At 44.9% G+C, this 57,671-nt stretch carries 51 protein-coding genes, 2 tRNA genes and 2 pseudogenes (1 of these 55 running past the window's edge); 44 read left to right on the top strand and 11 right to left on the bottom strand.

What is annotated here, in order from left to right; all coding sequences use genetic code 11:
- The first annotated feature begins 150 nt into the window (after nt 1-150).
- From R7Q11_RS21520 to R7Q11_RS21540, 5 genes are all read left to right on the top strand, one after another.
- A tRNA-Asp gene (locus R7Q11_RS21520) sits at nt 151-227 on the top strand.
- A 35-nt stretch (nt 228-262) separates the two neighbouring features.
- Nucleotides 263-339 (top strand) — tRNA-Trp (locus R7Q11_RS21525).
- Nucleotides 340-813: 474 nt separating this feature from the next.
- A complete protein-coding gene (locus tag R7Q11_RS21530) occupies nt 814-1,146 on the top strand; it encodes a DUF1904 domain-containing protein (protein WP_005381768.1) in 333 nt (110 codons plus the stop codon).
- A 12-nt stretch (nt 1,147-1,158) separates the two neighbouring features.
- Complete coding sequence (gene mepA, locus R7Q11_RS21535) at nt 1,159-1,995, top strand: penicillin-insensitive murein endopeptidase (protein ID WP_054575102.1); 837 nt, start codon at nt 1,159-1,161, stop codon at nt 1,993-1,995.
- 323 nt (nt 1,996-2,318) lie between these two features.
- Nucleotides 2,319-2,627, top strand: coding sequence for a hypothetical protein (locus tag R7Q11_RS21540; RefSeq protein WP_005381765.1), 309 nt, complete (start codon nt 2,319-2,321; stop codon nt 2,625-2,627).
- Nucleotides 2,628-2,669: 42 nt separating this feature from the next.
- Here the strand turns inward: R7Q11_RS21540 and R7Q11_RS21545 are convergent, their stop codons facing one another.
- The 3 genes from R7Q11_RS21545 to rdgC all read right to left on the bottom strand — a co-directional run bounded on the left by R7Q11_RS21545 (nt 2,670) and on the right by rdgC (nt 5,407).
- Nucleotides 2,670-2,924, bottom strand: coding sequence for a YfhL family 4Fe-4S dicluster ferredoxin (locus tag R7Q11_RS21545; protein ID WP_005381763.1), 255 nt, complete (start codon nt 2,922-2,924; stop codon nt 2,670-2,672).
- A 2-nt stretch (nt 2,925-2,926) separates the two neighbouring features.
- On the bottom strand, nt 2,927-4,327 hold the full coding sequence (gene yegQ / locus R7Q11_RS21550) for a tRNA 5-hydroxyuridine modification protein YegQ (RefSeq protein ID WP_005381754.1): 1,401 nt from the start codon (nt 4,325-4,327) through the stop codon (nt 2,927-2,929).
- A gap of 165 nt (nt 4,328-4,492) precedes the next feature.
- Nucleotides 4,493-5,407: a recombination-associated protein RdgC gene (gene rdgC / locus R7Q11_RS21555; protein WP_005381753.1), complete on the bottom strand. Its 915-nt coding sequence runs from the start codon at nt 5,405-5,407 to the stop codon at nt 4,493-4,495.
- 224 nt (nt 5,408-5,631) lie between these two features.
- On the opposite strand from rdgC, the gene phoB reads away from it, so the two are divergent.
- From phoB to R7Q11_RS21570, 3 genes are read left to right on the top strand one after another with little or no spacing between them, the layout of a single operon-like run.
- The gene (gene phoB, locus R7Q11_RS21560) at nt 5,632-6,321 is read left to right on the top strand and encodes a phosphate regulon transcriptional regulator PhoB (protein ID WP_005381752.1); all 690 of its coding nucleotides are present in this window, start codon (nt 5,632-5,634) and stop codon (nt 6,319-6,321) included.
- Between the two features lie 40 nt (nt 6,322-6,361).
- Complete coding sequence (gene phoR, locus R7Q11_RS21565) at nt 6,362-7,660, top strand: phosphate regulon sensor histidine kinase PhoR (protein ID WP_005383667.1); 1,299 nt, start codon at nt 6,362-6,364, stop codon at nt 7,658-7,660.
- Nucleotides 7,660-8,619, top strand: a complete 960-nt coding sequence (locus R7Q11_RS21570) for a PstS family phosphate ABC transporter substrate-binding protein (protein ID WP_085569938.1) — start codon at nt 7,660-7,662, stop codon at nt 8,617-8,619. The genes phoR and R7Q11_RS21570 overlap by 1 nt, the downstream gene beginning before the upstream one ends.
- 34 nt (nt 8,620-8,653) lie before the next feature.
- Here R7Q11_RS21570 and ppx read toward each other — a convergent pair whose 3' ends face one another.
- Nucleotides 8,654-10,159 carry an exopolyphosphatase gene (gene ppx / locus R7Q11_RS21575; protein ID WP_005381749.1) on the bottom strand — a complete coding sequence of 502 codons (1,506 nt, stop codon included), beginning with the start codon at nt 10,157-10,159 and terminating at the stop codon, nt 8,654-8,656.
- Nucleotides 10,143-12,233, bottom strand: coding sequence for a polyphosphate kinase 1 (ppk1, locus tag R7Q11_RS21580; RefSeq protein ID WP_005381748.1), 2,091 nt, complete (start codon nt 12,231-12,233; stop codon nt 10,143-10,145). The genes ppx and ppk1 overlap by 17 nt, the downstream gene beginning before the upstream one ends.
- Nucleotides 12,234-12,440: 207 nt before the next feature.
- Between ppk1 and R7Q11_RS21585 the strand changes: the two genes are divergently transcribed.
- From R7Q11_RS21585 to phoU, 5 genes and pseudogenes are all read left to right on the top strand, one after another.
- Nucleotides 12,441-14,645, top strand: coding sequence for an ABC transporter permease subunit (locus R7Q11_RS21585; protein ID WP_225466713.1), 2,205 nt, complete (start codon nt 12,441-12,443; stop codon nt 14,643-14,645).
- Between the two features lie 30 nt (nt 14,646-14,675).
- A pseudogene (locus R7Q11_RS29855) lies at nt 14,676-14,907 on the top strand (phosphate ABC transporter, permease protein PstA); the annotation flags it as partial.
- 65 nt (nt 14,908-14,972) lie between these two features.
- Nucleotides 14,973-16,349 (top strand): annotated as a pseudogene (gene pstA, locus R7Q11_RS21590) (phosphate ABC transporter permease PstA); the annotation flags it as partial.
- Nucleotides 16,350-16,351: 2 nt separating this feature from the next.
- Nucleotides 16,352-17,170 carry a phosphate ABC transporter ATP-binding protein PstB gene (gene pstB, locus R7Q11_RS21595; RefSeq protein ID WP_005381745.1) on the top strand — a complete coding sequence of 273 codons (819 nt, stop codon included), beginning with the start codon at nt 16,352-16,354 and terminating at the stop codon, nt 17,168-17,170.
- Between the two features lie 30 nt (nt 17,171-17,200).
- Complete coding sequence (phoU, locus tag R7Q11_RS21600) at nt 17,201-17,899, top strand: phosphate signaling complex protein PhoU (protein ID WP_005381744.1); 699 nt, start codon at nt 17,201-17,203, stop codon at nt 17,897-17,899.
- A gap of 62 nt (nt 17,900-17,961) precedes the next feature.
- Here the strand turns inward: phoU and ppk2 are convergent, their stop codons facing one another.
- From ppk2 to R7Q11_RS21615, 3 genes are all read right to left on the bottom strand, one after another.
- Entirely contained in the window at nt 17,962-18,738 is a 777-nt protein-coding gene (ppk2, locus tag R7Q11_RS21605; RefSeq protein ID WP_047102160.1) for a polyphosphate kinase 2, read from the bottom strand.
- 70 nt (nt 18,739-18,808) lie between these two features.
- Nucleotides 18,809-19,552: a copper homeostasis protein CutC gene (locus R7Q11_RS21610; protein ID WP_225466717.1), complete on the bottom strand. Its 744-nt coding sequence runs from the start codon at nt 19,550-19,552 to the stop codon at nt 18,809-18,811.
- Nucleotides 19,553-19,835: 283 nt separating this feature from the next.
- Complete coding sequence (locus R7Q11_RS21615; protein ID WP_005381738.1) at nt 19,836-20,447, bottom strand: peroxiredoxin C; 612 nt, start codon at nt 20,445-20,447, stop codon at nt 19,836-19,838.
- Nucleotides 20,448-20,646: 199 nt separating this feature from the next.
- Between R7Q11_RS21615 and R7Q11_RS21620 the strand changes: the two genes are divergently transcribed.
- From R7Q11_RS21620 to aceA, 3 genes are all read left to right on the top strand, one after another.
- Nucleotides 20,647-21,558, top strand: a complete 912-nt coding sequence (locus tag R7Q11_RS21620) for a hydrogen peroxide-inducible genes activator (protein WP_225466714.1) — start codon at nt 20,647-20,649, stop codon at nt 21,556-21,558.
- Between the two features lie 599 nt (nt 21,559-22,157).
- The gene (aceB, locus tag R7Q11_RS21625; protein ID WP_225466715.1) at nt 22,158-23,786 is read left to right on the top strand and encodes a malate synthase A; all 1,629 of its coding nucleotides are present in this window, start codon (nt 22,158-22,160) and stop codon (nt 23,784-23,786) included.
- 120 nt (nt 23,787-23,906) lie between these two features.
- The gene (aceA, locus tag R7Q11_RS21630; protein WP_005381733.1) at nt 23,907-25,220 is read left to right on the top strand and encodes an isocitrate lyase; all 1,314 of its coding nucleotides are present in this window, start codon (nt 23,907-23,909) and stop codon (nt 25,218-25,220) included.
- A 123-nt stretch (nt 25,221-25,343) separates the two neighbouring features.
- Here aceA and R7Q11_RS21635 read toward each other — a convergent pair whose 3' ends face one another.
- Complete coding sequence (locus R7Q11_RS21635; RefSeq protein ID WP_017820562.1) at nt 25,344-25,793, bottom strand: CBS domain-containing protein; 450 nt, start codon at nt 25,791-25,793, stop codon at nt 25,344-25,346.
- 312 nt (nt 25,794-26,105) lie between these two features.
- Here R7Q11_RS21635 and R7Q11_RS21640 point away from each other — a divergent pair, with 312 nt between their 5' ends.
- From R7Q11_RS21640 to secF, 6 genes are all read left to right on the top strand, one after another.
- Nucleotides 26,106-27,272, top strand: coding sequence for a trypsin-like serine protease (locus R7Q11_RS21640; RefSeq protein ID WP_053306540.1), 1,167 nt, complete (start codon nt 26,106-26,108; stop codon nt 27,270-27,272).
- Between the two features lie 268 nt (nt 27,273-27,540).
- Nucleotides 27,541-28,593 carry a tRNA preQ1(34) S-adenosylmethionine ribosyltransferase-isomerase QueA gene (queA, locus tag R7Q11_RS21645; protein WP_132937061.1) on the top strand — a complete coding sequence of 351 codons (1,053 nt, stop codon included), beginning with the start codon at nt 27,541-27,543 and terminating at the stop codon, nt 28,591-28,593.
- A 147-nt stretch (nt 28,594-28,740) separates the two neighbouring features.
- Entirely contained in the window at nt 28,741-29,877 is a 1,137-nt protein-coding gene (gene tgt, locus R7Q11_RS21650; RefSeq protein ID WP_005381727.1) for a tRNA guanosine(34) transglycosylase Tgt, read from the top strand.
- A gap of 177 nt (nt 29,878-30,054) precedes the next feature.
- Nucleotides 30,055-30,384: a preprotein translocase subunit YajC gene (gene yajC, locus R7Q11_RS21655; protein ID WP_005381725.1), complete on the top strand. Its 330-nt coding sequence runs from the start codon at nt 30,055-30,057 to the stop codon at nt 30,382-30,384.
- A 21-nt stretch (nt 30,385-30,405) separates the two neighbouring features.
- Nucleotides 30,406-32,262, top strand: a complete 1,857-nt coding sequence (gene secD, locus R7Q11_RS21660) for a protein translocase subunit SecD (RefSeq protein ID WP_005381724.1) — start codon at nt 30,406-30,408, stop codon at nt 32,260-32,262.
- A gap of 14 nt (nt 32,263-32,276) precedes the next feature.
- Nucleotides 32,277-33,224, top strand: a complete 948-nt coding sequence (gene secF, locus R7Q11_RS21665) for a protein translocase subunit SecF (RefSeq protein ID WP_025768860.1) — start codon at nt 32,277-32,279, stop codon at nt 33,222-33,224.
- 209 nt (nt 33,225-33,433) lie between these two features.
- On the opposite strand, the gene suhB is transcribed toward secF, so the two are convergent.
- Entirely contained in the window at nt 33,434-34,237 is an 804-nt protein-coding gene (suhB, locus tag R7Q11_RS21670) for an inositol-1-monophosphatase (protein ID WP_005381722.1), read from the bottom strand.
- A 231-nt stretch (nt 34,238-34,468) separates the two neighbouring features.
- On the opposite strand from suhB, the gene trmJ reads away from it, so the two are divergent.
- The 20 genes from trmJ to R7Q11_RS21770 all read left to right on the top strand — a co-directional run bounded on the left by trmJ (nt 34,469) and on the right by R7Q11_RS21770 (nt 53,251).
- Complete coding sequence (trmJ, locus tag R7Q11_RS21675; protein ID WP_025768861.1) at nt 34,469-35,188, top strand: tRNA (cytosine(32)/uridine(32)-2'-O)-methyltransferase TrmJ; 720 nt, start codon at nt 34,469-34,471, stop codon at nt 35,186-35,188.
- Nucleotides 35,189-35,313: 125 nt separating this feature from the next.
- Nucleotides 35,314-35,820 (top strand): Fe-S cluster assembly transcriptional regulator IscR, encoded by a 507-nt coding sequence (gene iscR / locus R7Q11_RS21680; RefSeq protein ID WP_005381720.1) that lies wholly within the window; start codon nt 35,314-35,316, stop codon nt 35,818-35,820.
- Nucleotides 35,821-35,848: 28 nt separating this feature from the next.
- Nucleotides 35,849-37,063 (top strand): IscS subfamily cysteine desulfurase, encoded by a 1,215-nt coding sequence (locus R7Q11_RS21685; protein ID WP_025768862.1) that lies wholly within the window; start codon nt 35,849-35,851, stop codon nt 37,061-37,063.
- A 38-nt stretch (nt 37,064-37,101) separates the two neighbouring features.
- The gene (iscU, locus tag R7Q11_RS21690) at nt 37,102-37,485 is read left to right on the top strand and encodes a Fe-S cluster assembly scaffold IscU (RefSeq protein ID WP_005381718.1); all 384 of its coding nucleotides are present in this window, start codon (nt 37,102-37,104) and stop codon (nt 37,483-37,485) included.
- A gap of 70 nt (nt 37,486-37,555) precedes the next feature.
- On the top strand, nt 37,556-37,879 hold the full coding sequence (iscA, locus tag R7Q11_RS21695) for an iron-sulfur cluster assembly protein IscA (protein ID WP_005381717.1): 324 nt from the start codon (nt 37,556-37,558) through the stop codon (nt 37,877-37,879).
- A gap of 55 nt (nt 37,880-37,934) precedes the next feature.
- Nucleotides 37,935-38,450 carry a co-chaperone HscB gene (gene hscB / locus R7Q11_RS21700; RefSeq protein ID WP_042521163.1) on the top strand — a complete coding sequence of 172 codons (516 nt, stop codon included), beginning with the start codon at nt 37,935-37,937 and terminating at the stop codon, nt 38,448-38,450.
- Nucleotides 38,451-38,471: 21 nt separating this feature from the next.
- Nucleotides 38,472-40,325: a Fe-S protein assembly chaperone HscA gene (hscA, locus tag R7Q11_RS21705; protein ID WP_017820567.1), complete on the top strand. Its 1,854-nt coding sequence runs from the start codon at nt 38,472-38,474 to the stop codon at nt 40,323-40,325.
- A 13-nt stretch (nt 40,326-40,338) separates the two neighbouring features.
- On the top strand, nt 40,339-40,677 hold the full coding sequence (gene fdx / locus R7Q11_RS21710; RefSeq protein ID WP_005381713.1) for an ISC system 2Fe-2S type ferredoxin: 339 nt from the start codon (nt 40,339-40,341) through the stop codon (nt 40,675-40,677).
- A 44-nt stretch (nt 40,678-40,721) separates the two neighbouring features.
- Nucleotides 40,722-40,916 carry a Fe-S cluster assembly protein IscX gene (gene iscX, locus R7Q11_RS21715; RefSeq protein ID WP_005381711.1) on the top strand — a complete coding sequence of 65 codons (195 nt, stop codon included), beginning with the start codon at nt 40,722-40,724 and terminating at the stop codon, nt 40,914-40,916.
- A gap of 161 nt (nt 40,917-41,077) precedes the next feature.
- Nucleotides 41,078-42,376 (top strand): aminopeptidase PepB, encoded by a 1,299-nt coding sequence (gene pepB, locus R7Q11_RS21720; RefSeq protein WP_005381709.1) that lies wholly within the window; start codon nt 41,078-41,080, stop codon nt 42,374-42,376.
- Between the two features lie 95 nt (nt 42,377-42,471).
- A complete protein-coding gene (ndk, locus tag R7Q11_RS21725; protein ID WP_042521171.1) occupies nt 42,472-42,897 on the top strand; it encodes a nucleoside-diphosphate kinase in 426 nt (141 codons plus the stop codon).
- 373 nt (nt 42,898-43,270) lie between these two features.
- Nucleotides 43,271-44,398 carry a bifunctional tRNA (adenosine(37)-C2)-methyltransferase TrmG/ribosomal RNA large subunit methyltransferase RlmN gene (locus R7Q11_RS21730; protein WP_017633913.1) on the top strand — a complete coding sequence of 376 codons (1,128 nt, stop codon included), beginning with the start codon at nt 43,271-43,273 and terminating at the stop codon, nt 44,396-44,398.
- Between the two features lie 435 nt (nt 44,399-44,833).
- Nucleotides 44,834-45,784, top strand: a complete 951-nt coding sequence (gene rodZ, locus R7Q11_RS21735; protein WP_085569931.1) for a cytoskeleton protein RodZ — start codon at nt 44,834-44,836, stop codon at nt 45,782-45,784.
- 6 nt (nt 45,785-45,790) lie between these two features.
- Entirely contained in the window at nt 45,791-46,909 is a 1,119-nt protein-coding gene (gene ispG / locus R7Q11_RS21740) for a flavodoxin-dependent (E)-4-hydroxy-3-methylbut-2-enyl-diphosphate synthase (protein WP_005381699.1), read from the top strand.
- A gap of 26 nt (nt 46,910-46,935) precedes the next feature.
- The gene (gene hisS / locus R7Q11_RS21745) at nt 46,936-48,204 is read left to right on the top strand and encodes a histidine--tRNA ligase (RefSeq protein WP_005381698.1); all 1,269 of its coding nucleotides are present in this window, start codon (nt 46,936-46,938) and stop codon (nt 48,202-48,204) included.
- Between the two features lie 126 nt (nt 48,205-48,330).
- Entirely contained in the window at nt 48,331-48,945 is a 615-nt protein-coding gene (locus R7Q11_RS21750; protein ID WP_005381697.1) for a YfgM family protein, read from the top strand.
- Nucleotides 48,946-48,957: 12 nt separating this feature from the next.
- Complete coding sequence (gene bamB / locus R7Q11_RS21755; protein WP_005381696.1) at nt 48,958-50,118, top strand: outer membrane protein assembly factor BamB; 1,161 nt, start codon at nt 48,958-48,960, stop codon at nt 50,116-50,118.
- A gap of 167 nt (nt 50,119-50,285) precedes the next feature.
- Nucleotides 50,286-51,782, top strand: coding sequence for a ribosome biogenesis GTPase Der (gene der / locus R7Q11_RS21760; protein ID WP_017820569.1), 1,497 nt, complete (start codon nt 50,286-50,288; stop codon nt 51,780-51,782).
- Between the two features lie 59 nt (nt 51,783-51,841).
- Nucleotides 51,842-52,717, top strand: coding sequence for a metal-dependent hydrolase (locus R7Q11_RS21765; RefSeq protein WP_033905865.1), 876 nt, complete (start codon nt 51,842-51,844; stop codon nt 52,715-52,717).
- Between the two features lie 309 nt (nt 52,718-53,026).
- Nucleotides 53,027-53,251, top strand: coding sequence for a zinc ribbon domain-containing protein (locus tag R7Q11_RS21770; protein ID WP_005381691.1), 225 nt, complete (start codon nt 53,027-53,029; stop codon nt 53,249-53,251).
- Between the two features lie 13 nt (nt 53,252-53,264).
- On the opposite strand, the gene xseA is transcribed toward R7Q11_RS21770, so the two are convergent.
- On the bottom strand, nt 53,265-54,596 hold the full coding sequence (gene xseA, locus R7Q11_RS21775; RefSeq protein WP_085569930.1) for an exodeoxyribonuclease VII large subunit: 1,332 nt from the start codon (nt 54,594-54,596) through the stop codon (nt 53,265-53,267).
- Between the two features lie 231 nt (nt 54,597-54,827).
- Here xseA and guaB point away from each other — a divergent pair, with 231 nt between their 5' ends.
- Together guaB and guaA are read left to right on the top strand one after the other, a co-directional pair.
- The gene (gene guaB, locus R7Q11_RS21780) at nt 54,828-56,294 is read left to right on the top strand and encodes an IMP dehydrogenase (protein ID WP_017633908.1); all 1,467 of its coding nucleotides are present in this window, start codon (nt 54,828-54,830) and stop codon (nt 56,292-56,294) included.
- A 99-nt stretch (nt 56,295-56,393) separates the two neighbouring features.
- Nucleotides 56,394-57,671, top strand: partial view of a glutamine-hydrolyzing GMP synthase gene (gene guaA / locus R7Q11_RS21785; RefSeq protein ID WP_005383721.1) — the 5' portion only. The gene runs 276 nt beyond the window's last position; only the first 1,278 of its 1,554 coding nucleotides appear in the window; its start codon is at nt 56,394-56,396; its stop codon lies beyond the right edge, outside the window.

A 57,671-nucleotide genomic window follows, 5' to 3' on the forward strand; every position in this document is an offset into this window, starting at 1 on the left:
ACTCAGAAGTGAAACGAAATAGCGCCGATGGTAGTGTGGGGCTTCCCCATGTGAGAGTAGGACATCGCCAGGCTTTAGTTTTATTTTCACTTTTTCGAAAAGTGAAGACAAAAGCGGACGCTTGCTTATTAAAGCGAGTGATACCACTGCGGAGTGGTAGTTCAGTTGGTTAGAATACCGGCCTGTCACGCCGGGGGTCGCGGGTTCGAGTCCCGTCCACTCCGCCACTTATTTGAGCGTCGTCTCAATAAACACGAATTACAGGGGTGTAGCTCCAATTGGCAGAGCAGCGGATTCCAAATCCGCGTGTTGGGAGTTCGAATCTCTCCACCCCTGCCATACTCTAAAGCCTCAGCAGTAATGCTGGGGCTTTTTTGCATCTGAAGAAAAGAGAATCTGACTAGTTGGAGAGTTGTCGATTCCTCTGATACCAAAGTATCGGGGGATTGAAAGTTCATATCTCCGGGATATTGGTCCACTTCACCTATCCCCCATGTTCATAAGCTCTGGCTTAGGTCAGGGGCTCTTTTATTCCTAACGTATAGTTTCGACGTCAGGTGTATGTTTATCCAACGAATATGGCATACCTTTGCTTCAGATAGTTTTATTTTCTAGTAATGTAATTATTAAATGTTGATGTATCGCTTTGCTCTTTCTGTTTTACCTTCGAATTTTCATAACGCTTTTTCTTCGTTATCGAGCACATCTGATTCACAATCTATTGAAAGGTCAGTGGTTACATTGGCTTGGATGATTACTGACTTGGTTCCTGTTATCATCATGCATTGATGCTAATAATTAGGAAGTAAGTTTATGCCACATTTTCGATTCCGTGCTGTAGAGCCACAAGCTGTTCAGGCATTATCAAAACCCCTTACGGATGAACTTCAGCCTCTAATGGACTGTCCGCGTGAGGATTTTACTTTTGAGTATATCTACACTACGTTTTTCAATGAGGGTGAAGTGAGTGCTGCATATCCTTTTGTCGAAGTGCTTTGGTTCGACCGTGGCCAGGAAGTGCAAGATGAAGTTGCCAAGCTTATTACGCAACAAGTGCGCGGTATCGCTGGTGCCGATATTGATGTTGCAGTTATCTTTTCCGCCTTATCTCCTAAAGCTTATTACGATAATGGCGAACACTACTAAAGGTTAAAGGCTATGAGGCTGAGTTTCATTGTAACTTTGGGTTTATGTTTCTCAGCTTCAGTATGTTCTACTCCTTGGGAGTCTGCGGTTAATCCTACCCGAAACTCTTCCTCCTCTATTGGTAGTTATGCTAACGGTTGTTTAGATGGTGCATTACCCTTGCCTCTCGATGGCGTTGGTTATCAAGTCTTACGTAGTAAAACGAAGCGCTACTATGGGCACCCTAAAACGATAGAGTTTATTGAAAATCTGGCGCTTAAAGCTCATCAAAATCTCAACACCACTCTGTTGATTGGTGATTTGTCTTTACCTAGAGGTGGAAGGTTCTCCTCTGGTCATTCTAGTCATCAAACCGGGTTAGATATCGATATCTGGTTAAGGCTTGCTGATCAACCGCTTTCTTATAACGAATTACAACTTCCTAAGCCCATGAGTGTGGTGGATTTAAAAGGTTATTCCATACTTAATCATCGCTGGGAAGAACGGCACTTTAAGCTAATTCGGTACGCTTCAAAAAGTAAGGATGTTGCACGAATTTTTGTACATCCTGTTATTAAGGAGCAACTTTGCTTGCAAGAAAACGGCAAAGATCGTTCTTGGTTACGTAAAGTACGTCCATGGTGGGGGCATCATTACCACTTTCACGTCAGGTTGTCTTGTCCTGATTCGAGCGACTATTGTGTTGATCAAGCACCACCTCCAGTAGGCGATGGCTGCGGTGCTGAGCTTGCAAGTTGGGCCCCGAAAGCGAAACCTATTGATATCTCTCCACGGGTAAAAACAACCTCTAAGCCCAAACGAAAAAAAGTCGTTCCACCTCAATGCTTGCCGCTTATCAATCCTAATTAGTGTTACTCTTCAGGTTTATCTGTACTTGGTGATCTCTTTTATGAAACTGGAGAAACATCATACTTTTGTCTACATTGAATAGTACCAATACAAAAACTAACCCAATTAGTTTTGGGGACATATTATAGAAATCTAAATTAAACAAAGAGTTGTAGTATGGGTAAGTTGTAACTTCTCTGTTTAGAAAAAGATCTTTCGTCACGATACTCTGGTTTCTTAGCAATATGTCTGTCAGTTGGCTAAAAAGCGATAACAACGCAGACAAGTGTGTAAGGCAGGGATATACCCTTTTCCTGTTAGAAGAGTAAATCAAGGACAAAACCATGACTATGATTTGTGCAAAAGAATTTGCAGAGTGGTTAAGACACAGATTTAGCAGTGATACTAAAGGAGTCTCTTTGACTCGAGAGGATGTGAATCACCTGACTGGGCGTCAACGCCTTGATCCGGGTTTTGTTAATGATGTGCATTATGAGCTGATGCAATATGGGATGGCTTTCGTTACTGATACGAGCCGAGAAAACTTTTATTTAATACCTGTTTCTCAAGCGGAGAATTGGCGTGAGAGACTAGAGTATCATTTTGAAAAAGAGCTATTCTGCAATATTATCCCTATTGAAAAATCAGGTTGAGAAAAGGTTCAACTTTGATGTCAAAGTTGAACCTAATTGCTCTTATGCTAACCCTTGAATAATCACGAATTTTTCAAGCAACTGCTCTTCAGTTTCGACATGGTTCGGATCAGTGATTATGCATTTTGTAATTGGACACACTGACTGACAGGTCGGCTTTTCGTAATGCCCCTTACACTCTGTACATAGCGCTGGATCAATTTCGAAAATGCTCTCTCCCATACTGATTGCCCCATTGGGGCATTCGGGATCACACATGTCGCAGTTAATGCATTTATCAGTAATGAGCAAGGCCATGGTTACTTACCAGTCGGGTTACGGGTGTCCTGCCCTGAGTTTAGATTACGCATTAATAGGCCATATTCTAAATCTAGCTCTGCTGGTACTGGAATGAATACAAAGTGACCGTTTCCTTTCGCGTCTTCAATAGACTCTGATTTGCGGTTTTCCATTGCCTCTAGCGTGAAAACAATATTGCCTTTTGGCGTCATTAGTTCAAGGCTATCACCGACAAGAAACTTATTTTTTACTTCTACTTCAGCCATGTCACCACGACGTTTGCCAGTGAATTCACCAACAAACTGTTGAGCATCAGAGACTGAGTAACCGTAATCGTAGTTTTGGTAAGTATCGTGTGTATGACGGCGTAGGAAGCCTTCAGTGTAGCCACGGTGAGCTAGGCTTTCTAGTGTACCCATTAGGCTTTCATCGAATGGTCGACCTGCTACAGCATCATCAATTGCTTTACGATAAACTTGAGCGGTACGTGCGCAGTAGTAGAACGATTTAGTACGACCTTCAATTTTCAATGAGTGAACACCCATCTTAGTTAAGCGTTCAACGTGCTGAACCGCTCGTAGGTCTTTAGAGTTCATGATGTAAGTACCATGCTCGTCTTCGTAAGCTGCCATTTTTTCTTCTGGACGGTGTGCTTCAGAAAGTAGAACGACTTCATCTGTTGGTTTGCCGCGACCAATTGTGGTTTCAGGACGCTCGTCTTGTACTTCGACAGGCTGTGCTTCCGTCGGGTCGAATTTCTCTACGATGTCACCAGCGTCGTTTTCTTTACCCTCTTCAACTTTGTATTCCCAGCGGCATGCGTTAGTGCAAGTGCCTTGGTTAGGGTCACGTTTGTTGATATAGCCAGAAAGTAGGCAACGACCAGAATAAGCCATGCATAATGCACCGTGAACGAATACTTCAAGTTCAGTTTCAGGGCAATGCTCACGAATTTCTTCGATTTCTTCTAGAGATAGCTCGCGAGAAACGATCACACGTTCCACGCCATTCGCTGCCCAGAACTTAACGGTCGCCCAGTTTACAGCGTTCGCTTGTACAGAAAGGTGAATTGGCATTTCTGGGAAAGCTTCACGAACCATCATAATTAGGCCTGGATCTGACATGATCAATGCGTCAGGACCCATCTCTACGATTGGCTTAAGATCACGGATGAACGTTTTTAGCTTCGAGTTGTGTGGTTGAATGTTACATACCACATAAAGCTTTTTGCCTAGGGCGTGGGCTTCATCGATACCGATTTTTAGGTTCTCGTGGTTAAACTCGTTGTTACGTACGCGAAGGCTGTAGCGAGGTTGGCCAGCGTAAACTGCATCTGCCCCGTAGGCGAATGCGTAACGCATGTTTTTCAGGCTGCCCGCTGGAGATAGTAGCTCAGGCACGAATGCTTTCTCAGTTGTCATTGCTCAATTCTCTTTTATCTGATCACAAGTCAGGCCAATTCCACCTAATGGAAATGGGGCGCAAATTTTACGTCAAAATGTGAACTGTGACTAGGGTAATTGTGCTTCAGATAGAAAAACGCCCTCAAAAAAAGTGAGGGCGTTATGGTTAACCTTTATACAAAATTAAGCGTTAGGATTCGGTAAGCCGCCTAGCGCATCGTATAGGTTGGGAAGGAAAGCACTGAACTCTCCACACATTAGAGAGAAGTCTGCATCAAATCGAGCTGCTTGATCTTCACGTGGAATATCATCGTTTTGATCTTTCAATTCATCAGAGAATTTTAGACGTTTGATGCCTGCATCTTCCGTCATAATGAACTCAATACGATCTTGCCAATTAAGCGCAAGTTTCGTCACGACTTTATCCGCAGCGATGTGGTTGCGGATTTCATCAGTGGTTAGCTCTTGCTTCTTACAGCGAATCACACCACCTTCTTCAAGTACGGATTTTAGCTCAGCTTCGTCCATCATGCTGATACCTTGAGGTGTGTCACCGCTTTTCACCCACTCGGTTAGCGTAGTTTCAATCGCCACTTCTGGAATAGCAGGAACAACAGGTAGACTACCCATGGTTTTACGAAGCAATGCTAATACATCTTCTGCTTTTTTATAGCTGCTTGCATCAACAAGGATAAAACCTTCTTTTGGCATGATGAGCACGTGAGTGTGGCTGCTGCGGCTGAATGCGCGCGGCAGTAAATCCATTACGATGTCATCTTTCAGGTTGTCTTTCTCTTTCTTCTTCAGAGGACGACCTTCTTGCGCTTCCATTGCTTCTACTTTTGCATTCAATGATTCTTTGATCACAGAGGCAGGTAGCATTTTCTCTTCTTTCTTGGCGCAAATCAGAATGCGGTTTTCTGACACGTGAGTCATCATATCGCCATGTCTACCCATTGCACTGACCCAGCCAAATTTCTGTTTGTCTTGACTGCCACACGGGGTGAATCGGAATTCAGACAGCTGAGTTTCTAGTTGTTCGGCGTTAAAAGTAACCTCGCGGTTAACGCGGTATACCAGACAGTTTTTAAACCACATAAATCTTCTCTAGGCTTGATGACAAGGGACTAATCATAGGGAATTTTTGTGCTGATGTCTTAATAGAAATGAAAAATATCCGAATGAACCTCAAAAGAAAGTTATATGAAAATTTGTTTTCAAAGGTCACAAAAGTGTCATAATTGGTAGTGATAATGCTTATGCATAGAGAGGCGCTTTGTCTCTTAAATTCATTAGCTCAACGAACATAAGGTTACTCAATTATGTCTAGAAGGATTCTGGTTGTTGAAGACGAAGCTCCTATTCGCGAAATGCTGTGCTTCGTACTTGAGCAGAAAGGTTACCAAGCGGTAGAAGCGGAAGATTACGATACTGCAGTAACCAAACTGGCTGAACCCTTCCCTGATTTAGTTTTACTGGATTGGATGTTACCAGGCGGTAGTGGCATTAACTTCATCAAACATATGAAGCGAGAGGAATTAACGCGCAACATTCCAGTTGTGATGCTTACCGCTCGTGGTGAAGAAGAAGATAAAGTGCGCGGTTTAGAAGTCGGTGCGGATGACTACATTACTAAGCCATTCTCTCCTAAAGAGTTGGTTGCACGCCTAAAAGCGGTGATTCGTCGCGTTACCCCTACTGCACTAGAAGATGTAATTGATGTACAGGGATTGAAGCTTGACCCTGTATCGCACCGTGTTACGGCTAATGATGCGCCATTAGACATGGGCCCTACAGAATTTAAGATGCTTCATTTTTTCATGACGCATCAAGAACGCGTATACAGCCGTGAGCAGCTATTAAACAATGTTTGGGGCACTAACGTGTATGTCGAAGACCGTACGGTTGATGTTCACATTCGCCGCCTGCGTAAAGCATTGGAAGCTGCAGGGCATGATAAGCTGATCCAAACTGTTCGTGGTGCTGGATACCGCTTCTCGACGAAGGCATAAATTAACACGCAGCTTATCGGTACCATTTCTGGAGTTATGAGTGGTTGAAAGATTAACGTGGAAAAAGCTGGCTTGGGAGCTGGCTTTTTTTTACACCCCATGGGTGATAGTAGGTTGGATATTCGGTTATATGCCGTGGTTGCTTTTGGCTGCTACGGCATTGCAGCTTGTGTGGCATTTGCATAACCAAGTACGTTTATCTTCTTGGTTATGGGATGAAAAACGCCTCACGCCACCATCTGGTAGCGGTAACTGGGAATCTTTGTTCAATGGGTTGTATCGCTTACAACAGCGCCAACGCCGCAAACGAAAAGAGCTTACTAATCTTATTCGTCGATTCCGAAATGGTGCAGAATCGCTACCCGATGCGGTAGTGGTATTCCGTGCTGAAGGCAATATTGTTTGGTGCAACAAGCTGGCTCAGCACTTACTGGGCTTCCATTGGCCAGAAGATTCAGGTCAACCTATCTCCAATCTCATTCGTACACCTGATTTTATCAAGTACCTCAACAAGAAAGACTTTTCAGAGCCATTAGAAATGCGTTCACCACTCAATGTCGAACGCATGCTAGAACTACGTATCGTACCGTATACCGAAGGTGAACATTTGATGGTGGTGCGTGATGTTAGCCAGTTAAAACAACTTGAGGGAATGCGTCGCAACTTCTTTGCCAACGTATCTCATGAACTGCGTACACCAATGACGGTGCTACAAGGTTATCTTGAGATGACAGAAGATCCTGATATGGTCGTGGGTCCTATGTGGAGCAAAGCTCATGGTGTCATGACGGAGCAGCTTAACCGCATGAACAGTTTGGTGAACCAACTACTGACACTATCTAAAATTGAAGCGGCACCTATGCATGAGCTTGAGGAAGTCGTGAATGTGCCCGCGATGCTTGAAGTGTTAGAAAAAGAGGCGGTTAGCCTTAGTGGGGACAACCAACATAAATTGAAATTTGATGTTGATGCTAGCCTACGCGTGCTGGGCGATGATGACCAGTTACGTAGTGCTATCTCTAACCTCGTTTATAATGCCGTCAAATACACACCGCCTGGTGCGAACATTAATGTTCGTTGGTTCCAGACCTCTCAAGGCGCATGCTTAGAGGTGGAAGATAGTGGTGATGGTATTGAACCTCAGCACCTCCACCGACTTACTGAGCGTTTTTATCGAGTGGATAAAGCAAGATCACGTGATACTGGTGGAAGTGGTTTAGGGCTTGCCATTGTAAAACACGCGCTGAGTCACCATGACTCTCATTTAGAAATTCACAGTGAAGTAGGCGTGGGTAGTAAGTTTTCTTTCGTATTGCCTGAGCGTTTGGTGGTGAAATAATGGCTTTACGATTAGCAAAAACATTCAGTTTATTCGCGCTTGTTTGTTCTTTTATGGCTGCCGCTCAAGATAAACCATTGCCGAGTTATCATAAAACGACGGGGATTGTCGGGAACTTGCTCTCTGTTGGCTCCGATACACTTGCGGGTATGACAACGCTTTGGGTTGAAGAGTTTAAATCCATTTACCCGAATATTAATGCGCAAGTCCAAGCGTCTGGCTCTTCTACTGCCCCTCCAGCATTGACCGAACAAACAGCTCAGTTTGGTCCCATGAGTCGCCCTATGCGTTTAAGAGAGATAGAAGCGTTTGAACGTGAACATGGCTACAAGCCAACGGCGCTTAGGGTAGCCATCGATGCAATCGGTATTTTTGTTCATCAAGATAATCCAATTCAAGGTCTTAACTTTAGTCAATTAGATGCTTTGTTTTCTGCCACGCTACGCTGTGGCGAAAGTCAATTTGTAACAAACTGGCAGCAACTCGGTCTTGAATCACAGTGGGCAAAGCGAAACGTACAGTTGTTTGGTCGTAACTCCGTTTCTGGAACTTATGGTTACTTCAAAAGTAATGCCTTGTGTGGCGGCGATTTCAAGACTCGAGTTAACGAGCAGCCAGGCTCCGCGTCAGTAGTGCAAGCTGTAGCGTCAACCATCAGTGGAATTGGTTATTCCGGTGTTGGTTATCGAGTGGCAGGCGTGCGCTTAGTCCCTGTGGCTAAAATGGGAAATGACTACGTGACTCCAACGCGAGAACATATTGTTAGTGGTAAGTACCCACTATCACGTTACTTATATGTTTACGTGAATAAGCACCCTGATTACCCATTAACACCAATTGAAGCTGAGTTTATTCGCTTTATCTTTTCTGCTCAGGGACAAGCGTTGGTTGAGAAAGATGGTTATGTGCCCATTACGGCAGACTTTGCAGAAGAAGAGTTAAAAAAAGTCGGCCTGTAAGCCGACTTTTTATTTAGGTATGGACAGTACGAGATCAGAAAGTGAGTGTCCACTTCGCGCTGTCCCAACGTTCTTGTTCTTCCTGTAAATCCGCGTGAAGTAATTTATTGTTTTCTAGCCATGCTTCATCTGTGCATGTGAGAATCCATTCGTCATTTTTGATAGATAAGGTGATATCAGGCAATGGATCTTCATTACGCTGCCCATTTAATACGATAGAAAGTCGTAATATTTTGATGAGGCTTATAACGTCACTCTGTTTATAGAGGTTGAAATCTGGTAGTTCTTGCAATTTGAGCGCTTTACGCTGGAAGCGAGCTAATGTTGCAAGCACTAATTGCTGCTCACGGTTGAAGCCTTGTAGGGTGGAGTGCAACAGAATATAAAAAGAGTGGCGATGGAAACTACGCAAGTTAATACTTAATCCGACTTCATGAAGCAACGCTGCCCACTCTAGTAAGTCAAATAACTCACTCTTTTTCTTAATGCCTAGTTCAGAGCGTACCTGACATAACATCTCACGTGCATGCCCCTTAACACGAGCGGCATGCTCTAAGTCGACCCGGTGCTTGTTGGCTAAATTTTCTGTGGTGCGCATGCGAATATCGGAGCGCGCAAAACGCTCTTCCATTTCGTACAACAGGCCTTCGCGCAGAGCACCATCGGAGAAAAACATCTGCTCAATGCGAAGCGCTTTGAAAATCGCGGACAAAATCGCTACGCCTGCTGCGAATACGGGTTTACGTTCTTCTGTTAGACCAGTCAGTTCAATATCTTCAATTGAATCAAATTTACACAGAGTTTCGATAAGTGTATCCAGTCGACTCGCTGTGATCAGGCCATCTTCAAAACCTAATCCTACTAGCACTTCTTGAATCGCTTTGATGGTTCCTGATGAGCCGAGAGCAATATCCCAGCCCTTTTTACGATATGTTGAGGCGATGGACTCGAGTTTTTGTTCGGCCGCTAACATCGCCTTACTGAAGTTTTTGCCTGACAGTTTGCCGTTTTTAAAGTATTGCTCTGTAAAACTGACGCATCCCATCTGTTTACTGTTGAGAAGCTCAGGCTCAAATTCTTGTCCAATAATCATCTCGGTACTGCCGCCTCCGATATCGATGACTAGTTTGGAGTTGGATTCTACTTGAGTGTGCGCGACACCTAAGTAAATCAGGCGGGCTTCTTCTTCTCCAGGGATAATTTCTATTGGGAAAGGCATCACTTCTTTTGCACGCTCGATGAAAAGGTGGGCATTTTTAGCGCGTCTTAGTGTGTGTGTGGCGGCGATACGTACATTTGACTCATCAAGCCCTTGCAACCTTTCAGCGAACATGGCTAAGCATTCTAGCGCACGCTCCATTGCGGCGTGACTTAAGTTCAATTCACTGTCGAGTCCTGATGCTAAGCGAACACGTTGTTTATGACGACTAACCAGTTGTAGGTCACTGCCAACAACTTTGGCCACCACCATATGGAAACTGTTTGAGCCGAGGTCTATCGCGGCAATGTAGCGAGTATCTTGTTCAAGTATTTGAGGCATCTGAATTTTGTTTTCTAGTTTGCTTTTCTATATTTTTAAGATAGTCATAGATAGCGATTTGAGAGCGAACTTTTTTGCGATTACCTCGTGGTACGTAAGCGTTACTCATTTCTTTATCTATTAAACGAGCCTTTACTGTATCGGTAAAATGGATATTCGTTATATCAATAATTCTCTGTTTCAAACGTGGATCACGGACTGGTACTGCTACCTCGATACGGTGATCAATATTTCTTGTCATCCAGTCTGCGGAGGAGATATAAACTTGCGGATCGCCATCATTGTGGGTGATCACCACGCGAGGGTGCTCAAGAAAGCGGTCAACAATACTGATGATGCGAATATTGTCGCTGATCCCCTCAATGCCCGGTACTAATGAGCACATACCTCGAATGATCATGTTTATTTTTACACCGGAAGTACTTGCTCCATAAAGCTTATTGACGATGCCTTTATCGACTAGGTTATTGACCTTGATCGTAAGAGCGGCTTTTTTCCCTAGCTTGGCATTCGCAATTTCATTATCAATTAAGCGGTAGATTTGGGTTCGAGAATTACGAGGAGATACCATAAGGTGATTGAACTTCACTGGTCGGTATGGATTCTCAATGTAACCGAAGACATTACGGACTTCATTAGTGATTTCTTGATCTGCCGTAAGCAGGGAGAAGTCGGTATAAATTCGTGCCGTCTTCTCATGGAAGTTGCCTGTGCCGATGTGTGCGTAGCGAATAATTTCTTCACCTTCGCGGCGGCTAATCATCAGTAGCTTTGAGTGAATCTTAAGACCAGGCGCACCAAAGATGACGTGCACACCCGCTTCAGTTAATACTTTTGACCATTCGATATTGGCTTCCTCATCAAAGCGAGCTTGCAGTTCGACGACCACAGTGACATTTTTGCCGTTGTGCACCGCATCAATTAAAGAGTTCATCAAGCGAGAATCTTTCGCGACGCGATAAATGTTAATCTTGATACTAAGTACTTTGGGATCGAAGGAGGCTTGGCGCACTAACTCACTAATGTGGTCAAAAGTGTGGTAGGGATAATAGAGCAGAATATCTTTCGCTTTAATCGCGTCAAAGCTGTTGGCATAACCTTCGAAATCGGCACATTTCATTGGCGGGAGAGGTTTATTTTCAAGATATTCTCGTCCAACATTTGGAAAGCCGATGAAGTCTTTAAAGTTGTGATAGCGTCCGCCGGGGATAAGGTTATCGTAGTTAGAGATATTAAGTTTGTTACACAGAAACTCTAACATTTGAGGCGGCATATCGCGTTCGTAGACGAAGCGAACGGGCTTTGCTGTCAGTCGCTGATTGACACCCTCTGACATTTGTTCAAGCAAGCTGTACTCGATTTCATTGCGTAAATCGTATTCAGCGTCACGCGTCATTTTCATCGCATAGCCGCTAAGCTCATCATAATCAAAAAAGCCTTTGAACAGCTCGTCCAAACAGTGGCGGATAATATTATCAAGTAAGATGATGGTTTTTCGACGCTTTCCTTTCTGTTCTGGTACCATCACAAAGCGGGGAAGGTGATCGGTCGGAATTTCGATCAGAGCGTACTGGTAATGTTCTTCTTTACGCAGTTCTACGGCGATGTAAGCGTACTCGTCTTTGAGAAATTGCAGAACATCGATCTCGTCTTTCATTAGGAGGGGAGTGATATGCGGCATTACCTCTCTACGGAAGTATTTCGCGATCCACTTTTGTTGCGATTCATCCAGTTGTTGCTCGTTGACCAAGAAAATGCGACGTCGCGCCATTTCTCGAATCAACTCGCTGTAAAGCTCATCAAATTGTTCGTTAAGCTTTAGTGCTTTCGACTGCATTTTGGTTAACAGTCGTTTAGGGCTATCACTGCCACCGCGCTCTTGGCTGATTAGGATTCTGCGCTTCACGTCCGCAAAGCGTACTTTGTAAAATTCATCTAAATTGTTGGAAAAGATCCCAAGAAAGCGAATACGTTCGATCAAAGGGACGGTTTTATCGGCAGCTTCTTGTAATACTCGTTCGTTGAAAGACAACCAACTCAGTTCTTTTTCTATATATAGTTTTTCTGCGCTCATAACCTTACCTAGCCAAAAGTGAAGTATTACGTACTCATCTTGGAAAAATGGATGAGTGAGAACATTATGAGATTTTCATTACAGATTTATTTCATACCACGCATTGCATAAGAGTTGTATTCTTTTCAGGTGTTTAATGTGATCTGTAATATAATTGTCATCTTAACGACATATTCTAGTACTAAGTCAAAAAAGGTAGAGATTTAAATGGCACAAGCCGAGTTTTCATTGCAGGAAAAAGATAAGAAACGACTGATAAAAGATCGTTTAGTTCGACTTGCAGTGACATCTGGTGGTGTCGGCGTACTCGCGGCGCTTATTTTGATCTTTGTCTACCTCGCCATGGTGATCATTCCGCTTTTTTCTGATGCGGAGATCAAAACCAACCAAGCCATTCGAGCCACTCATATTGAAACACCACTTGCGATTTCAGTGGATGATTACGCTCAGCTCGCGTTCGTTCTAACCCAAAGTGGTGAGATTCAATATTTGTCGATGGACGATCCTACGAAACCTGCGGTGTATACACAGCAAATCGCCCAGAAACCCGTTGCTTTCTCTCAATCTGCTCCTGGGCTAGGTTGGTATGGATTTGTTGATGGGCAGGGTAAAGCGAACCTTTTCAAGCCAGAATTTAATGCTACATTGAGAGAAAATACACGTCCTCCGGAAGTGATTGAGCTAGACACCAGCATGGATCTGACACTAAGTACGCCTCAAGATCCTGTGACTCAGTTTGTATTTGCAGCTTCGACGCCCTTACCAACGGTTGTTTGGCAGACGCAAAGTGGTGAAGTGAAAGCTCGCTGGCAAGTGGCTTCGTCTTTGGGTACGTCTCCTACAACGATCGATTTTACGTTCTCTTCAGGCTTTAATACGCCTCAGCAAATGTTGTTGACACCTGACGGTGAAACGCTTTATTTGCGCGATGGCTCTGAGTTGATCGTGTTAAAGAAAACCGCACGTAAATTTGCTGTGCGAGAGGTGGTCGATCTCACTCAAGGTGATAAGAAGCATTCCGTTCGTACGATAGACTTATTGGCTGGTGCTTACTCGCTTTTGGTGACGCACAACGATGGTCGGGTGTCGCAATGGTTTGATACGCTGCAAGAAGAAAAACGCACGTTAACGCATATTCGTGATTTTAAATTGGCATCAGAGCTTAAGTATTTGTTGCCGGATTCTCATCGAAAAGGATTTTATAGCTTTTACACCAACGGCACGTTGCAAAGCCATTATACAACCAGTGAAAAACTGGTGTTGTTTAAGCGTGCGTACCATCAAGCGCCCGCAATCGCAGCAATGTCTAACAATGAACGCTACTTAATCACTTGGCAAAATAATGCGTTAAATGTTGCGGAAGTGGACAATGCCTATCCGGAAGTTTCATTGTCTTCATTATGGCAAGAAGTGTGGTACGAAGGGTATCCTGAGCCTGAATTTGTGTGGCAATCGACTTCGGCGAGCGATAACTTTGAGGCTAAGTTCAGCCTAGTACCTATTGCGTTTGGAACGATAAAAGCGGCGATGTTTGCGATGCTGTTTTCAGTACCGCTCGCAGTGCTAGGTGCTATTTATACGGCTTACTTTATGTCGCCACGCATGCGTCGTGTAGTAAAACCGTCGATTGAGCTAATGGAAGCACTGCCGACGGTGATCATAGGTTTCCTCGCGGGATTGTGGTTCGCGCCTATTGTCGAAGATCATTTGATTACGATCGTCGTTATGCTGTTTGTTTTGCCCTTGAGCACCATGATTATGGGCGGGCTATGGGCATTAATACCGCAACCTTTGCGGAATCGTCTGCCTAATGGTTGGCATGCTTTAGTGCTCATGCCTGTCATATTGGTACTGATTGGGCTTGGAGTGTGGATTTCGCCTACGATTGAGCAGACGTTCTTTGGTGGCGATATGCGCTTATTCTTAACCGAGCATGGTATTGGTTACGATCAACGCAATGCATTGGTGGTGGGGTTAGCGATGGGGTTTGCTGTTATCCCGACGATTTTTACCATTGCCGAAGATGCCATTTTCTCTGTACCGAAGCATTTATCGGATGGCTCTTTGGCATTAGGGGCCACGCCTTGGCAAACTTTAATCTATGTTGTCTTGCTTACTGCAAGCCCAGGTATTTTTTCTGCCATTATGATGGGCCTGGGACGCGCTGTTGGCGAAACCATGATTGTATTAATGGCAACGGGCAATACGCCATTAATGGATTGGAATATTTTGGAAGGATTGCGCAGCCTGTCGGCGACCATCGCCGTTGAGTTGCCAGAGTCGGAAGTTGGAAGTTCGCATTATCGCCTGCTGTTCCTAGCTGCATTGATTTTATTTGTGTTTACGTTTGCAGTAAACGCGCTTGCGGAGTGGGTTCGTCAGAGACTGAGAGATAAGTACCGTGCGTTGTAATAATGGTTTGAATAAAGAGCGAGTAATAACGTGTTAAATTGGATTCGTTCTGGCGCACCGTGGATATGGCTAACAGGCGGTGCAGTCAGCATCAGTTTGTTGTCGGTATTAGGGTTGTTACTCCTTATCGGCTGGAAAGGCCTGACTTACTTTTGGCCAGCGCCTTTGTATCAGTGGAATGTTGCAGCGCTGACTCCTGTACAAGGCGAAGTGCTACATGAAAATACTATTCTGATTGGTCAAGTGTATGAGCGCAGCTTTGTACCGAAGAGTTATTTGCCTGAAAGCGCAGCACAACAGTTAGAAGAGGATGAAGATTTTGCCACGCGACTCAACATCAAAATCGCTAACCGAGAGTTGTATCCCGCCGATTTTATCTCCGTATTGCAAATGCAGTTGGATGAGCCCACGATGCCAAAAGAGTGGGCGGTGATAGAGCGCAGTAGCGGTGGTTATTTCTTTGGTAAGCTGGTGGCGTTTCAAGATGGTGATAATATATACACCAGTGATATTCAATCGGTACTAAATAAAAAGCTTGATGATGCAGAAACTCTGCGCCATGAGATTGATTCTTTGGTGGTCGATCAGCTTAAAGAGCTTGGTTGGAAGCTAGAGCAGTTGCGATTAGAAAAGCGCAAGCATGAATTGAATGACACGCTGACAGAAAGCTTCTTAAACGAAAACCTGACGAAAAAAGAGCAGATAGAAAAAGCGCTTGCGACGTTAGATTTGCAACTTGATGGTTTACGACTTCAGCTCTCTGACTATGCCTTGATTGTCGAGGATATGACGGGGTCACAAGTATCGATTCCGCTCGAAGACATTTTGGACTACTGGTATCCAAACCAAATGTCACTGCCTGATAAAGTCATGCATTGGGGAAAACAGGTTTGGAAGTTTTTATCTGAAGATCCAAGAGAGTCTAACTCCGAAGGAGGCGTGTTCCCTGCGATATTTGGTACGGTTTTCTTAGTACTCATCATGTCGATCATTGTGATGCCACTCGGGGTGATCGCCGCTATCTATCTACATGAATATGCTAAGAATAACGCTCTAACCAGAGTTATTCGTATTGCGGTTATAAACCTAGCGGGTGTTCCATCGATTGTTTATGGCGTGTTTGGTTTAGGTTTCTTCGTTTATACGATTGGTGCCTCTATCGACAACGTATTCTATGCGGAGAAGCTACCGGCACCAACCTTTGGTACGCCGGGTTTGTTATGGTCAGCACTAACTCTTGCCGTGCTGACGCTTCCAGTTGTGATTGTGACGACAGAAGAAGGTTTAACTCGAATTCCGAGCTCCGTACGACATGGCTCTCTGGCACTTGGTGCAACTCAGTTCGAAACGCTATGGCGCGTGGTTTTGCCTATGGCGACGCCAGCTATTATCACAGGTTTGATCCTTGCGATTGCTCGTGCAGCTGGCGAAGTAGCACCACTGATGCTGGTGGGGGTCGTGAAATTGGCATCCAGTTTACCGGTTGACGGACAATTCCCTTATGTGCATTTGGATAGAAAGTTCATGCATTTAGGTTTTCACATTTACGATGTTGGCTTTCAAACCTCCAACATCGAAGCGGCGCGACCATTAGTTTATGCCACCTCTTTCTTACTCGTAACAGTGATTGTCGGGCTAAACTTAACAGCAATCAGTATTCGCAATAATTTACGAGAAAAATACAGAACGTTAGGACAAGATTAAGTATGTTTAATTTTGATAGTACATTAGGTTATGAGCCACCATTGGATGTTCATAATTTAACGGATGAACAAACAGCCATCTCAATCGAGAACCTTAATCTGTTCTATGGTCAAACTCAGGCGCTGCATGATATTTCGATGCGAATTCCCAAAGGGCGAGTCACCGCTTTTATCGGTCCTTCAGGGTGTGGAAAGTCGACGTTATTACGTTGCATCAATCGCATGAACGACTTAGTGGAAGGGTGTCGAGTCACAGGTAAAGTGCGTCTCCACGGCAAGAATGTTTATCATCCTAATGTCGATGTTGCGACACTTCGACGCCGAGTGGGGATGGTGTTTCAAAGACCCAATCCATTTCCTAAGTCTATTTATGAAAACGTAGTTTATGGCTTACGCTTACAAGGTGTAAAAAACAGCCGCAGTTTAGATGACGCAGTGGAGCGATCCTTGCGCTCGGCGGCGTTGTGGGATGAGGTAAAAGACCGCTTGCATGAGAACGCATTTGGCTTATCTGGTGGTCAGCAACAGCGCTTGGTCATTGCGAGGGCGGTGGCGATTGAGCCGGAAGTCCTGTTATTGGACGAGCCAACATCAGCGTTGGATCCAATCTCAACTTTAACCATTGAAGAGCTTATCAATGAGCTGAAGACTCAATATACTGTCGTTATCGTTACCCATAACATGCAACAAGCGGCGAGAGTGAGCGATCATACTGCATTCATTCATATGGGTAAGTTAATTGAATACTCTGACGCGGATTCGATCTTCACTTCGCCAATGAAGAAACAGACCGAAGATTACATTACGGGTCGCTACGGTTAAGTCGCGACTCTATACGGAATAAGGAACATCATGCACTTTGGACGTCATATTTCAGGACAATTTAACGTAGAGCTAGAATCGATTCGTACTCATGTATTAACCATGGGAGGCTTGGTAGAGCAGCAGCTTTCGTATGCTATTCAAGCCTTGCATAAAGAAGACATCGAACTGGCGCGTAAGGTTGTGCGTGACGATCATAAAGTGAATGCGATGGAAGTCTCGATCGATGACGCCTGTACACGCATTATTGCTAAGCGTCAGCCAACGGCAAAAGACTTGCGCTTAATCATGGCTATCATCAAAACGATCACGGATTTAGAACGCATCGGTGATGTGGCGACACGCATTGCTTACGTTGCCATTGAAAGCCCATCATCAAAAGAACGACAATTCCAAGTGTCGTTAGAGCCTCTCTGCCGTCAGGCAATTAATATGCTGCATCAGGTTTTAGATGCGTTTGCCCGCATGGATGTAGAAGCGGCAGCAGAGGTGCATAAACAAGATGACAAACTAGACGCCGAGTATGAAGCGGTGATTCGTCAGTTGATGACTTACATGATGGAAGATCCAAAAAATATCCCTAATATTCTGCAAGTGATGTGGTCGGCGCGCGCGATTGAACGCGTGGGGGACCGCTGCCAGAACATCTGTGAATACATTATTTACTTCGTGAAAGGGAAAGATGTACGCCATCTAGGTGATCAAAGTATTGATGACGTACTGAAGTAACTGACTTCAATAAATAGACCAGCTTTTAGGCTGGTCTATTTATTAGAGAGAAGGAAAGCACGTCAATATTTATCAGGAACGAAGGTCTGATCATCAATGGGCGCTCTGACGTAACCTTCTTTATTGAGTTCAGGTAATTCGATGGGTGAGTACTCAAGTGCTTTGTAATCAATCTGGCTTAGTAAATGACTGATACAGTTCAAGCGCGCTTTCTTTTTGTCATCAGAAGGGACGACCCACCAAGGGCAGCTTTTCGTGTCTGTATAGGCAAACATCTTATCTTTTGCTTCCGAATACTCCGCCCAGCGATGACGTGACTCCAAATCCATGGGGCTGAATTTCCAACGTTTGATCGGCGTATTAATTCGACCTAGAAAACGTTTTTCCTGCTCTTCGTCTGAAACCGAAAACCAATACTTAATCAGAATAATCCCAGAGCGTTGCAACATTCTCTCGAATTCAGGGCAAGAGCGTAAAAACTCCTCGTATTCGTCTGGAGTACAGAACCCCATGACTTTTTCGACACCTGCTCGGTTATACCAACTTCGGTCAAATAAAACGATTTCACCAGCAGATGGTAAATGAGCGACGTAACGTTGGAAGTACCATTGCGTTTTTTCTTTTTCGGTCGGTGCAGGCAGAGCCACTACGCGACAAACACGCGGGTTTAGCTTTTCTGTAATTCGCTTTATCACTCCGCCTTTGCCCGCAGCATCACGGCCTTCAAACAGAACCACCACTTTTAACCCTTTGTGTTTGACCCACTCTTGAAGTTTTACGAGCTCAACTTGAAGGTTTTTGAGCTCCTTTTCGTATTCCTTTTTCTTCAATTTAGACATACACCTTTCCTCACTCCTTGATAAACAATATGTTAGCACTCAAAAGCTATGCGCGTGAGGTTACGGTGGTCTATTTGAGAGTTGCTACGACATTGGTTATGGCTTGTGTACTTGTGATGGGGATTAAAAAATCATCGACATCGGATGCGCCCATTTTGCTTTGTTCAGCAACAAAGGTCATTTGGCTAGGGCGTGTGGTTTTGCCTGACAGATGGATTTCAGGAACTTGAGTGTCTTCTACTAACGCACGTACGTTACTCGCATTAACGCCAGCCCCCGCCATGATTGCTATGCGTCCTTGGGCTTGCTTAACCAAAGCTCTAAGCACATCGATCCCTTGTGGTGCTGAAGGCGCAAGACCGGAGGTTAAAATACGTTCACAACCTAAGCTGATCACTTCTTCCAAAGTTTTTTCAGCGTCACGACACTGGTCAAAGGCACGATGGAAGGTCACGCCTAAGCCAAGCGCTTGAGCAAATTCACACAGCGCAGCCGCGTAAGGCATATGAATATCACCGTCTTGAGTGAGCACGCCGAACACGACACCGCTCAAGCCTGATTGGTGAGCCGCTTCAATATCCCAACGCATCATTTCGATCTCTTCTTCATTGTAGAAGAAGTCACCTTGGCGTGGGCGGATCATGGCATAAACTGGAACACTCGAAAGCTTAGCCGCTTGCTGCATAAAACCATAACTGGGTGTTAGTCCGCCTAAAGCCAAAGAGGAGCAAAGTTCAATCCGAGTGGCGCCGCCAGCAATGGCGTAGTGCAGAGATTCAATATTATCGATACAGACTTCTAGGTGAGTAACCATGTTCATTCATCCTGCTAACGTTACAAATAGGTGTTGTGGCTAAGATATTAACAGGGCAAGTAAGCAGAATCTGTATGGAGGGGATGATAAATAGAGGTAAAGTTTACGCTAAAGCGTTACCTCATTTTGGCGGTTTATCTGAAGGAAAAAGAAAGCCCAGAGCAGAGGCTCTGGGCTTTGATAGGACTTTACTTAGACTGATTGGCGTTTGCGGTTTTCCGCATTAGCTTATTGCTTTATATACATCCAACCATCACACCCGTTGAGCTAGGGTGAAGGTCTATTATTTTTTGCCTAGGTCAGCTGCGTGCTCAGATAGGAACGCTGCAACACCTTTTGGAGATGCGTCCATACCTGCTTTACCTTCTTCCCATTGTGCAGGACATACTTCGCCGTGCTTCTGGTGGAAGTTAAGAGCGTCAACCATGCGTAGCATTTCGTCGATGTTACGGCCTAGTGGTAGGTCGTTAACTACTTGGTGACGTACAACGCCTTCTTCGTCGATTAGGAAAGAACCACGGAAAGCAACGCCTGCTTCTGGGTGCTCAACGTCGTAAGCTTTACAGATTTCGTGCTTAACGTCAGCAACTAGTGGGTACTTAACTTGACCGATACCGCCATCTTCGATAGCAGTGTTACGCCATGCGTTGTGAGAGAACTGAGAATCGATAGAAACACCGATTACTTCAACACCTTTAGCTTGGAAGTCAGCTAGACGGTTGTCGAATGCGATTAGCTCAGATGGGCAAACGAAAGTGAAATCTAGTGGGTAGAAGAATACTACTGCTTTCTTACCTTTAGTGAACTCTGCAAAGTTGAAGTTTTCAACGATTTCACCGTTACCTAGAACAGCTGCTGCAGTAAAATCAGGGGCTTGACGACCTACTAGTACCATTTTTTTGCTCCTAAAAAGTATGGTTAGCTCCAAACCGAATTCAGTTGTGTCGGTTTGGTTCGTGTTTGTACGAGACAAACTATAGTACAGATTGTAGTATTGAAAAAAGCGAAATAAATAGATTGAGTTAATCGAAAAAAACGATAATAACAAAACTCTTAACTCGATCACTGGAACGGCGGTAGATACAAATACAATTATGAATAAATGGCCCAGTTTGAAGCAGTTACACTATTTAGTCACACTGCATGAAACAAGACATTTTAGTGACGCTGCAGAGCGTTGTTTTGTCAGTCAGTCGACTTTAAGTAAGGGTATTCAAAACTTAGAGGAATTGATTGGCTGTCCATTATATGAAAAGAAAGACAAGAAAAGTCCACTGGTTTTTACCCAAACAGGAGAAATGGTAGTAAAGCAGGGGCGAGAGCTGTTAGCAAAAGGGCAAGATTTGGTCGAGCTTGGACGTATGTGCCAAGGCGACGATATGCAAGGCCAGCTAAAAGTAGGATGTATACCAACAATTGCTCCGTTTTTACTGTGTGATTTGGTACAAGAGGTGAACTACCGTTTTCCACAACTGAATCTTTTATTAAGAGAAGACACGACGACAAACTTACTTCAAGCGCTCAGACATGGTGAGCTGGATGTGCTTATTTTAGCGTTACCAGTCGAAATTGATGGGATGGAAAGCCGAGTAGTGGGTAAGGATCCGTTTCGAATGGTTATAAGCGCTAATCAAGCCCAATCGGTCCCTGTGCCGATTCGTTACGCGGATTTACCTGACGAATCCGTCTTCCTACTAGAGAAAGAACATTGCTTAACGGAACATGCGGTATCAGCGTGTAAATTAACAGATAAAGAAAAAATCAATCCGTTTACGGCAACCAGCCTTCATACACTGGTGCAAATGGTTGCGAATGGTTTGGGAACAACGTTCATTCCTCAAATGGCTATCGACCATGGCTTGCTGCATAACCAGAATTTAGTCGTGATCGATCCTCCAGGTAAACAAGCTTATCGCGAAATCGGCTTAGTTTGGCGTCCGAGCTCGTCAAGAACGAAAACATTTAATCAACTTGCAGAAGTCGTTCAGAGCTGCTTTAGCTATTAGTATTAGCCCTTACTTCTCCATTATTTATCTAAAAGCGCACTGGAAACAGTGCGCTTTCTAGTATTTTATTCTGTTGGTAAACTTTGACTTGTAAAATTTTACAGCTCTTCTTTGATGAAGCTTTCATAAAATAGTGAAATTTCACAATGTTAATTTTACACAAAGCCCTGCATACCTTGTTTGACCCCTGTTTAAATCCATCTCTTCAGCCCTTGTGAATACAAGGTGTTTGTTTACCAGTCTATATTCATACGCTTGTTTGAAATGATAAAACGACTTTAAATTTAATGTAATTTTATTACGTAATAACTTACAAAATAAGGTACTTGATAGATGGTTTTTACCTTGCGGAATAAAACTTTGAATTTTCTGTTTTGTTTATATTGGGGGTTTCACTAAACCCCTTGTTGATATAGCTTATTTAAAGGCCGATACGACTTATGTCTAGATTGAAAATACACGTAGCATTACGCAATCTATCGACATGGCTAGACGAGTTGAACACAAAGTTAAAGGATGTAATTTGTTGTTCATAACTTACAAATGTAGCTTTACGCTGACTGCCCAAGATTGATAAAGCACGTTAAGGATGAATGATTATGCTTGCTCAGACAGAACAAAAAACACAACAACTAAAGCAAACCCAAGGCATGCTTGAGGTGAATGGAGTCGTTGCTCCAGAACATCAAGCAATTTTCCCTGTTGAAGCCCAAACCTTTTTATCTCTACTGTGTGAAAAATTTGCCGGACGTGTTGAACAGTTGCTGGAAGCAAGAGAAGAGAAGCAAGCACGTATTGATGCTGGTGAGCTACCAGATTTTCTACCAGAGACACAAGACATCCGTGAAGGAAGTTGGAAGATCCTAGGAATCCCACAAGATTTGCAAGATCGCCGTGTGGAGATTACCGGACCAACTGACCGCAAGATGGTGATTAACGCACTGAATGCGAATGTAAAAGTGTTCATGGCAGACTTCGAAGATTCAATGTCTCCTGCATGGAGTAAAGTGCTGGATGGTCAAATTAGCTTGCGCGATGCTGTTAATGGCACCATCAGTTACACCAATCCTGGCAATGGCAAACATTATCAGCTGGAAGATGACCCAGCGGTGTTGATCTGCCGTGTTCGCGGCCTTCATTTAAAAGAAAAACACGTTACGTGGCACGGTCAGATCATTCCAGGTGCGCTATTCGATTTCGCTCTGTATTTCTATAACAACTACAAAGCGTTACTTCAAAAAGGCAGTGGCCCTTATTTCTACCTTCCAAAACTGCAATCGCATCACGAAGCGAAGTGGTGGAGCGAAGTGTTCCATTTCACGGAAGACTACTTCGGTTTGGATACAGGCACCATCAAAGCGACTGTGCTGATTGAAACCTTACCAGCGGTATTTGAAATGGACGAGATTCTGTTCTCGCTTAAAGAACACATCGTTGGTTTGAACTGTGGTCGCTGGGATTACATCTTTAGCTACATCAAAACATTGAAAAAACACTCAGACCGAGTACTGCCAGATCGCCAAGTGGTAACGATGGACAAGCCATTCTTAAACGCTTACTCGCGATTATTGGTACGTACTTGCCATAAACGAGGTGCTTTCGCGATGGGAGGAATGGCCGCATTTATCCCAGCTAAAGACCCGAAAGAGAATCAAAAAGTATTAGACAAGATCCAGACTGACAAATCGTTAGAAGCTAACAACGGCCACGACGGTACTTGGGTGGCTCATCCAGGTTTGGCTGACACTGCTATGGAAGTCTTTAGTGCTGTGCTGGGTGAACGCACCAACCAGTTGGATGTGAGCCGTGCAGAGGATGCGCCTATTACAGCAGCTGAACTGCTTGAGCCTTGTGAAGGCGAGCGCACTGAAGGCGGAATGCGCCACAATATTCGCGTTGCGCTGCAATACATCGAAGCTTGGATTTCTGGCAATGGTTGTGTGCCGATTTACGGACTGATGGAAGACGCAGCAACGGCAGAAATCTCACGCGCCTCTATCTGGCAATGGATTCAACACGGCAAGTCGCTAGACAACGGATTAAAGGTCACTAAAGAGCTGTTCGAGCTCTATCTCAAAGAGGAGATTGAAGTCGTGAAGCAAGAAATTGGCGAGCAGCGCTACCATGCGGGTCGATTTGAAGAAGCAGCAGACTTAATGGCAAGGCTCACGACGAGCGATGAACTGACCAACTTTTTGACAGTTCCTGGTTATGACTACCTGGATTAATAAAGAATAACTGTAACACCAATAACGTGAAGGATTTTCAAGGCAGATAGGGAAGTACTGCCTGAGAACGGAAACTCAACGCACACGCATAAAGTGCAAATTATAAAGAGGGATAGACCAATGACTAACTTAACTCGCCGCCAACAAATTGAAGCTCTGGAAAAAGACTGGGCAACTAACCCACGCTGGAAAAATGTGAAGCGTACTTACACTGCCGAGGAAGTGGTGGAACTGCGTGGCTCTATGGTGCCTGCAAACACAATTGCACAACGTGGTGCAGACAAACTTTGGTCACTGGTCAACGGTAGTGCGAAAAAAGGTTACGTAAACTGTCTTGGTGCGCTAACGGGTGGTCAAGCGGTTCAACAAGCTAAAGCAGGTATTGAAGCGATTTACTTGTCAGGCTGGCAGGTAGCGGCGGATAACAACACCGCTTCGACGATGTATCCAGACCAATCTCTTTACCCAGTAGATTCTGTACCGTCAGTAGTAAAGCGTATCAACAACTCATTCCGTCGTGCAGACCAAATTCAGTGGGCTGCTGGTAAGACGCCTGAAGATGAAGGTGGTATTGATTACTTCCTACCTATCGTAGCGGATGCTGAAGCGGGCTTTGGTGGTGTGCTTAACGCTTACGAACTAATGAAATCGATGATCGAAGCCGGTGCCGCGGGCGTTCACTTTGAAGACCAGTTAGCATCGGTGAAAAAGTGTGGCCATATGGGTGGTAAGGTATTAGTTCCTACGCAAGAAGCGGTACAAAAGCTCGTTGCAGCTCGTTTGGCTGCTGACGTAGCGGGTACAACAACATTAGTTATTGCTCGTACTGATGCGAATGCGGCGGATCTCATTACTTCAGATTGTGACCCATATGATAAAGACTTCATCGAAGGTGAGCGTACTCAAGAAGGTTTCTACCGCGTTCGCGCGGGTATCGACCAAGCGATTTCTCGCGGCCTGGCTTACGCACCATATGCAGACTTGATTTGGTGTGAAACGGCTACGCCATGTTTGGAAGAAGCACGTAAGTTTGCAGAAGCAATTCACGCTGAATACCCAGATCAATTGTTGGCGTACAACTGTTCGCCGTCCTTCAACTGGGAGAAGAACCTAGATGCAGAAACCATTGCTAAGTTCCAACAAGAGTTGGCAGACATGGGCTACAAGTACCAATTCATCACGCTAGCAGGCATTCACAACATGTGGTTCAACATGTTTGAACTGGCGCACGCTTACGCTCAAGGTGAAGGTATGCGTCATTATGTTGAGAAAGTTCAGCGTCCTGAATTCCAAGCAGCTGAAAAAGGCTATACGTTTGTTGCGCACCAACAAGAAGTAGGTACAGGTTACTTCGATAGAATGACCAATACTATCCAAGGTGGTAACTCTTCAGTGACAGCATTGACAGGTTCGACCGAAGAAGACCAATTCTAATTGGCAGAGAAACACTTCCTTAATCAGCGTCAGTAATGGCATTTTGAGCGGCAACCCTGCCGCTCTTTTTTCGTTTAACCGGTGTAAAAACGAAACTTACAACAAAGAGAATACGCTTGCGTACTACTCTTCCTGCTCGATTTCTTCAGGTTCCACTTCTTCTTGCAGTTCCAATAAGTTAATCGCAATGGTCACAAAGTCACTGTCAGTAATGATGCCGACCAATCGACCTTTGGTGACAACAGGTAGACAGCCAACTTTATGCTTTTGCATATAGATAGCGCTCTCTTTGAGCCCCGCGATAGGCTCTGCCGTCATGATATTGGTGTGCATCATTTCGTAGAGCGGTGTGTCTAAAGTAAAAGATTGTTCAGCCTCATCTGGGTGCAAGCTCGATTCTTGAGCAGCAAGAATGTCGCGTTGAGTCACCAAGCCTTGTAAGTGGTTATTGGCATCAACAACCGGAATGTGTCGAATATCAAGCGCATCCATCATGCTTTTTGCATCACGCAAGGTGTGCGTGCGCAGTAAGGTATGAGGATTACGAGTCATCATGTCTTCAACCTTGATCATAGAGACCTCCAGCAGCATTGTCCTTCTCTTAAATATAGAGAATATTTTTCTGTATATCTGGGAGCTAACTCGTTTTTCATCAATTAAATAGCACAATGCTGATGGGCTGCGTAATCTGTGTTTTATTGGTGTTTTTATTAATTTGAATAAGTCGGTTTGTGTGCGAGTCAGTTGGCATTTTTAGTTGATATTGAATGTGTTCCCAAGGTAATCCAATGAATTGAATCGCACATTTTTATTCGCTGGATTTTCCAAGATTCTTCTCTCGAAGAAGATACGTCCAGGCTTACCAAATTGAAGACAGCAACCTAGATGAAACGAACAACGTGTAACAAACTTATTGCGCTGGCAGTGGCGGCATTCAGTGTGCCATCAACACAGGCGATTGTGTTAGGAGATGAACAAACCGATCCTGTTGACCGTGTTACTTTGCGAGCAAGTAATATGGCAGAGTTTCCGCTGTGTGGTGGAACGATGCTGACAGAGCAATGGGTACTGACTGCGGCGCACTGTGTGGTGATGGGACAAGGAACCAATGAAGCAACCTACTATGTGACCCCGCCGGGTGAGCTGTCGGTGAATGCGAATGTGTATGAACTTAATTCTGCAGGGCTTGATAACTTCTATCCGGTGTCTCACGTTGTGGTTCATCCGGATTACACTCGGATTTCAAAAGCTGAGACCGACAGTAATGGCAACGTGAAACCTATCCAAACCGGTTTAGATTCAGACATCGCGTTGCTGTATCTCACGCGCCCAGTGGCAAACGCGAACTTTGCTGACCTAGCGAGTAAAGTTGACATGGAGAGTATCGAAGCACGTTTGGTGGCGGATTGGAACGATAATTACCTGACCAATCAACGTGTCGAAAATGTGCAAGTGTTTGGATGGGGGGCTACTCAGCCGGATGCTTCTGAACCTTCTAATACGCTCAAAACCACCATTAGCACATTTTTACCCATCGACAAATGTTATGAGCGTTTAGAAATTGGCAGCAGTTTTCCGGGGATCATTGATTCAAGAGACAACCAAACCAAAATTTGTACGCTACCAACACAAAACCATGTATTGGAGCCAGATAGCCATACTCAATATGGCAACTCTGCATGTAAAGGTGACAGTGGTGGCCCGTTGGTCGATGTGGCGACCGGCAAACAAATTGGTATTGTTAGTGGCGGCCCCCTTATTCTACCAACGTGTGGCTCTTTGACGATCCCAAGTTTCTACACCAAGGTGAGCCACTATTACGACTGGGTACAGTCTTACATCACTGCCGATGCGCCACCAAGTCGTTACATCATTGCGCCGAATTTTATCAAAAGTGCTAACAATGAAAGTGGTGACAATAAAGAGTGTCACGATGGCATTGCGACCAATAACTGTGATTTCAAAGGCTCAGATGATGAAGGTGGCAGTCTAGGGTTTTGGTTATTGGGTTTATTCGTGCCGTTATTCTTGTGGCGAAAGCGTGAGGTTTGATAGGGCGATTGGAATGCCAAACTAATAAGCAGCGGTATACGCTGCTTTGCTTTTTTCATGTTTTCTCTTTTGGGCTCAAATTAAAAATAGTGCCAAGTAATCGAGGCTTTTCACGTTTTATTACACTCTTCACCATGGCTTTTACTGCTATATTCTGGTGATTTGCTTGCTATTGCAGCATGTAAACATATACTAGTCTGCTGCGAAAAACTCGTCGCAATTTTATCGTCGCCTAGACGTGATTTGACCAATAGATAAGACAAGTAACATGCAAGTATCAGATTTCCATTTCGACCTTCCAGATGAACTCATCGCTCGCTACCCTCAACCAGAGCGTACCGCTAGCCGACTGCTGCAAATGGACGGCAATACCGGAGAGCTCATTGATGGCACATTTATTGATGTATTGGGCCAAGTTCAACCCGGTGACTTAGTGGTGTTTAATAATACTCGTGTTATTCCTGCTCGTCTTTTTGGCCGCAAGGAGTCGGGCGGTAAATTAGAAGTGCTAGTGGAGCGCATGTTGGATGAGAAAAGCATCCTCGCGCACGTTCGTTGCTCTAAATCACCAAAACCAGGTACAACCATTATTGTTGGCGAGAATGATGAATATTCAGCAGAAATGGTTGCACGCCATGATGCTTTATTTGAACTGAAATTTAGTTCTGATAAGACGGTACTAGAAATTCTGGAAGAAATCGGCCATATGCCGCTTCCTCCTTACATCGACCGTCCAGACGAAGATGCAGATAAAGAGCGTTACCAAACGGTATATAATCAAAAGCCAGGTGCGGTTGCGGCACCGACAGCGGGCCTTCACTTTGATGATGTTCTCTTGGAGAAAATCAAAGCGAAAGGTGCAGAGTTTGCTTACGTTACTTTGCACGTTGGGGCGGGTACATTCCAGCCAGTAAAAGTGGAAAATATCAACGATCACCACATGCATGCCGAGTACGTAGAAGTACCGCAAGAAGTCGTCGAAGCAATTAAAGCGACGAAAGCGCGTGGCGGACGAATTATTGCTGTTGGTACAACATCTGTGCGTTCACTTGAAAGTGCAGCGCAAGACGCATTGCAAAAAGGGACTGAGCTGGCCCCATTCTTTGGCGATACAGAAATCTTTATTTTCCCTGGTTACGAATATCAGTTGGTGGATTGCTTGATCACAAACTTCCACTTGCCTGAATCAACACTGATCATGTTGGTGAGTGCATTTGCTGGATACGAGAACACCATGAATGCTTACAAACATGCGGTGGAAAACAAATACCGTTTCTTCTCGTATGGCGATTCAATGTTCATCAAGAAGAAAACGGCGTAGTTAAAAATAGATTTACGAGTGCTAGCAGTAAGCTAGGAAATAAAGCATCCATTGCTTTGTCTCTCGCAAGGAAAAGCGACCGCTCCTTAAAGTAGGGTAGAGCCCTAAACACTCAGTCAGACTGTTTCTCTGACACCCGGAGGCATCGTGAAATTAAAATTCGATCTTAAGAAGAAAAACGGCAATGCACGTCGTGGTCAACTGACTTTCGAACGCGGCACTGTTCAAACTCCTGCGTTCATGCCAGTAGGTACTTACGGTACCGTTAAAGGTATGACACCAGAAGAAGTAAAAGGTACTGGTGCAGAAATTTTGCTAGGTAATACGTTCCACCTGTGGCTACGTCCTGGTCAAGAAGTGATGAAAATGCACGGTGACCTGCACGATTTTATGAACTGGCACGGTCCTATTCTTACTGATTCAGGCGGCTTCCAAGTATTCAGCCTTGGTAAGATGCGTACGATCACTGAAGAGGGTGTTCACTTTCGTAACCCAGTAAACGGTGACAAGATTTTCATGGACGCAGAAAAGTCGATGGAAATTCAAAAAGACCTGGGCTCTGACATCGTTATGATTTTTGACGAGTGTACGCCTTACCCAGCGACACACGATGAAGCGAAGAAATCGATGGAAATGTCATTACGCTGGGCACAGCGTTCACGTGACCACTTCGAGAAGCTAGAAAACCCGAACAACCTATTTGGTATTGTCCAAGGTGGTGTTTACGAAGATTTACGTGATGTGTCGGTAAAAGGTCTAACGGAAATCGGTTTTGACGGTTACGCGGTTGGTGGTTTGGCAGTAGGTGAGCCTAAAGAAGACATGCACCGTATTCTTGAGCATACTTGTCCTCAACTTCCTGAAGACAAACCTCGCTACTTGATGGGCGTAGGTAAGCCAGAAGACTTGGTTGAAGGTGTTCGTCGTGGTATCGACATGTTTGACTGTGTAATGCCAACGCGTAACGCACGTAATGGTCACTTATTTGTGACTGGTGGTGTGATCAAGATCCGTAATGCGAAACATAAAACGGATACAACACCATTGGATCCGCATTGTGACTGTTACACTTGTCAAAACTACAGCAAGTCGTACCTTCACCATTTAGAGCGTTGTAATGAAATCTTAGGCGCTCGCTTGAATACAATCCATAACCTGCGTTACTACCAGCGTCTGATGGAAAGCATTCGTAAAGCAATTGATGAAGATCGCTTCGATGAATTTGTTACTGAGTTCTATGAGCGTCGTGGCCGTGAAGTGCCACCACTAGCAAAAGAGCAGTAATTGAAAAACTAAAAGAATTAAAGCCTTTGGCATGTCGCCAGAGGCTTTTGCTAATAAAGTAGGCTAACGCACGTTATTTTTGAGAGAGCGATCTCTATTAGTTACTCTCAGACTTGAATCTAAAATGCGAAAGCCCAATTTGTTTGATTATCAATAAAATATAATGAGGATGTTTTAATGTTTATTTCTCAGGCTCACGCAGCAGCAGAAGGCGCGCCAGCAGGCGGTGGTTTTGAAATGCTAATCATGCTTGGCATGTTCGCAGTGATCTTTTACTTCATGATTTACCGCCCACAAGCGAAACGCGTAAAAGAACACAAAAACCTAATGGCTTCTATGGGCAAAGGCGACGAAGTTTTAACTAGCGGTGGCCTAGTGGGTAAAATCACTAAGATTGCTGAAGACAATGACTACATTTCAATTGAGCTTAACGCGAACAATGAAGTAGTAATCAAGAAAGACTTCATCACTGCAGTGCTACCAAAAGGTACGCTTAAGTCTCTATAAAACAGCTAAAGGATCCTCGCTGTGCTAAACCGTTATCCATTATGGAAGTACTTGATGGTGCTTTTTGCCATCATCACCGCTGCGTTATACGCACTTCCAAATATCTACGGTGAAGATCCGGCTATTCAAGTTACAGGGGCGCGTGGCGCCTCTGTAGATATGTCAACGCTGGATGCTGTCACTACTGCTCTTAACAAAGAGCAACTTTCTCATAAATCCATTGCTCTCGAAGATGGATCAATTCTTGTTCGTTTTAACGACACTGACACACAAATCAGTGCTCGTGATGTCATCAGCGAAGCGCTAGGCAAAGACACAATTGTTGCACTTAACCTTGCACCTTCTACACCCGATTGGCTAGAAGCGATTGGCGCGTCACCATTGAAGCTAGGTCTTGACCTTCGCGGTGGTGTTCACTTCTTAATGGAAGTGGATATGGATGCAGCGATGGAAAAGCTTGTTGGTCAACAAGAAGAAGCTTTCCGTAGCGAACTTCGTGACGCCAAGATTCGTTACCGTGCAATCCGCCCTTCTGGAAAAGAAGCGGTAGAAGTGTTGTTGCGTAACGAAGAGCAATTAGCAGAAGCGAAAGCAACGCTAGAAAAGAATCACCCGGACATGATTTTTGTCGATTCTGATTCAAATGGCCGTTACGCTCTTACTGCAACCTTTACTGAGCAACGTTTACAAGAGATCCGTAACTATGCTGTTGAGCAAAACATTACGATTTTACGTAATCGTGTCAACGAACTAGGTGTTGCGGAACCATTGGTTCAACGTCAAGGTGCTAGTCGCATTGTAGTTGAACTGCCTGGTGTTCAAGACACTGCTCGTGCAAAAGAAATTCTCGGAGCTACGGCAACGCTTGAATTCCGTGAAGTTGATGATAAAGCTGACCTATCGGCAGCGGCAAATGGTCGTGCGCCAGCAGGTAGTGAAATCAAGATGGACCGTGATGGTCGCCCAGTTGTGCTTAAGAAGCGCGTTATTCTTGGCGGTCAAAGCATCACAGATGCAAGCTCAAGTGTTGATGAATATGGTCGTCCACAAGTTAACATCTCGCTAGACAGCGAAGGTGGTAATAAGATGTCTGCGTTCTCTAAGAAGAACATTGGTAAGCTAATGGCTACCGTGTTTGCAGAATACAAAGACAGTGGCCGTCGTACGCCTGAAGGCAAAGTTATTCTGGATAAGCATGAAGAAGTCATCAACCAAGCAACGATTCAATCGGCTCTTGGTCGTAACTTCCGTATCACAGGTATCGACTCTGCTGCAGAAGCACACAACCTAGCACTTTTACTACGTGCTGGTGCACTGATTGCACCTATCTCTATCGTTGAAGAACGTACCATTGGTCCATCAATGGGCCAGCAAAACATCGATATGGGTATCCAAGCATGTATCTGGGGTATGGTTGCCGTAATGCTATTTACGCTGCTTTACTACCGCGGCTTTGGTTTGATTGCAAACATCGCTCTAATGGCAAACTTGGTGCTTATCATTGGTGTTATGTCGATGATTCCAGGCGCTACCATGACGCTTCCGGGGATAGCCGGTATCGTGTTAACAGTCGGTATGGCGGTTGATGCGAACGTACTGATCTTCGAGCGTATCCGTGAAGAAATTCGTGATGGACGTAGTCCACAACAAGCGATTCACCAAGGTTATGCGAATGCATTCAGCACGATTGCTGATGCGAACATCACAACACTAATTACTGCAATCATTCTATTTGCGGTCGGTACAGGTGCGGTGAAAGGTTTCGCAGTTACTCTATCTATCGGTATCTTAACTTCAATGTTCACCGCCATTATTGGTACACGTTGTATCGTGAACCTGATCTACGGTGGCAAACGCGTTGATAAATTGTCGATCTAAGGCTGGGAATTAATATGTTTCAAATTCTAAAAGCAGAGAAGACGATCGGCTTTATGCGTTGGTCGAAAGTAGCATTCGTTTTTTCAATTATAATGATTGCTGCTTCTATCTTCACTTTGTCAACCAAGTGGCTTAATTGGGGTCTAGATTTCACTGGCGGTACGCTTATCGAGGTAGGTTTTGAACAGCCAGCAAACCTTGAAGAGATTCGTGCAGCACTAGATTCAAAAGGCTTTGGCGATGCGACAGTACAAAACTTCGGTAGTGCTCGTGAAGTCATGGTTCGTCTTCGTCCACGTGATGACGTTTCTGGTGAAACGCTAGGTAACCAAATCATTGGTGCTATCAAAGATGGTACTGGCGAAAGCGTAGAAATGCGTCGTATTGAGTTCGTAGGTCCCAACGTTGGTGATGAGCTAACAGAAGCTGGTGGTCTAGCGATCTTGGTATCGCTGATCTGTATCCTGCTTTATGTATCGATGCGATTTGAATGGCGTCTAGCGGCTGGTGCGGTAATGGCATTGGCTCACGATATTATTATCACGCTAGGTGTCTTCTCGTTTCTACAAATTGAAGTTGACCTGACCATCGTAGCTGCGCTACTGACGGTTGTGGGCTACTCACTCAACGATACCATCGTTGTATTTGACCGGATTCGTGAAAACTTCCGTAAGATGCGTAAGGGCGAACCTTCAGACATTATGGACGCCTCAATCACTCAAACGTTGAGCCGTACATTGATTACATCTGGTACGACGTTGTTCGTGGTAATTGCACTGTTCATGCAGGGTGGTGCTATGATTCACGGCTTTGCAACCGCACTTTTACTCGGTATCACTGTAGGTACTTACTCTTCTATCTACGTAGCATCAGCACTGGCTCTAAGACTGGGTATCCAGAAAGAGCACTTGATGCCACCTCAAGTAGAAAAAGAAGGTGCAGAGTTCGACGAAATGCCATAAGGCAGATTGAGAACCGAAAACAAAAACCGCTGAGCAATCAGCGGTTTTTTTGTATCTGAATAGAGTCGTGAGCTTGTAGAGCCTCTCTGTATGAAGAGCCTTCAGCTACAGCTAAGTCGATACGAAGCAGTAGATACAAAAAAGCCCTGCTCAATGAGCGGGGCTTTCTAAAGTCATCAGCGTGACGGGCTATATATGACTTTCAAATATTACTTAAGGATCGCGCTGTTACCGTTTTCGCGAATGTGCTTAAGGATAGATTTTACGCCACGAGCGCTTGAAGCAACGATGTTACCAGACTTCATGTAGTCAGTGCCGCCAGCAAAGTCTGTTAGGATTGCGCCAGCTTCACGAGCAATAAGCTCACCTGCTGCCATATCCCAAGGTTTTAGGCCTAGCTCGAAGTAACCATCAACACGGCCAGCAGCCACGTAACAAAGGTCTAGAGCAGCAGAGCCGCTACGACGGAAATCAGCACACTCAGTGAATAGCGCACCAACGATCTTGATGTAAGACTCAGCGTGTTGTTTCTGCTTGAATGGGAAGCCTGTTGCTAGAACAGTACCTTGAAGGTCTTTTAGTTGAGCAACACGAATACGTGCACTGTTTAGTTGAGCGCCGGCACCGCGTTGTGCAGTGAATAGCTCGTTTTGCATTGGATCGTAAACACAAGCAACTTCAGTTTTACCCTTAATACGAACAGCGATAGAAACCGCGAAAGTTGGGTAACCTTTTACAAAGTTAGTGGTGCCATCCAGTGGGTCGATGATCCATTGTACGTCTTTATCTTTACCTTCGATAAGACCTTGTTCTTCAGCAACGATACAGTGCTCAGGGTAAGACTGCTTGATAGTATCGATGATGATGTATTCTGCTTCTTTGTCTACGTTAGTGACAAAGTCATTAGTGCCTTTAAGAGTAGATTCTACTTTATCAGTGTTTTCTAATGATTTAGCAATATGATTGCCAGCCTTTCGCGCAGCGCGAATAGCAATGTTTAGCATTGGATGCATACGAATTTCCCAACGGATGTTAAAGAACAAATGAAAGCGGCGGCGAGTATACCAGAGATAATTAAAAAGGGAAGTGGTTATTTTTTGTTCTAAATGCGACTGGTTGAGTGTACAGAGCATACTGCGGACGAGAACAATAACCAAGAATGAGAAGAGAGGTCTGCTTGCCTCTAGGGTGTCTTAAAAAACTATGATAACATTCTGCGGTTTTAATTTAGGTAGCAAACACAGATGTTGGATCAAGTAAAAATTGTACTCGTAGGTACCTCTCATTCAGGCAATATTGGCTCAGCAGCTCGAGCAATGAAAGTGATGGGTTTAAACCAACTAGTATTAGTCGATCCACAATGTGAAGTGGATGAACAAACTCTTGCTTTAGCTGCGGGTGCTGGTGATATTGCTCAAAATGCAAAGATTGTCGGCACATTAGAAGAAGCTGTTGAAGATTGTGGCCTTGTTGTGGGTTCTAGCGCCCGCTCTCGTACATTAGAATGGCCAATGCTCGAGCCACGTGAATGCGGTGAGAAATTTGCAGTTGAAGGCCGAAAGCATCCGGTTGCGCTCGTGTTTGGCCGAGAAAGAACTGGTTTGACAAACGAAGAGCTACAAAAGTGCCACTACCATGTTTGTATTCCCGCTAATCCTGAGTACAGCTCGCTTAACCTAGCGATGGCTGTACAAACTCTCAGTTACGAAGTGCGAGTTGCACACTTGAACTTAGAGCAAAGACAGTTTTCCCCAAATGAATCGGAAGAATACCCGCGTCATCGAGAACTCGAAATGTTCTTCGAGCATCTTGAAAAGGTGATGGTTGAGACCCAGTTTATTAACAAAGAGCAACCTGGACAGGTGATGAATAAGTTGCGCCGTTTGTTCTCTCGTGCTCGACCAGAAACCCAAGAACTTAATATTCTACGAGGCGTTTTGACTTCGATAGAAAAGAAGTTCTGAGTGAATAATAACCACTTTAGGTGTAAGGATGAATACCTGAGTAAAATGGTCAAATAAATACTTGACCAAATTACTCAGGTATGGAAAAATCTTAACCATTACAAACCATGTGGATACGGTGTGGTATGAAACTTACATCTAAAGGAAGATATGCGGTGACAGCCATGCTGGATGTGGCACTGCATTCGCAACAAAACCCTGTACCTCTGGCTGATATTTCAGAGCGTCAAGGGATCTCGCTCTCTTACTTAGAGCAGCTATTTTCAAAATTGCGTAAAGCAGGTCTCGTTGCCAGCGTTCGTGGTCCTGGTGGTGGTTACCGACTTGGTGCCGACGCTCACAGTATCGCTATTGGTACCGTGATTGCTGCCGTTGATGAGTCAGTAGATGCAACCAAATGCCAAGGTAAAGGAGATTGCCAAGGTGGAACACGTTGCCTTACTCACACGCTGTGGCGTGACCTAAGCTCTCGCATTAGTGACTTTTTGAATAACATCACTCTTGGTGAGTTGATGACAGACAATGAAGTACTCGAAATTTCTGATCGTCAGGACATTGATCTGGCGGTAACCCATGGGCTATCAAACAAAAATACAACCGCCGCGCCCATCGGTGTAAACGTCCGCTCTTAGCGGTCAGCTTTTTACATTGGAGTAGAGAATGAAACTGCCGATTTATCTTGATTATTCCGCTACATGTCCAGTTGATCCACGTGTTGCTGAAAAAATGGTTCAGTACATGACAATGGATGGCACATTTGGCAACCCAGCGTCGCGTTCGCACCGTTACGGCTGGCAGGCAGAAGAAGCGGTCGATACTGCTCGTGAGCAAATTGCTGACCTTCTAAATGCAGATCCTCGCGAAATCGTATTTACATCTGGTGCGACAGAATCAGACAACCTTGCTATTAAAGGTGCAGCGCACTTTTACTCGAAGAAAGGCAAGCACGTAATCACTTGTAAAACAGAGCACAAAGCCGTTCTTGACCCATGTCGTCAACTTGAGCGTGAAGGCTTTGAAGTGACTTACCTTGAGCCAGAATCAAATGGCTTGATCGATCTAGAGAAGCTTAAAGCGGCAATGCGTGATGACACAGTGCTTGTGTCTATTATGCACGTAAACAACGAGATTGGTGTGGTTCAAGACATTACAGCGATCGGCGAATTGTGTCGTGAGCGTAAAATTGTTTTCCACGTGGATGCAGCGCAATCTGCAGGTAAATTACCAATCGACGTTCAAGAGATGAAAGTTGACCTAATTTCGCTTTCTGCTCACAAAGTTTATGGCCCTAAAGGCATCGGTGCACTTTACGTTCGTCGTAAGCCTCGTATTCGTCTTGAAGCGCAAATGCACGGTGGCGGCCATGAGCGTGGTTTCCGCTCTGGTACACTACCTACTCACCAAATCGTAGGTATGGGTGAAGCATTCCGTATTGCAAAAGAAGACATGCAAAAAGATTACGATCATGCTTTAGCGCTTCGTAACCGTCTTTTTGATGGCGTGAAAGACTTAGAAGCAGTGACGGTAAACGGTGACTTTGAGCAGCGTGTACCACACAACCTAAACATCAGTTTCGCATTCGTAGAAGGTGAATCACTACTAATGTCGCTTAAAGATCTAGCGGTATCTTCTGGTAGTGCTTGTACGTCTGCAAGCCTTGAGCCTTCTTACGTTCTTCGTGCCCTAGGCATGGATGACGAATTGGCTCACAGCTCGGTTCGTTTCTCGTTTGGTCGTTTCACGACTGAAGAAGAAATTGATTACGCAATTGAACAAATCCGCGTTGCAGTGACTAAGCTACGCGACATGTCTCCTCTATGGGATATGTACAAAGAAGGGATTGATTTGAGCACTGTTGAATGGGCTCACCATTAATCTCAGGGATTGAAATAGAGGATTCGAGGTAATTTATCATGGCATACAGCGAAAAAGTAATTGATCACTACGAGAACCCACGTAACGTTGGTTCATTCGATAAAGAAGATCCATCAGTAGGTAGCGGCATGGTTGGCGCTCCTGCGTGTGGTGACGTAATGAAGCTTCAAATCAAAGTGACACCTGAAGGTATCATCGAAGATGCGAAGTTCAAAACATACGGTTGTGGTAGTGCAATCGCATCAAGCTCACTAGTAACTGAGTGGGTAAAAGGTAAGTCAGTTGATGAAGCGGCAGCAATTAAAAACTCTGAGATTGCTGAAGAGCTAGAGCTTCCACCAGTGAAAGTTCACTGTTCTATTCTTGCTGAAGATGCAATCAAAGCAGCGGTTGCTGACTACAAGAAAAAACACCAAGAATAATTATTCCGTAATATAATGGGAGCTTTGACGCTCCCATTCCAATCGAAATTTAGACAGACTAAGGTGCAGTATGGCCATCACAATGACAGAATCAGCGGCAAGTCGCGTAAGAGCATTCCTAGATAACCGAGGCAAAGGTATCGGTTTACGTCTTGGAGTGAAGACGACTGGTTGTTCCGGCATGGCATACGTACTTGAGTTTGTTGATGAGCTCAATGAAGAAGACGAAGTATTTGAACTCTCTGGAGTGAAAATTATCATCGATCAAAAGAGCTTAGTGTACCTAGATGGTACTGAATTGGATTACGTGAAAGAAGGGTTGAATGAAGGTTTTGAATTCAACAACCCTAACGCGAAAAGTGAATGTGGTTGTGGTGAAAGCTTCAACGTCTAATTGATTGTCCTTCTGGGCAAACGAGTCCGGAAGGCTTTACTAGGACCCGAACTTAATGAATCACTTTGAATTATTTGGGCTACCAAGTCAGTTTAAGCTGGATGGTAGCCTTCTTTCTTCTCAGTTCCGAGAACTACAAAAACGCTTCCACCCGGATAACTTTGCAACGGGCTCAGAACGTGACCGTTTGATGGCGGTGCAAAAGGCGGCGCAAATCAACGATGCCTATCAAGTTCTGAAAAATCCTATTTCTCGCGCCGAGTATATCCTCGCAGAGCAAGGTGTTGAGATCCGAGGTGAACAGCAAACGATGCAAGATCCGATGTTCTTAATGGAGCAAATGGAACTGCGCGAAGAACTGGAAGAGATTGCTGACAACTCCGATCCTGAATCGGCGCTTTTTGACTTCGACTCTAAGGTCAGCAAAATGTACAAACAGCATCTGGCAAGCGTCGAGCAAGAGCTTGATGATGGTCTATGGGCTGAAGCCGCAGACCGAGTTCGTAAGCTAAAATTCATTGCCAAACTAAAGAACGAAATTGAGCTAGTCGAAGACAAACTCCTCGGCTAGTAAGCGTGACAAGGACCTATCATGGCACTACTTCAAATCGCAGAACCGGGCCAAAGCTCGGCACCTCATGAGCATAAGTTAGCAGCGGGTATCGACTTAGGTACTACCAACTCTTTGGTTGCTTCTGTACGTAGCGGCGATGCAACTCCACTTGCGGACGAGCAGGGCCGTACTATTTTACCTTCAGTCGTTAATTACGCTGAGGAAACGTTAACGGTCGGCCACGAAGCCAAAGCCAAAGCAGAGTTTGAACCAGAGAACACGATTATCTCTGTAAAACGTTTGATCGGTCGTTCATTAAAGGACATTCAGTCCCGTTACTCTTCACTTCCTTATCGTTTTAAAGAGAGTGAAAACGGCCTGCCAATTCTGCAAACACCTCAAGGTGACAAAAACCCGATTGAAGTATCTGCGGACATCCTAAAAGTATTGGGTAAGCGAGCTGAAGATACGTTAGGTGGTGAGTTAGCAGGTGTCGTTATTACCGTTCCTGCTTACTTTGATGACGCGCAACGTGCAGGTACAAAAGATGCGGCGAAATTAGCTGGTCTTCATGTTCTCCGTCTACTTAATGAACCAACCGCTGCGGCAATTGCTTATGGCCTAGACTCTGGTCAAGAAGGTGTGATTGCGGTTTACGATCTAGGTGGCGGTACTTTTGATATCTCTATCCTACGTTTATCGAAAGGCGTATTTGAAGTATTAGCAACAGGTGGCGATTCTGCATTAGGCGGTGACGACTTCGACCATCTATTTGCCGATTATTTAATGGAGCAAGCGGGTCTAGAAGCGCCGCTTTCTGCAGAAAAGAACCGTACACTGTTGAACATTGCTACTGAAGCTAAGATTGCTTTCTCTGAGCAAGACAGTGTTGACGTTGACGTTTTTGGTTGGAAAGGCACCGTGACTCGCGAGCAGTTCGAAGATCTGATTCGTCCGCTAGTGAAGAAAACCCTGATGTCTTGTCGTCGCGCATTAAAAGATGCGGATGTCGACGCAGATGAAGTACTCGAGGTCGTCATGGTTGGTGGCTCAACACGCACATTGCTTGTACGAGAAATGGTTGGCGAATTCTTTGGCCGTACACCACTGACAAGCATTAACCCAGATGAAGTTGTTGCAATCGGTGCGGGTATTCAAGCTGATATCCTAGCGGGTAACAAACCTGACTCTGAAATGTTGCTTCTTGATGTGATTCCACTGTCGCTCGGTATTGAAACCATGGGTGGTTTGGTCGAGAAGATCATCCCCCGCAACACTACGATTCCCGTTGCGCGTGCGCAAGAATTTACCACATTCAAAGATGGCCAAACGGCGATGAGTGTTCATGTGGTACAAGGTGAACGTGAAATGGTTGATGACTGTCGTTCACTTGCTCGCTTCTCGTTAAAAGGTATTCCTCCGATGGCAGCGGGTGCGGCACATATTCGCGTGACTTACCAAGTTGACGCAGATGGCCTTCTTTCTGTTACGGCAATGGAGAAGAGCACTGGTGTTCAATCAGAGATTCAAGTAAAACCTTCTTACGGCTTAAGTGACAATGAAGTGGCGGATATGTTGCGTGATTCAATGACGCACGCAAAAGAAGACATGCAAGCTCGTGCCTTAGCTGAGCAGCGTGTTGAAGCCGACCGAGTGATAGAAGGTTTGATTGCAGCGATGCAAGCTGATGGTGATGACTTACTATCAGAACAAGAGAAACAAAACTTGATTAAAGCCATCGAAGCCTTGATTGAGCTGCGTAATGGTGATGATGCAGATGCGATAGAGCAGGGCATTAAAGATACCGATAAAGCGAGCCAAGATTTCGCATCACGCCGTATGGATAAATCGATTCGAGCTGCGTTGTCAGGTCAATCAGTAGACGATATATAAGAGATAAGTAGTTATGCCTAAGATTATTGTATTACCACACGACGATTTGTGCCCAGAAGGTGCAGTGTTGGAAGCAAACTCTGGTGACACCGTTCTAGACGTAGCGCTAAAAAACGGTATCGGTATTGAACATGCGTGTGAGAAGTCATGTGCGTGTACTACCTGCCACGTAATCATCCGTGAAGGTTTTGATTCACTCGAAGAAAGTGAAGAACTAGAAGACGACATGCTAGATAAAGCGTGGGGTCTAGAGCCTGAGTCACGCCTAGGGTGTCAGGCGAGAATTGCTGATGAAGACTTGGTGGTAGAAATTCCTAAATACACATTAAACCACGCTTCAGAAGATCACTAAAACTATCTTCCCAATATAGGGAAGAAGCAAAAGGAAGATGAGCAATGAAATGGACAGATTCTCGCGATATCGCGATTGAACTTTGTGACAAGTTTCCAGATGTCGATCCAAAAACAGTGCGTTTTACCGATCTTCATCAATGGATCATGGAGTTAGATGAGTTTGACGATGAGCCAAACCGTTCTAATGAAAAGATTCTAGAAGCCGTTATCATGTGCTGGATGGACGAAGCAGACTAAGTCTGTAAAACACAGCCTAGTTAACAATTCTTACTAAAAAAAGCGGACCTTTAGGTCCGTTTTTTTATCCAATTGACATTTTTGCCCTACATAATGCTAACATCCGTGAGTTATTTAAAAGAAGCAGCGTAGGCAACGCTGCTATAAGACAAGGAGAAACCATGTCTACACAGATGTCTGTATTTTTAAGTCAAGAGTCGGCAGCACCACATTGGGGTGAAAAAGCACTGCTTTCATTCGCTGAAAACGGCGCAACTATTCACTTAGGTGAAGGTCATGATCTCGGCGCAATTCAACGTGCAGCTCGTCAGCTAGATGGCCAAGGAATTCGTTCTATTTTTCTTTCTGGTGATAACTGGGATCTAGAGAGCGTATGGGCTTTCCACCAAGGGTTCCGTAACCCTAAAAAACATGGCTCAGTTGAGTGGGCAGCATTGTCTGATGAAGATCAAGCAGAGCTTCAAGCTCGTATTACTTCGACTGATTTTACCCGCGATATTATCAACAAAACGGCAGAAGAAGTTGCTCCTCGTCAGCTAGCGACAATGGCTGCTGAATTCATCAAATCTGTTGCGCCGAAAGGCACGGTGACAGCTCGTATCGTCAAAGACAAAGACTTGTTGGCAGAAGGTTGGGAAGGTATTTACGCAGTAGGCCGTGGTTCTGAGCGTACTTCTGCGATGCTTCAGTTAGACTACAACCCAACTGGTGACGAAAACGCACCTGTATTCGCATGTCTTGTGGGTAAAGGCATCACCTTTGATTCCGGTGGTTACAGCTTGAAGCCTTCTACCTTCATGAGTGCAATGAAAGCAGATATGGGTGGCTCGGGTACTATAACTGGTGGCCTAGGATTAGCTATCTTGCGCGGTTTAAACAAGCGCGTAAAACTGATCTTGTGTTGTGCTGAGAACATGGTTTCTGGCCGTGCCCTTAAGCTTGGCGACATCATCACTTACAAAAACGGCAAAACCGTTGAGATTATGAATACCGACGCGGAAGGTCGCTTGGTGCTTGCCGACGGTCTTATCTACGCCAGTGAGCAAAAGCCTGAGTTAATTATTGACTGCGCGACGCTAACAGGCGCAGCGAAGAATGCGTTAGGTAACGATTACCATGCGCTAATGAGCTTTGATGATGAGCTATCGCATCAAGCGCTTACGGCGGCAAACCAGGAAAAAGAAGGCTTGTGGCCGCTACCACTTGCTGACTTCCATCGAGAAATGCTGCCATCTAATTTTGCCGATTTATCTAATATCAGCTCTGGTGATTATTCTCCAGGTGCAAGCACTGCAGCTGCATTCTTGTCTTACTTCGTTGAGGACTACAAAAAAGGCTGGTTACATTTCGACTGTGCGGGTACGTATCGTAAAGCCGCTTCTGATAAATGGGCTGCGGGAGCAACGGGTATGGGTGTTCGTACACTTGCTCGTTTCCTCAATGAGCAAGCTGGAAAATAAGATTGATTGCAGCACTCTCTTGTTTGAGTGCTGCTCTTACCCAGTAAGTCACTTTAAAAGCACAACTATTATTACAAGTACAGAAAGGAAATTTTATGGCTCTAGAAAGAACATTTTCAATCATTAAGCCTGATGCTGTAGAGCGAAACCTAATTGGTGAAATCTACAATCGTATTGAAAAGGCTGGCCTACGTATCATCGCTGCCAAAATGGTTCACCTGACAGAAGATCAGGCAAGCGGCTTTTATGCAGAGCATGAAGGTAAAGAGTTTTTCCCTCCTCTAAAAGAGTTCATGACATCTGGTCCTATTATGGTTCAGGTATTGGAAGGTGAAAATGCGATTGCACGTTACCGCGAGCTAATGGGGAAAACCAACCCAGAGGAAGCGGCATGCGGCACTTTGCGTGCTGATTACGCACTCAGCATGCGTCACAATTCAGTTCATGGTTCCGATAGCCCTGAGTCTGCCGCTCGTGAAATTGAGTTTTTCTTCCCTGAATCAGAAGTTTTCTCTCGCTAACTCGTTCATGCATCACTTTTGCGTGATGATCTAGTTCGTAACAACCTCGGATTTGTCCGAGGTTTTTTATTCCGTGTTCTCCATTTCATCGGCGAGTTCATTCGTAAGTACTCGCGAAGACGTTGGCTAATCTGAGCACCTTACAGGGGGGAAAGCTTAGTTACGTGTGTTTGTTCTCACTGCTTTCTCTGCACCACTTCTACGCTTTTGCTGTCGGTTGTCTAATCATTATTCTCACCGCAAGGTCTGTTTAAAATTTAATCGTTTTTATTTTAATGCCTTAGCAAACTCAGGGTCTTACACCCCTTGTTGTAGCTGCATAAAGGCTGTACAATTCGCGCCCTTATTCTTGTTTCAGTCATTGAGAGGCAACATGACCACTGAAAAAATCAATCTACTCGACTTTGATCGCAAAGGCATGCGTCAGTTTTTCGCGGAAGAACTTGGCGAGAAAGCGTTTCGTGCCGATCAGGTTATGAAGTGGATCTACCATTTCGGTGTAGATGACTTCGAAAAAATGACAAACATCAACAAGAAGCTGCGCGAAAAGCTTTTACACAAGTGTGAAATTAAAGCACCAACTGTAGCAGAAGCTCAGCATTCTTCAGACGGCACGATCAAGTGGGCAATGAAGGTTGGTGATCAGGATGTAGAAACGGTTTACATTCCAGAAGATGATCGCGCAACGCTTTGTGTATCTTCTCAAGTAGGTTGTGCATTGGAATGTAAGTTCTGCTCAACAGCACAGCAGGGCTTTAACCGTAACTTGAAAGTTTCAGAGATCATCGGTCAGGTGTGGCGTGCTGCACGTGAAATTGGTCTTGAGAAAGAAACAGGCCGTCGCCCAATTACGAACGTCGTGATGATGGGTATGGGTGAGCCGCTTCTTAATATGAAGAACTTGATTCCAGCACTGGAGTTAATGTTGGATGACCTTGGCTTTGGTTTGTCGAAGCGTCGCGTAACCGTATCAACATCAGGTGTGGTTTCTGGTCTTGATCAGATGACGGGCAAAATCGACGTTGCGTTGGCGATCTCTCTTCATGCGCCAAACGATAAGCTGCGTAGTGAAATCATGCCAATTAACGATCGTTGGGATATTCAAGATTTCCTAGCATCCGTTCGTCGTTACATTGCTTCATCTAATGCAAACCGTGGCAAAGTAACAGTCGAGTACGTGTTGCTTGATCATGTGAACGATGACATGGACCATGCACGCGAGCTGGCTGAATTGATGAAAGACACACCATGTAAGATTAACTTGATTCCGTTTAACCCGTACCCAGGTTCACCTTACAAGAAACCAAGTAACTCACGTATTGATCGCTTCCAAAAAACATTGATGCAATACGAGCACACAGTTACGGTTCGTAAAACGCGCGGTGATGACATTGATGCCGCATGTGGTCAGTTGGTCGGTGATGTAATTGACCGAACTAAACGTACGGCAATGCTGAAAGCGTCACGCGGTGCCGATACCATTGAAGTGAAAGCTGTATAAACGACCGGAATTCAAAAATAGCCAGAGCCATTCGCTCTGGCTATTTTGTTTATTGTTTAGGACATTTTCGCCAAGATTTGGGACTATCACTCTTCAACCTAAGGTTATTTGGGTATAATTTCGAATTCCTTTGTCAAAGTTTGGACAAAAGCTTGAGCTATCTGTTAGTTTGAGTGTAAAGAGTTTTTGTCTTCGTTGCGCATTCGCTTATCATGGTATGTAACACTAACGATGACACCGATAATTCTCAGCACTTTCTCACATACGTTTTGCTGATTTTTGCAAAACGGGTATTCGCACTCAGATCGCTGAGAGTTTCTTAAAATTATTATTTTTGGTTAACGCGTTTAGGCTAGCTATCTTTAAAGAGGCTTAAGAACAATAACGAAAATACATGACCACGTTAGCCACTAAAACAGATTAAATACCGCCATTATGACAGAACACGAAAATACGAATGAAGTGCCACTCTCTATTGAAGCTGGCACATTACTGAAAAACAAACGTGAATCCTTGGGAATGAGCCAAAAGCAAGTTGCCGATCGCCTGAGGCTTCGCATTTCTGTGATTGAAGATATTGAAAATAACCGATTTGAATCTCAACAAGTCGCGACATTTACGCGTGGTTACTTACGCTCTTACGCTAAATTCGTAGGTCTTGATGAGAAGGTGGTTTTGACGGCGTTAGAGCAGACTGCCGATGCTCAGCCTCAAGAGCAAGAAATTGAAATGCAAAGCTTCTCTCGTAAAACAAAAGACGAGAAGCACAATAGCCGTATTATGCTCCTTACTTGGGTTATCGGGCTGGTCATTATTGGCATTTCAGCGGCATGGTGGTGGCAAAACCAACAAGAGAATAGCCTAACTAAGGAAGTAACGGATTCAAGTGTTGAAGCGCCGCAGCCCACTGCTCAAGAATTAGCTGATATCGATTTGATGACGGCTGAAGAGTTAATCGCAAGCACTCCTGAAGAAGTTGCTTCAACTAATGAAGGCATTGCTGAATCGACTGAAGCACCCGTTGAGCAAGGGGCGGATCCTTTGCTGACTGAAACTGAAAATACAACAAGCGTAGATTCTGAAGAACCTGTTGCCGTGATTGAAGCGGCGGAAGAGGAACAGCCTGCGCCAGTAGTACCTGAAGGCATGACACTTCTTACTATGAAGTTTAAAGCGGACTGTTGGATTCAAGTAAAAGACACCAATGGTAAAACGCTGGTAAGTGGTACTCATAAGCCAGGACAAGATGTAGAACTTACCGGAAAAGCGCCATTTAAAGTGATATTAGGCGCACCGGAAGGGGTTACAATGACATTTGCAAGTGAACCTGTCGACCTTTCTGGGTATACTTCAGGCAAAGTAGCTAGATTCACTCTACCGTTATAAAAAATTATGCAACACGAATCTCCAATTATTCGTCGTAAATCGACGCGTATTTATGTGGGTGATGTGCCAATTGGTGATGGTGCGCCAATTGCAGTACAGTCAATGACTAACACTCGCACGACTGACGTAGAAGCGACAGTCGCTCAAATCCGAGCACTAGAAAAAGTCGGCGCAGATATCGTTCGAGTTTCTGTGCCTACGATGGACGCAGCAGAAGCTTTCAAACTGATTAAACAGCAAGTTTCTGTACCATTAGTGGCTGATATTCATTTCGATTATCGTATCGCGCTGAAAGTTGCGGAGTACGGAGTTGACTGTTTACGTATCAACCCAGGTAACATCGGCAATGAAGAGCGCATTCGCGCTGTTGTTGATTGCGCTCGCGATAAAAACATCCCGATCCGTATTGGTGTCAATGGTGGATCTTTGGAAAAAGACCTACAGATGAAATACGGTGAGCCAACGCCAGAAGCCTTGGTTGAATCGGCGATGCGTCACGTAGACCATCTCGATCGTCTTAACTTTGACCAATTTAAAGTTAGCGTGAAAGCTTCAGACGTTTTTCTTGCGGTGGATTCATATCGTCTGCTGGCGAAGAAAATCGATCAGCCTCTTCATTTAGGTATCACAGAGGCGGGTGGTGCTCGAGCTGGCGCTGTTAAGTCATCTGTTGGCTTAGGTATGCTGCTATCTGAAGGGATAGGCGATACGCTGCGTATCTCTTTGGCTGCCGATCCAGTTGAAGAAATCAAAGTCGGTTTCGACATCCTTAAATCTCTGCGCATTCGCTCTCGAGGCATCAACTTTATTGCGTGCCCAAGCTGCTCACGCCAAGAATTCGATGTGATTGGTACGGTGAATGCACTGGAGCAACGTTTAGAAGACATCATCACGCCAATGGATGTGTCTATCATCGGTTGTGTGGTAAACGGCCCTGGTGAAGCAGAAGTTTCTCACTTAGGTCTAGCAGGTAGTAACAAGAAGAGCGCATTCTACGAAGATGGTAAACGCCAGAAAGAGCGCTTTGATAACGATGACCTTGTGAATAAGCTAGAAGCTAAGATCCGTGCGAAAGCAGCTATGATGAATGGCGAAAACCGCATCGAAGTTAAAGTACAAGATTAATCTCAACGAGAATTACGGTAAGTATTGTGGCAAAAACAATTCAAGCAATTCGAGGCATGAACGATTGCCTCCCAACTCAGTCGCCACTGTGGCAAAAATTAGAAAACACAGTGAAAAATGTAATTAGCGCATACGGTTATAACGAAGTGCGCATGCCAATCGTTGAAGAAACAAACCTATTCAGCCGCGCTGTTGGTGAAGAAACAGACGTCGTTTCAAAAGAAATGTACACCTTTGATGACCGTAACGGCGACAGCCTAACACTTCGCCCTGAAGGTACGGCGGGTTGTGTACGTTCATGTATCCAAAACAGCCTGATCAACCGTGATGAACAGCGTCTGTGGTACATGGGACCTATGTTCCGCCATGAACGTCCGCAGAAAGGTCGTTACCGTCAATTCCACCAGTGTGGTGTTGAGGTGTTTGGTCTAAATGGTCCAGATGTTGATGCAGAGCTTATCATGATGACGGCGCGTTTATGGCGTGAGCTAGGTATCAATGAACATGTCCGTCTTGAGCTGAACTCTATCGGTTCTCAAGAAGACCGCGCAGACTACCGTACTGCACTGGTTGCATTCCTTGAGCAACATATTGATGTGCTAGACGAAGATTGTAAGCGTCGCATGCACACGAACCCATTGCGTGTTCTGGATACGAAGAACCCAGACGTTCAAGCTATTTTAGGTGATGCGCCTCGCCTTTCAGATTACTTGGGTGAAGAATCTAAAGCGCACTTCGCAGGTCTATGTGAACTTTTAGACGCCGCAGGTATCAAATACACAGTTAACGAACGTCTAGTTCGTGGTCTGGATTACTACAATCGCACGGTATTTGAGTGGATCACTGAGAGCCTAGGTGCTCAAGGCACTGTATGTGGTGGTGGTCGTTACGATGGCCTTGTAGAGCAATTAGGTGGTAAACCAACACCAGCGGTTGGCTTTGCAATGGGCCTAGAGCGTCTAGTACTGATGCTAGAAACGTTGGAACTGACAGACGTTCGTCGCAGTGTTGACGTGTACGTAGTCACAGCGGGTGAAGGCACCATGATGGCAGGAATGAAGCTAGCAGAACAGCTTCGCGAGTCTGTTCCAGGCGTTCGTGTGATGAATCACTTCGGTGGCGGTAACTTCAAGAAACAGTTTAAACGCGCAGACAAAGTTGGTGCTGTTGTAGCATTAGTTCTGGGTGAAAACGAAGTTGCGGATAATACCGTAGTACTGAAAGACTTGGCTGGTGGTGAGCAAGAGACTTACAACCAAGCAGAAGTTGCAGAAAAGATCGCAGCACTGATTTAAGTCTTTTAGTAATCTAACAAAATTACATCCTAGTTCGTAAGCTAAGGCTCCCAAATGTGGAGCCTTTAAACGAAATAGGAACAATGGCAGCTAAGCTGCCATTTACATGTTTTAAGAGGACAGGAAGTGGAACTTTACGATACTGAAGAACAACAAGTTGAAGCCATTAAAGACTGGTGGAAGGAAAACGGCAAAGCCGTCATCATCGGTGCGGTTGTTGGTTTAGGTGGTCTATTCGGCTGGCGTTACTACCAGGATTCTGTGATTCAGGCGAGTGAAGCAGCTTCTCAAAGCTACACGACAGCAATGAATGCTTTGCAAGACAAAGGCACTGATGCTCAAGCTGACGTGAAAGCTTTCATTGAGTCAAATGAAGTAAAAGAATATTCAGTATTGGCTGCGCTACAACTTGCTAAAGCACAAGTTGAAGCTCAAGACCTTTCTGCTGCATTGGAGCAACTGAAGTGGGCGCAAAGCAACACTCAAGATGCTGCGTTGTTACCATTGATTAGTTACCGCATTGCGCGTATTGAGACGGAAATGGGTAACTTCGACGCTGCAACGGCAGAGCTAAGTAACGTCACTGATACAGCATGGACAGGTCGTATTGCTGAACTTCGTGGCGATATTGCGATTCGCCAAGGTGACAAAGATGCTGCGTACGCTGCGTATACTGAAGCTCAGCAAGCGGCAGATGCAAGCCCGACACTACAAATGAAATTGGACGATCTGGCGAAATAAGGACCGCATTGGATGAAAAGAGTCTTTAAGAAAGCCTTGCTAGGGGCGTTAACAATGGGAGTACTTGCCGGTTGTGCAGGTGAGAAAGACACCATTGTAATGGCGCCACTACCTCAGGTAGACAGTCAGTTTACAACCAGTAGTGAGTGGAGCACATCGGTTGGCGATGGTGTTGGTCATTACTTTTCAAAACTATCCCCTGTATTTGCGAATGATACATTGTTCGTGGCAAGTCGTGATGGCTTAGTAAAAGCGCTGGATCCTGAGAATGGTAAACAACGTTGGCAAACGGACCTAGAAGAAGATGTCATTGCTCGTCTCTCTGGTGGTATCACAGCGGCATACGGAAACCTCTACATTGGCTCTGAGAATGGTGAAGTCATCTCTCTTGACCAAGAAACAGGTGAAATTGTTTGGCGTGTAAAAGTTGGTGGTGAGGTACTGGCGAAGCCAGTTGCAGATTCAGGCCTTATTATCATCAATACTAGCCGAGGCATGTTGATTGCCCTTAATGAGAGTACAGGTGAGCAACGCTGGGCATTGAGTACAGAAGTGCCGAACTTAACTTTACGTGGCGACAGTACTCCGACTGCAATTGGCGGCGGTGTATTTTGGGGAACGGCAAATGGCCGACTCGCAGCTGCTATCGTTGAGCGTGGTCAGTTGATTTGGCAACAGCCTGTTGGTACTCCAAAAGGCGCGACAGAAATTGATCGTTTGGTTGACGTTGATTCATCGCCAATTGTGCTAGGCGGTACTCTTTTCACCATTGGATACAATGGTCAACTTATCGCCATTGACTTGCGTTCAGCGAACCCGATTTGGAAGCGTAATTACTCATCTGCGACAGACATTTCTACAGATGGTAGTCGCATCTTTGTGATAACGGAAAAAGATCATGTTGTTGCCGTTGATTCACGAAGCGGGACTGAGTTGTGGGAAAACAGCTTGCTTGAGCACCGACAACTTACAGCGCCAGTTATTGTTGGCAATTATCTCGTTGTCGGTGACACGCTTGGTTACCTTCACTGGATGGATCGTTCAACGGGCGAATTTGTTGCGCAGCAGTTTGTCGATGATAGTGGCTTGGCAGTTGGCCCGACGTTATTGTCGGATGGTTATGTGATTACAACTCGCAACGGCGATGTAAAGAAACTAACCATTAACGAATAATATCGTGATATAATTCACATTCGGCTCCTGGCTGGTGACAGCTAGGAGCCGTTTTGTTGTTTGAATTTATTAACCCTGACGTGGTTATAGGTAAAAAGCTGGTTTGATTTGGCATCGAGCAAGTCGTTACCTATAACTACAGAAGAAAGATTATTGTAGAGGTTGTTATGGTACCTGTTGTAGCTCTAGTAGGGCGTCCGAACGTAGGTAAATCTACACTATTTAACCGATTGACTCGCACTCGTGACGCGTTGGTTGCGGACTTTCCAGGCCTAACGCGAGACCGTAAATATGGCCAGGCGAGACTTGGTGAAGAGCACGAATTCATTGTGATTGATACTGGTGGTATCGATGGCACAGAAGAAGGCGTGGAAACAAAGATGGCAGAACAGTCATTAGCCGCGATTGATGAGGCTGATGTTGTATTGTTCCTTGTTGACGGTCGTGCTGGTCTGACACCTTCAGATGAAGCAATTGCGGCGCATCTGCGTAAAATTGAAAAGCCAGCGATGCTGGTAGTAAACAAAATCGATGGTATTGATGCCGATGCGGCGTGTGCTGACTTTTGGCAGCTCGGCGTGGATGATATGTACCAGATTGCGGCCGCTCATGGCCGTGGTGTGACCGCTTTGCTTGAGCGTGCTTTATCTCCATTCTTTGATGATCTACTAACAAGTGAATCTGAAGAAGGTGAGATTGAAGACCTGACTGGATTCGAAGACGAAGAGCCTCTTGTTGAAGATTACACTGAAGAAGACGCAGAAGCAGAGTTCAAGCGCCTTCAAGAGCAGCCGATTAAGTTGGCGATCATCGGTCGTCCGAACGTAGGTAAATCGACACTGACTAACCGTATTCTGGGTGAAGAACGTGTAGTTGTATACGATATGCCAGGTACAACGCGCGATTCTATCTACATCCCGATGGAACGTGATGGACGTGAATACGTACTAATTGACACCGCAGGTGTTCGTCGTCGTGGTCGTATCAATGAAACGGTTGAAAAGTTCTCTGTTGTTAAGACGCTGAAAGCGGTAGAAGATGCAAACGTCGTTCTACTGGTGATTGATGCACGTGAAAATATTTCAGACCAAGACCTAAGCTTGCTTGGTTTTGCACTGAATGCTGGCCGCTCAATTGTCATCGCCGTTAACAAGTGGGATGGTCTAGACAGTGACGTGAAAGAAAGCGTGAAGAAAGAACTGGACCGCCGTTTAGGATTCGTCGATTTCGCGCGTATCCACTTTATTTCTGCGCTGCACGGTACTGGCGTTGGTCACTTGTTTGAATCTATTCAAGAAGCATATAACTCGGCGACAACGCGTGTGGGTACGTCAGTACTGACGCGTATCATGAAGATGGCTGTGGATGATCACCAACCGCCAATGGTTCGTGGTCGTCGTATCAAACTCAAATACGCACACGCAGGTGGTTACAACCCACCGATCGTTGTTATCCACGGTAACATGGTTCGTGAATTGCCAGATTCGTATAAACGTTATCTGATGAACTACTTCCGTAAGTCTCTGGAAATTATGGGAACACCGATTCGCATTAACTTCCACAACAGTGATAACCCATACGAGAACCGTACGAATAAGCTTACGCTATCACAAGAGCGTAAACGCAAACGTATGATGTCGATGGTGAAAAACCGCAATAAATAATGAAATTCGAATACCCAAGTTTCTACTTGGGTATTTTTTTATCAAAAGTAATCGTAAAAATGACTATCACAGCAACAAAGACTCGTTTTTGTCATCAAACATGGCAATTAGAAGCACAAATACAGCTCGTTCAATCTACGGAAGAAGTGACTTACGTTATTACAGATGTCACGCCGTTCCATCCCGTTAGTCACATATGGCCGGATCACCCTGCAGATAAAGGAACGTTGAAGGTGAATGGGTCTGAGCATGACGTAGTAGATTGCCAAGTTGGAGCAGTGGAGCAGGAGAGTGGTGCTTTGTATGTGGGTAGTGACATCCCTGTAAAGCGTGATGCTGAAGGTTGGGTGTTTGTCGTCGTGCATGTTTTATCACGTACGGAATCATTTGCAATTAATGACTTGGTAACATTAGCGGTAGATAAAGACTATCAAAATGCTGTGAGTCGAGGCCACACTGCAGGACATTTAGCGTATTTGGCGTTGAATAAAGTACTATCGGAAGACTATTGGCGAAAAGACGCAGACCGCAAAGACCCACATGGTTATTATGACTTTAATAGCTATGCGCAAGTTACTAGTTATGTCACTCCAGACAAGTGCCTCGATACGTACCGTTTAGGCAAAACACTCCGTAAAAGAGGATTAAACAGTGCAGATATGCTGAATGACCTCCAGGCGATTGCAGAAAAAGTGAATGGCCAACTGGTTGAATGGCTTCAAAGAGATGCGATGATCACCATGGAATGCCACGGCGATAGATTAACGGATTCTCGCTATTGGAAGTGCGATTTAGGGGAAGGTCAATTAGCGGTAATCCCTTGTGGTGGAACGCATGCGAGCCATTTAAATGAGTTTGCTTTTATCCAAGTTAAACTCGTTAAGCTCGACGCTCAAACTATCGAAATGCACACCAATGTAAACACTGCTTTCTGAATAAGATCTTTTTATTAAATTCTAATTTTTCGTTTAATTAAATCCCTATAAGGTTTTTTATTCTGCCTTAGATTGGAATGCAGAATATGTAACTTATGCTTTCGGTGTGTGGTTATATAAATATTCTTTTAAGGGGTGATCGCTGATCAAGGAGTAAATATCAGACGATCAGTATAAGATCCTACGTATCAAGTATGGTTATCGCCTCGTGAAACTTGTTAGGGCGGTGATGAAGATCAACATACTTGTTCGTTATTTTGAGTAGCATGCGTTACTCGAAATTGCTTAGTTTAGAGAGAGGAACGGGATATGCAGCAGAACATTTGCCCGACTTGCAATGTCGAACTGGAATGGACAGGACAATACCATTGTGCACAGTGTGAATCGGATTTTAAAAAAGTAGGTTTTTGCCCTGATTGTGAGGCGGAGCTGGAGAAGCTGCAAGCATGCGGTGCTGCGAGTTACTTTTGTAATGTGTGTAATGAACTCAAATCAAAATCACGTGTCCGATTTGAGTTCCAGAAAGTCAGTTAACCAGAGTTTGTATTCAGTTAACGGTAGAACGAACGTCGCCTTCGGCTAACCAGGTAATCAATACATCTCCCGACTTTACATCTGAAGATTGCGTAATTACTTTACCTTGCTCAGTTTGAGTAATTGAGTAACCTCGTTTCAATGTCGCTAGTGGGCTGACGGTGTCCAACTTTTCTGCGGCAATCGCGAGTTGATGGCGCATAGTCAGTAATTTGCGATCCATTGCATCCATGAGCTTTTGCTCAACACGTTCTAGCTTCGACTTCTGCTCGGCAAGGCGTGTTACAGGAGAATTTAATTGCAGCCGATAATGTTGACGCTCGATTCGCTGTTGACGCAAGGCAATAAAACGACTCATCGCTCGCTGTAAGCGCATGTCCAACTCATCTAACTGTTGCGTCTGACGTTGCAAGCGATAGCTTGGGTGCTGTCTCTCTAGACGGTGCACTAATTGAGCAGATTGCTGCTTTTGTTGTGCTAGGTAGTAACGCATCGCGCTCGCTAACTTATGCTGGCGGGTAACTAAAGCTTGATCTTTGTGGCTGTTATCACGGCTTACTAGCTCAGCGGCTGCTGATGGAGTAGGCGCGCGTACGTCGGCGACAAAATCAGCTATTGTCACGTCAACTTCATGTCCAACGGCGCTAATAATAGGAATTTGGCTTGCTGCAATCGTGCGAGCTAATATCTCGTTGTTAAAGCACCATAAGTCTTCTAATGAACCACCACCTCGGCCCACAATTAGCACATCACATTCATCACGGCTGTTAGCGCGACCAATGGCTTGTGCAATTTGAATGGCTGCGTCCTCACCTTGTACCACTGTCGGATAAATCACAACAGGTAGGGAAGGATCACGACGTTTCAATACGTCTAAGATATCGTAAAGCGCGGCACCAGTTTTCGATGTGATGACGCCAACACGTTTAGGGTGCTCAGGCAAAGATTGCTTATTGATTTGCGCGAACAACCCTTCTGCTGCAAGCTTCATTTTCAGCTCTTCAAACTCTTGTTGAAGACGGCCATCACCTTCCGGTTGCATGCTTTCGATGATCAATTGGTAGTCACCGCGAGGCTCATAAAGAGACAGACGAGCTTTTACTAGGACTTGATTACCGTTAGCGGGCTTGAAAGTAACGCGGCGATTGTTACCACGAAACATGGCACATTTAACTTGAGCGCGAGAGTCTTTAAGAGTGAGGTACCAGTGACCAGAGACAGGAGCTGAAAAGTTGGATATCTCTCCGACGAGCCAAACGATCCCCATTTCGTTTTCAAGGAGTAAACGAACTTCTGCGTTGAGACGAGAAACAGTAAAGATGTTTTGATTGGTCTTGGAGAGCACAGCTAATCTCTTAGACGTGAGTATGGAAATTAGCGGCAATATAATACATAGCAAGGGGGTAATTGCAAGAAAAAAATTAAAAAATTTGTGGTCAAGCGATTGCGTTAACCGTATAATCCCTCCGCAATATCTAATCCAAATGTAGCTAGTTGCTAACGCAGGTTACCCTCATTATGCGAAACGATGAGATTGGATTGTTCTTTTTACTCCTCTAATTGTGAGATATTGCAAATGCTAAGAATTGCCAAAGAAGCGCTGACATTCGATGACGTACTACTTGTGCCAGCACACTCCACCGTTCTCCCAAACACAGCTGATCTTCGCACTCAGCTAACTAAGAACATCACCCTAAACATCCCAATGATTTCAGCGTCTATGGACACTGTTACTGAAGCTCGTCTAGCAATTGCGCTAGCGCAAGAGGGTGGCATTGGCTTTATCCACAAGAACATGTCTATTGAGCAGCAGGCAGCCGAAGTTCGTAAAGTTAAGAAGTTCGAAGCTGGTATGGTAACTGACGCGGTTACTGTAAACCCTGACGCGACCATCGCTGATGTTGTTGCACTCACTGAAAAGCATGGTTTTGCAGGTTTCCCTGTTGTCACTGAGAGCAATGAGCTTGTTGGTATTATCACTGGTCGTGACGTTCGTTTTGTGACGGACCTTTCTAAGAAAGTATCTTCAGTAATGACGCCAAAAGAGAAGTTGGCAGCAGTTAAAGAAGGTGCAACACGAGAAGAAGTGCAAGAGAAAATGCACGAAGCTCGTGTAGAGAAAGTATTGGTTGTGAATGATGAGTTCCAACTAACCGGTATGATTACTGCGAAAGACTTCCACAAAGCAGAACGTAAACCAAACGCATGTAAAGATGAGCGTGGTCGCCTACGTGTTGGCGCAGCCGTTGGTGCTGGCGCTGGTAACGAAGAGCGTGTTGCTGCTCTAGTTGAAGCAGGCGTTGACATTCTACTTATCGACTCTTCACACGGACATTCTGAAGGTGTACTAAACCGCATCCGCGAAACTCGCGCTGCTTACCCAGATCTAGACATCATCGGTGGTAACGTAGCAACAGGTGCTGGTGCTAAAGCACTAATCGAAGCTGGCGTAAGCGCAGTGAAAGTTGGTATCGGCCCTGGTTCTATCTGTACAACTCGTATTGTAACGGGTGTGGGAGTTCCACAAATCACTGCAATCGCAGATGCGGCAGAAGTGGCTAATGATTATGGTATTCCGGTTATTGCTGACGGTGGTATCCGTTTCTCAGGTGATATCTGTAAAGCAATCGTAGCAGGCGCATCATGTGTGATGGTTGGTTCTATGTTTGCTGGTACTGAAGAAGCGCCGGGTGAAGTGATTCTATACAATGGCCGTTCTTACAAGTCTTACCGCGGCATGGGTTCTCTTGGTGCTATGTCTCAAGGTTCTTCTGACCGTTACTTCCAGTCTGACAACGCAGCGGACAAGCTAGTACCAGAAGGCATTGAAGGTCGTATCGCATACAAAGGCCGTCTAAAAGAGATCGTACACCAACAAATGGGTGGTCTACGTTCAAGCATGGGTCTAACTGGTTCTGCAACTATCGAAGATATGCGTACGAAAGCTGAATTTGTACGTATCTCTGGTGCAGGTATGCAAGAGTCTCATGTACACGATGTTCAAATTACTAAGGAAGCGCCGAACTACCGTCTAGGGAACTAATTACCCAACGGAAACGTTTGCTTTTTCCTTGAAGCATTAAGAAGAGGCGAGTACACTCGCCTCGGTTTTAATCACTTAGCCTTAAAAAGACTGCTCAAAATGACTAAAAATATCCATGACCAACGTATTCTGATCTTGGACTTCGGTTCTCAGTACACTCAATTAGTAGCACGCCGCGTACGTGAAATCGGCGTTTACTGTGAACTATGGAGCTGGGATGTAGAAGAAGCGGATATTCGCGAATTCAACCCAGATGGCATTATCCTATCTGGCGGTCCAGAAAGCGTAACGGAAGAGAACTCTCCACGCGCGCCTCAATATGTGTTTGATTCTGGTGTTCCTTTGCTTGGCGTATGTTACGGCATGCAAACCATGGCGGAACAGTTAGGAGGCAAAGTAGCGGGCTCTAACGAACGTGAGTTTGGCTACGCTCAGGTTAAAGTTTCTGGTGAATGTGCTCTATTTAAAGACCTTGAAGCAACTCAAGACGTTTGGATGAGCCATGGCGACAAAGTAGTAGAGATCCCAGCCGATTTCGTAAAAGTTGGTGAGACAGACACTTGTCCTTACGCTGCGATGGCGAACGAAGAGAAGAAATACTACGGTGTTCAGTTCCACCCAGAAGTGACACACACAAAAGGTGGCCTACAAATGCTTGAGAACTTTGTTCTTGGCGTATGTGGCTGTGAGCGTCTATGGACTTCGGAATCTATCATCGAAGACGCGGTTGCTCGCATTAAAGAGCAAGTGGGTGACGACGAAGTTATCCTAGGTCTATCTGGTGGTGTTGATTCATCGGTAGTTGCGATGCTGGTTCACCGCGCAATCGGCGACAAGCTAACGTGTGTATTTGTTGATAACGGTCTACTTCGTCTAAACGAAGGTCAACAAGTAATGGATATGTTCGGCGACCAATTTGGTTTGAACATCATCAAGGTTGACGCTGAAGAACGCTTCCTAAAAGCACTTGAAGGCAAGTCTGACCCAGAAGAGAAGCGTAAGACTATCGGTCACGTATTCGTAGATGTATTCGATGAAGAGTCTAAGAAGCTGAAAAACGCGAAATGGCTAGCTCAAGGTACGATTTATCCTGATGTAATCGAGTCAGCTGCATCTAAGACTGGTAAAGCGCACGTGATCAAATCGCACCACAACGTGGGCGGTCTTCCAGATGACATGGAAATGGGTCTTGTTGAGCCACTACGTGAGCTGTTCAAAGATGAAGTACGTAAGATTGGTCTAGAGCTAGGCCTGCCTTATAACATGCTTTACCGCCACCCATTCCCAGGTCCAGGTCTAGGTGTTCGTGTTCTTGGTGAAATCAAGAAAGAATACTGTGACTTGCTACGTCGTGCTGATGCTATCTTTATTGAAGAG

It is taken from the genome of Vibrio sp. 970, assembly GCF_033339075.1.

Excerpts from the sequence above, each read along its gene's own strand:
- ppk1 (WP_005381748.1), bottom strand. The coding sequence starts at position 12,233 with ATGAGCGCAGAAAAACTATATATAGAAAAAGAACTGAGTTGGTTGTCT.
- iscR (WP_005381720.1), top strand. The coding sequence starts at position 35,314 with ATGAAACTTACATCTAAAGGAAGATATGCGGTGACAGCCATGCTGGAT.
- secF (WP_025768860.1), top strand. The coding sequence starts at position 32,277 with ATGTTTCAAATTCTAAAAGCAGAGAAGACGATCGGCTTTATGCGTTGG.
- R7Q11_RS21610 (WP_225466717.1), bottom strand. The coding sequence starts at position 19,552 with ATGGTTACTCACCTAGAAGTCTGTATCGATAATATTGAATCTCTGCAC.
- pepB (WP_005381709.1), top strand. The coding sequence starts at position 41,078 with ATGTCTACACAGATGTCTGTATTTTTAAGTCAAGAGTCGGCAGCACCA.
- hscA (WP_017820567.1), top strand. The coding sequence starts at position 38,472 with ATGGCACTACTTCAAATCGCAGAACCGGGCCAAAGCTCGGCACCTCAT.
- bamB (WP_005381696.1), top strand. The coding sequence starts at position 48,958 with ATGAAAAGAGTCTTTAAGAAAGCCTTGCTAGGGGCGTTAACAATGGGA.
- queA (WP_132937061.1), top strand. The coding sequence starts at position 27,541 with ATGCAAGTATCAGATTTCCATTTCGACCTTCCAGATGAACTCATCGCT.
- R7Q11_RS21635 (WP_017820562.1), bottom strand. The coding sequence starts at position 25,793 with ATGATCAAGGTTGAAGACATGATGACTCGTAATCCTCATACCTTACTG.
- iscU (WP_005381718.1), top strand. The coding sequence starts at position 37,102 with ATGGCATACAGCGAAAAAGTAATTGATCACTACGAGAACCCACGTAAC.
- pstB (WP_005381745.1), top strand. The coding sequence starts at position 16,352 with ATGTTTAATTTTGATAGTACATTAGGTTATGAGCCACCATTGGATGTT.
- R7Q11_RS21570 (WP_085569938.1), top strand. The coding sequence starts at position 7,660 with ATGGCTTTACGATTAGCAAAAACATTCAGTTTATTCGCGCTTGTTTGT.
- R7Q11_RS21770 (WP_005381691.1), top strand. The coding sequence starts at position 53,027 with ATGCAGCAGAACATTTGCCCGACTTGCAATGTCGAACTGGAATGGACA.
- R7Q11_RS21530 (WP_005381768.1), top strand. The coding sequence starts at position 814 with ATGCCACATTTTCGATTCCGTGCTGTAGAGCCACAAGCTGTTCAGGCA.
- hscB (WP_042521163.1), top strand. The coding sequence starts at position 37,935 with ATGAATCACTTTGAATTATTTGGGCTACCAAGTCAGTTTAAGCTGGAT.
- R7Q11_RS21615 (WP_005381738.1), bottom strand. The coding sequence starts at position 20,447 with ATGGTACTAGTAGGTCGTCAAGCCCCTGATTTTACTGCAGCAGCTGTT.
- mepA (WP_054575102.1), top strand. The coding sequence starts at position 1,159 with ATGAGGCTGAGTTTCATTGTAACTTTGGGTTTATGTTTCTCAGCTTCA.
- phoU (WP_005381744.1), top strand. The coding sequence starts at position 17,201 with ATGCACTTTGGACGTCATATTTCAGGACAATTTAACGTAGAGCTAGAA.
- aceB (WP_225466715.1), top strand. The coding sequence starts at position 22,158 with ATGCTTGCTCAGACAGAACAAAAAACACAACAACTAAAGCAAACCCAA.
- ispG (WP_005381699.1), top strand. The coding sequence starts at position 45,791 with ATGCAACACGAATCTCCAATTATTCGTCGTAAATCGACGCGTATTTAT.
- fdx (WP_005381713.1), top strand. The coding sequence starts at position 40,339 with ATGCCTAAGATTATTGTATTACCACACGACGATTTGTGCCCAGAAGGT.
- R7Q11_RS21685 (WP_025768862.1), top strand. The coding sequence starts at position 35,849 with ATGAAACTGCCGATTTATCTTGATTATTCCGCTACATGTCCAGTTGAT.
- ppk2 (WP_047102160.1), bottom strand. The coding sequence starts at position 18,738 with ATGTCTAAATTGAAGAAAAAGGAATACGAAAAGGAGCTCAAAAACCTT.
- rdgC (WP_005381753.1), bottom strand. The coding sequence starts at position 5,407 with ATGTGGTTTAAAAACTGTCTGGTATACCGCGTTAACCGCGAGGTTACT.
- trmJ (WP_025768861.1), top strand. The coding sequence starts at position 34,469 with ATGTTGGATCAAGTAAAAATTGTACTCGTAGGTACCTCTCATTCAGGC.
- phoB (WP_005381752.1), top strand. The coding sequence starts at position 5,632 with ATGTCTAGAAGGATTCTGGTTGTTGAAGACGAAGCTCCTATTCGCGAA.
- iscX (WP_005381711.1), top strand. The coding sequence starts at position 40,722 with ATGAAATGGACAGATTCTCGCGATATCGCGATTGAACTTTGTGACAAG.
- R7Q11_RS21640 (WP_053306540.1), top strand. The coding sequence starts at position 26,106 with ATGAAACGAACAACGTGTAACAAACTTATTGCGCTGGCAGTGGCGGCA.
- aceA (WP_005381733.1), top strand. The coding sequence starts at position 23,907 with ATGACTAACTTAACTCGCCGCCAACAAATTGAAGCTCTGGAAAAAGAC.
- R7Q11_RS21765 (WP_033905865.1), top strand. The coding sequence starts at position 51,842 with ATGACTATCACAGCAACAAAGACTCGTTTTTGTCATCAAACATGGCAA.
- R7Q11_RS21730 (WP_017633913.1), top strand. The coding sequence starts at position 43,271 with ATGACCACTGAAAAAATCAATCTACTCGACTTTGATCGCAAAGGCATG.
- yajC (WP_005381725.1), top strand. The coding sequence starts at position 30,055 with ATGTTTATTTCTCAGGCTCACGCAGCAGCAGAAGGCGCGCCAGCAGGC.
- R7Q11_RS21540 (WP_005381765.1), top strand. The coding sequence starts at position 2,319 with ATGACTATGATTTGTGCAAAAGAATTTGCAGAGTGGTTAAGACACAGA.
- R7Q11_RS21545 (WP_005381763.1), bottom strand. The coding sequence starts at position 2,924 with ATGGCCTTGCTCATTACTGATAAATGCATTAACTGCGACATGTGTGAT.
- der (WP_017820569.1), top strand. The coding sequence starts at position 50,286 with ATGGTACCTGTTGTAGCTCTAGTAGGGCGTCCGAACGTAGGTAAATCT.
- suhB (WP_005381722.1), bottom strand. The coding sequence starts at position 34,237 with ATGCATCCAATGCTAAACATTGCTATTCGCGCTGCGCGAAAGGCTGGC.
- R7Q11_RS21585 (WP_225466713.1), top strand. The coding sequence starts at position 12,441 with ATGGCACAAGCCGAGTTTTCATTGCAGGAAAAAGATAAGAAACGACTG.
- ppx (WP_005381749.1), bottom strand. The coding sequence starts at position 10,159 with ATGCCTCAAATACTTGAACAAGATACTCGCTACATTGCCGCGATAGAC.
- guaB (WP_017633908.1), top strand. The coding sequence starts at position 54,828 with ATGCTAAGAATTGCCAAAGAAGCGCTGACATTCGATGACGTACTACTT.
- ndk (WP_042521171.1), top strand. The coding sequence starts at position 42,472 with ATGGCTCTAGAAAGAACATTTTCAATCATTAAGCCTGATGCTGTAGAG.
- iscA (WP_005381717.1), top strand. The coding sequence starts at position 37,556 with ATGGCCATCACAATGACAGAATCAGCGGCAAGTCGCGTAAGAGCATTC.
- R7Q11_RS21620 (WP_225466714.1), top strand. The coding sequence starts at position 20,647 with ATGAATAAATGGCCCAGTTTGAAGCAGTTACACTATTTAGTCACACTG.
- rodZ (WP_085569931.1), top strand. The coding sequence starts at position 44,834 with ATGACAGAACACGAAAATACGAATGAAGTGCCACTCTCTATTGAAGCT.
- yegQ (WP_005381754.1), bottom strand. The coding sequence starts at position 4,327 with ATGACAACTGAGAAAGCATTCGTGCCTGAGCTACTATCTCCAGCGGGC.